Here is a 44692-nt window from a genome sequence, read left to right on the forward strand (position 1 = left end):
GAACTTCCAGAAGGTCCTGGACGCCTTCTCCGAGAAGACCGGTGCCAAGACCCAGTTCGTCTCCACCGGCGACAACGTCTCCACCGTCGTCGGCAGCAAGATCGAGGGCGGCAACGCCTTCGACGTCGTGCTGGTCCCGCAGGTCGGCGTGCTCAAGCAGTTCGCGGAGCAGGGCTGGCTGGTGCCGCTGTCCAAGAAGACCGAGAGCGAGGTCGACGCCAACTTCGCCGAGGTCTGGAAGAACTACGGCACCGTGGACGGCAAGTTCTACGGCCTCTACTTCAAGGCCGCCCACAAGTCGACCGTCTGGTACAGCCCCGAGGCCCTGGAGCAGGCCGGCGTCGAGCCGCCGCGCGACTTCAAGGGCATGCTGGAGGCCGGCCGCACCGTCTCCGACTCCGGGCTCTCCGCCTTCGCCGTCGCCGGACAGGACGGCTGGACCCTCACCGACTGGTTCGAGAACATCTACCTCTCCCAGGCCGGACCCGAGAACTACGACAAGCTCGCCGCGCACGAGCTGAAGTGGACCGACGAGAGCGTCGTCAAGGCGCTCACCACGCTCGGCACGGTCTTCAAGGACGAGCAGCTCATAGCCGGCGGCCGCAAGGGCGCCCTGAACACCGACTTCCCGGGCTCGGTGGAGAAGGTCTTCGGCCCCAAGGCCGAGGCCGGCATGGTCTACGAAGGCGACTTCGTCGCGGGCGTCGCCAAGGACCAGTTCGGCCGCTCCATCGGCGACGACGCCAACTTCTTCCCCTTCCCGGGCGTCGACGGCGGTGAAGCACCCGTGGTCAGCGGTGGTGACGCGGCCGTCGTCCTGAAGGACGGCAAGAACCAGAAGGCCGCCCAGGCGCTGGTGGAGTTCCTGGCCACCCCGGAGGCCGCCGCGGTGTGGGCCGACGCGGGCGGCTTCCTCTCCCCGAACAAGAAGCTGGACCCGGCCGCCTACAGCGACGCTGTCACCCGGGCGACCGCCAAGTCCCTGGTCGCCGCCGGTGACTCGGTCCGCTTCGACATGTCCGACCAGGCACCCGCCGCGTTCGGCGGCACCAAGGGCGCGGGCGAGTGGAAGATCCTCCAGGACTTCCTGCGCGACCCCTCCGACCCGAAGGCGACCGCCGCGGAGCTGGAGAAGGCCGCGGCCAAGGCGTACAAGGGCTGACGCGCCATGACCGCGACCGTCGTCAAGGAGACGAACCCCCCGCCGCCACCGGCGACCTCGCAGCCGCCACGGGTACGGCGGATGCGGCGGCGGGGCTGGCTGATCGCCTCCCTCTTCGTCCTCCCCGCGCTGCTGCTGCTCGGCGCGCTCGTCGTCTACCCGGTGCTGTTCTCCATCGGCCGCAGCTTCTTCGACGCCTCCGGCGACAAGTTCGTGGGCGGCGAGAACTACACCGAGATGTTCCAGGACCCGGCCACCCTCAAGGCCGTCCGCAACACCGCGATCTGGGTGGTGGTGGCCCCCGCCCTGCTCACCGGCCTCGGTCTGATCCTCGCCGTGCTGGTGGAGAAGATCCGCTGGGCCACCGCGTTCAAGCTGCTGCTGTTCATGCCGATGGCGGTGTCCTTCCTGGCCGCCGGAATCATCTTCCGGCTCGCCTACGACGAGGACCCCGACAAGGGCGTCCTCAACGCCGCCGTCGTGGCCGTCCACGACGCGGTCAAGGGCACCTCCTCCTATCCGACGGCCCGTGCCCGTGAGGGGCAGGGCCTGACCAAGGAGTCGGACGGCTCGTACCGGGCCACCGGCTCACCCGGGGACACCCTGGCCCTCGGCCTGGTCGGCGTCGCCCCCAAGGACCTGCCCTCCGGCGCCGAACCGGCCGCCGGGGCGGCGGCCCGGCCCGCCGAGCCCGGCGCGCTGAGCGGTGTCGTCTACCTGGACTTCACCCCCGGCGGGGGCGGGGAACAGGGCAAGGTCGACCCGAAGGAGAGCGGACTGCCCGAGGTCAAGGTCGAGGCGGTGCGCGACGGTGAGAAGGTCGCGAGCACCACCACGGCCTCCGACGGCTCCTTCCGCTTCACCGGCCTGGAGCAGGGCGAGTACGAGGTCCGCCTGCCGGCCTCCAACTTCTCCCCGCCCTACGACGGGATCTCCTGGCTCGGGCCGGCGCTGGTCACCCCGGCGATCATCGGGGCGTACCTGTGGATCTGGACCGGGTTCGCGATGGTGCTGATCGGGGCAGGGCTGTCCACCCTGCCGCGGGACGCGCTGGAGGCGGCGCGGATGGACGGCGCCAACGAGTGGCAGATCTTCCGCAAGATCACCGTGCCGCTGCTGGCGCCCGTGCTCACCGTGGTCTTCGTGACCCTCGTGATCAACGTGATGAAGGTCTTCGACCTCGTCTACATCATCGCGCCGGGACCGGTGCAGGAGGACGCCACCGTGCTCGCCACCCAGATGTGGCTGGTGTCCTTCGGCGGCGGCAACAACCAGGGGCTCGGCAGTGCCCTCGGTGTGCTCCTGCTGCTGCTCGTGGTGCCGGCCATGGTCTTCAACCTCCGCCGCTTCCGAAGGAGTCAGCGATGAACGCGGTGCGCAAGGCCCTCGGCAGCAGCGCGGTCCAGGCCTTCCTCGTACTGATCGGGCTGATCTGGCTCACCCCGCTGGCCGGGCTGCTGCTGTCCTCGCTGCGGTCCGCCGAGGACACGGCGCGGGGTGGGTGGTGGACGGTGTTCACCAGTCCCGGGCAGCTGTCCTTCGACAACTACTCGGCGCTGCTGGACAACGCCGGGATCACGCGGGCGTTCTGGAACACCGTGCTGATCTCGGTCCCGGCGACCGCGCTGGTCGTGATTCTGGCGGCGCTGGCCGGATACGCCTTCGCCTGGCTGGACTTCCCCGGGCGGGACGCGATCTTCCTGGTCGTGGTGGCGTTGCTGGTGGTGCCGGTGCAGGTCGGTCTGCTGCCGGTGGCCAAACTCTTCGGTCAGCTGGGGCTGTTCGGGACGATCCCGGGTGTCGTGCTCTTCCACGTGGCCTACGGGCTGCCCTTCGCGGTGTTCCTGTTGCGGAACTACTTCGCGGAGATGCCGAAGGAGATGCTGGAGGCGGCGCGGATGGACGGGGGTGGGGAGTGGCGGATCTTCACGCGGCTCGTGCTTCCCGTGGGCCGTCCGGCGATCGCGAGCCTCGCCATCTTCCAGTTCCTGTGGGTCTGGAACGACATGCTGGTGGCGCTGCTGTTCGCCGACAGCTCCTCGCAGCCGTTGACGGTTGAACTCCAGTCGCAGATCCGGCAGTTCGGAAGCAACATCGATGTGCTGGCGCCGGGGGCGTTCCTGTCCCTGGTGGTGCCGGTGGTCGTGTTCTTCGCCTTCCAGAAGCACTTTGTGCAGGGGGTGATGGCGGGTTCGGTGAAGTGACGGGGTGGTTGCGCGGGGGCGTTTCCTCGCCCCCGCCGCCCCTACCCGTCCCATCCTCCAGGGGCTCCGCCCCTTCGACCCCGAGGGGTTGTTCTTTGGGTGCGGGTGGGTGGGGGCTGGTCGCGCAGTTCCCCGCGCCCCTTCGGGACCACCGGTTGTGCCTCGGGTGCGGGCCGGTGGGGGCTGGTCGCGCAGTTCCCCGCGCCCCTTTTTGCTGGGGCTCCGCCCCAGATCCCGCTCCTCAAGCGCCGGAGGGCTGAAATTTCCCGCGTACCTGACAGCGCTCGGGAGCCCTCAGCCCTCCGGCGTTTGGGGACGAGGCTCTTGCCGTCCCTAGCCCCCACCCACCCGTTGGTGGCTACGCCGCCCGGCGACTCTCAGCCCGTCCGGCGTTTGAGGACGAGGCCCGTTCAGGGCCGGTTGGGGGTTTGGGGGCGGGGCCCCCAAGGGTCGGGAATGGGGAGGGGCGGCGGGGGCGAGAAAGACCGGGCCCCCGCCGCCCCCCACCTCACGGTGACGCCGGTGGGTACAGCGACCGGGGGAGTTGGGACGCTGCCGCCGCGTCCAGGAGCCACAGGGTGCGCTGGCGGCCGTACGCGCCCGCCGCCGGGGCCTGGATCTCGCCGGCGCCCGACAACGCGATCGCCGCCGCCTGCGCCTTGTCCTCGCCCGCCGCCAGCAGCCAGACCTCGCGGGCCGATCGGATCGCCGGGAGGGTCAGGGAGACGCGCGTCGGCGGGGGCTTCGGGGCGCCGTGCACCCCCACCACCATCCGCTCCGTCTCACGGACCGCCGGCAGCTCCGGGAACAGGGACGCCACATGCGTGTCCGGCCCTACGCCCAGCATCAGCACGTCGAACACGGGAACCGTCCCGTGGTTCTCGGGACCCGCCGCCCGCGCCAGCTCCTCGGCGTAGGCGGCCGCCGCCGCGTCCGCGTCCGCCCCGTGCGGACCGTCCGACGCGGGCATGGCGTGCACCCGCTTGGGGTCCAGGGGCACGGAGTCCAGCAGGGCCTCGCGCGCCTGGGTGACATTGCGCTCCGGATCGCCCTCCGGCAGGAACCGCTCGTCACCCCACCACAGGTCCAGCCGCCCCCAGTCGATGGCGTCCCGCGCCGGCGCGGCGGCCAGCGCGGCCAGCAGACCGTTGCCGTTGCGCCCACCCGTGAGGACCACCGACGCGGTACCGCGCGACGCCTGGGCGTCCACGATCCGCGTGATGAGGCGAGCCGCGGCGGCCTGCGCCATCAGCTCCTTGTCGCGGTGCACGACCAGCTGCGGAGTGCTCACTGCGCGGCCGCCTTCTTCGCCGGGCCCTTCTTCGCGGCCAGCGCGGCAGGCGACGCCTCCACAGCGGGCTTCGGCTCGGGTGCCGACCCCGGCTCCGGCTCCGGCTCGTCCGCGGCCGTCTTCAGCCGCGACACCCCGTACCGCAGCGCCGACGCGTACGTGTCGTCCGGGTCCAGCCGCCGCAGCTCCTCCGCGATCAGCTCGGCCGTGTCCCGCCGCTTCAGCGCCACCGCACGGTCCGGCTGGCCCTGGATGGACAGCGTCGCCAGCGAGCCGTCCGCCCGGTCCAGCACGATCGGGCCGCAGTCGGTGGCCATCCGTACCGCCGTCAGACCGGGGCCCGACGACAGCGACCGCTTCACCGGCACGTCCAGCCGGTCCGCGAGCCACATCGCCAGCAGCTCGCAGCTCGGGTTGAACTCCTCGCCCTCGACCTCGACGGCCTTGACCTGGCACACGACCTGGTCGAGGGCCGCCGCCAGCATCGAACGCCACGGCGTGATGCGGGTCCACGACAGGTCCGTGTCACCGGGCGTGTAGGCACCGGCCCGTGCCTCCAGCTCGCGCACCGGCTGCTCGCAGGCGTAGGTGTCGGTGACCCGGCGCTGTGCCAGTGCGCCCAGCGGGTCGTTCGCCGGGTCCAGCGGCGCGTTCACCGGCCACCAGACCACGACCGGCGCGTCCGGCAGCAGCAGCGGCAGCACCACCGACTGGGCGTGGTCCACCACCTCGCCGTACAGGCGCAGCACGATCGTCTCGCCGGTGCCCGCGTCGGCACCCACCCGCACCTCGGCGTCCAGGCGCGAGGACGTACGGTCCCGGGGCGAGCGCGAGACGCGCTTGATGACCACCAGCGTGCGCGAGGGGTGCTCGCGCGAGGCGTCACCGGCGGCCTTGAGCGCGTCGTACGCGTTCTCCTCGTCCGTCACGATGACCAGCGTCAGCACCATGCCGACGGCAGGCGTGCCGATGGCGCGGCGGCCCTTCACGAGGGCCTTGTTTATCTTGCTGGCCGTGGTGTCCGTCAGATCGATCTTCATGGCCGGCGCCAGCTCCGTCCGTCTCGCTCCAGCATCTCGTCCGCCTCGACGGGACCCCAGGTGCCGGCCGGGTACTGGGCCGGCCTGCCGTGCCTGTCCCAGTACTCCTCGATCGGGTCGAGGATCTTCCAGGACAGCTCGACCTCCTCGGTGCGCGGGAAGAGGTTGGCGTCGCCGAGCAGGACGTCCAGGATGAGACGCTCGTACGCCTCGGGGCTGGACTCGGTGAAGGACTCGCCGTAGGCGAAGTCCATGGACACGTCCCGGATCTCCATCGAGGTGCCGGGCACCTTGGACCCGAACCGGACCGTGACGCCCTCGTCCGGCTGGACGCGGATCACGATCGCGTTCTTGCCCAGCTCCTCCGTCGCCGTGTGGTCGAAGGGGGAGTGCGGCGCCCGCTGCAGCACGACCGCGATCTCGGTGACCCGGCGGCCGAGGCGCTTTCCGGTGCGCAGATAGAAGGGGACGCCCGCCCATCGGCGGTTGTCCACCTCCAGCTTGATCGCGGCGTAGGTGTCGGTCTTCGACTGCGGGTCGATGCCCTCCTCCTGGAGGTAGCCGACCGCCTTCTCGCCGCCCTGCCAGCCCGCCGCGTACTGCCCGAACACGGTGTCCCGGCCCAGGTTCTTCGGCAGCCGGACGGCACCGAGCACCTTGGTCTTCTCCGCGGCGAGCGCGTCCGCGTCGAAGGACGCGGGCTCCTCCATGGCGGTGAGCGCCATCAGCTGGAGGAGGTGGTTCTGGATGACGTCACGGGCGGCGCCGATGCCGTCGTAGTACCCGGCCCGGCCGCCGATGCCGATGTCCTCGGCCATGGTGATCTGGACGTGGTCCACGAAGGACCGGTTCCAGATCGGCTCGAACATGGTGTTGGCGAACCGCAGCGCCAGGATGTTCTGGACGGTCTCCTTGCCCAGGTAGTGGTCGATGCGGAAGACCTGGTCCGGGGAGAAGACCTCGTGGACGACCTTGTTGAGCTCCTCGGCCGACTTCAGGTCGTGGCCGAAGGGCTTCTCGATGACCGCGCGGCGCCAGGACCCGCCCGTCTGGTCGGCGAGGCCGTGCTTCTTCAGCTGCTGGATGACCACCGGGAAGGAGCGCGGCGGCACGGACAGGTAGAAGGCGAAGTTGCCGCCGGTGCCCTGCTGCTTGTCCAGCTCCTGGATGGTGTCGCGCAGCCTCTCGAACGCCTCGTCGTCGTCGAAGGTGCCCTGCACGAACCGCATGCCCTGGATGAGCTGGTGCCAGACCTCCTCACGGAAGGGGGTGCGGGCGTGCTCCTTGACCGCGTCGTGGACCTCCTGCGCGAAGTCCTCGTGCTGCCATTCCCGCCGGGCGAAGCCGACCAGCGAGAAACCCGGCGGCAGCAGGCCCCGGTTCGCCAGGTCGTACACGGCGGGCATGAGCTTCTTTCGTGACAAATCGCCCGTGACGCCGAAGATCACCAGGCCCGACGGCCCCGCGATACGCGGGAGCCGTCGGTCGGCGGGGTCACGAAGCGGGTTCGCTCCGGAACCGGACATGGGGGACAAGACGTCAGCCCTCCGAGGGGGCGAGGCGCTCCAGCTCCGCCTCGGTCGACTTCAGCAGGTCGTTCCAGGACGCCTCGAACTTCTCGACGCCCTCGTCCTCCAGCAGCTGCACCACGTCGTCGTAGGAGATCCCGAGCTTCTCGACGGCGTCGAGTTCGGCGCGCGCCTGCTCGTAGGTGCCCGAGACCGCGTTGCCGCGGATCTCGCCGGACTCCTCGGTGGCCAGCAGGGTGGCCTCCGGCATGGTGTTGACGGTGTTGGGGGCGACCAGCTCGTCGACGTAGAGGGTCGGCTTGTAGGCCGGGTCCTTCACACCGGTGGAGGCCCACAGCGGACGCTGCTTGTTGGCGCCCGCCTTCTCCAGCGCGGCCCAGCGGTCCGTGCCGAAGACCTCCTCGTACGCCTGGTAGGCCAGGCGGGCGTTGGCGACACCGGCCTTGCCGCGGGCGGCCTTGGCCTCGTCGGTGCCCAGCGCGTCGATCCGCTTGTCGATCTCCGTGTCCACGCGGGAGACGAAGAAGGAGGCCACGGAGTGGATCAGGGACAGGTCCAGGCCCCTGGCCTTCGCCTTCTCCAGACCCGCCTGGTAGGCCTCCATGACCTCGCGGTAGCGCTCCAGGGAGAAGATGAGCGTGACGTTGACGCTGATGCCGTGACCGATCACCTCGGTGATGGCCGGCAGGCCCGCCTTGGTGGCCGGGATCTTGATCAGCGTGTTGGGGCGGTCGACGAGCCAGGCGAGCTGCTTGGCCTCGGCGACGGTGGCCCGGGTGTTGTGGGCGAGCCGCGGGTCGACCTCGATCGACACCCGGCCGTCCTGCCCGCCGGTCGCCTCGAAGACCGGGTGCAGGATGTCGGCGGCGTCCCGGACGTCCGCCGTGGTGATCATGCGGACCGCCTCGTCCACGGTGACCTTGCGGGCGGCGAGGTCGGCGAGCTGCTGCTCGTAACCGTCGCCCGACGAGATCGCCTTCTGGAAGATGGTCGGGTTGGTGGTGACGCCCACGACGTGCTGCTGGTCGATCAGCTCGGCGAGGTTGCCGGACGTGATCCGCTTGCGCGACAGGTCGTCCAGCCAGATCGCCACGCCTTCCTCGGAGAGGCGCTTGAGTGCGTCTGTCATGGAATTACATCTCCTACGTGTCGTATATGGGCGTCAGCGCTGGGCGGCGGTGAGGGATTCCCGCGCCTTCGCGGCCACGTTCTCCGCGGTGAAGCCGTACTCCTGGAAAAGGACCTTGCCGTCGGCGGAAGCGCCGAAGTGCTCCAGGGAGACGATCCGGCCGGCGTCTCCGACGTACTTGTGCCAGGTGAGCCCGATACCGGCCTCCACCGCGACGCGCGCCCTGACGGCGGGCGGCAGGACGCTGTCCCGGTACCCCTGCTCCTGCTCCTCGAACCACTCCACGGACGGCATCGACACCACGCGGGTCGGCACCCCGTCGGCCTCCAGCTGCTCCCGCGCCGCGACCGCGACGTGGACCTCGGAGCCGGTGGCGATCAGGATCACCTCGGGGGAGCCGTTCGACGCCTCGAACAGGACGTAACCGCCCTTGGCGGCGTCCTCGTTGGGCTCGTATGTCGGCACGCCCTGGCGGGTGAGGGCCAGACCGTGCGGCGTGCCCTTGCCGAACTCCTTCGTCCAGCGCTTGAGGATCTCGCGCCAGGCGATCGCGGTCTCGTTGGCGTCCGCTGGGCGGACCACGTTCAGACCCGGGATGGCGCGCAGCGAGGCGAGGTGCTCGATGGGCTGGTGGGTGGGGCCGTCCTCGCCCAGACCGATGGAGTCGTGGGTCCAGACATAGGTGACCGGCAGGTGCATCAGCGCCGAGAGGCGGACGGCGTTGCGCATGTAGTCGGAGAACACCAGGAAGGTGCCGCCGTACACGCGGGTGTTGCCGTGCAGCGTGATGCCGTTCATCTCCGCGGCCATGGAGTGCTCGCGGATGCCGAAGTGGATGGTCCGCCCGTACGGGTCGGCCTCCGGCAGCGGGTTGTCGGCCGGGAGGAAGGAGCTGGTCTTGTCGATCGTGGTGTTGTTCGACCCCGCGAGGTCGGCCGAGCCGCCCCACAGCTCCGGGATGACCGGGCCGAGCGCCTGGAGGACCTTGCCGGAGGCGGCGCGGGTGGCGACACCCTTGCCGGGCTCGAACACCGGGATCGCGTGCTCCCAGTCCTTGGGCAGCTCACCGGCGCTGATGCGGTCGAACTCGGCCGCGCGCTCGGGGTTGTTGCTGCGCCACTCCTGGAACGACTTCTCCCACTCCGCCTTGAACTGGCGGCCGCGCTCCAGGGCCTGGCGGGTGTGGTTGATGACCTCGTCGGAGACCTCGAAGCTCTGCTCCGGGTCGAAGCCCAGGACGCGCTTCGTGGCCGCGACCTCCTCGTCGCCCAGCGCCGAGCCGTGCGCGGCCTCGGTGTTCTGGGCGTTCGGGGCGGGCCAGGCGATGATCGAGCGCATCGCGATGAAGGAGGGCCGGTCCGTGACGGCCTTCGCCTTCTGGACGGCCTCGTAGATCGCCTTCGGGTCGAGGTCGCCGTTGGCCTGCGGCTCCACGCGCTGCACGTGCCAGCCGTAGGCCTCGTAGCGCTTGGTGACCTCTTCGGAGACGGCCGTCTCGGTGTCGCCCTCGATCGAGATGTGGTTGTCGTCCCACAGCAGGACCAGGTTGCCCAGCTTCTGGTGACCGGCCAGCGAGGACGCCTCGGCGGAGATGCCCTCCTGGAGGCAGCCGTCACCGGCGATGCAGAAGACGAAGTGGTCGAACGGAGACTCGCCGGCCGGGGCCTCCGGGTCGAACAGGCCGCGCTCGTAGCGGGCGGCCATCGCCATGCCCACCGCGTTGGCCACACCCTGGCCCAGCGGGCCGGTCGTGGTCTCCACACCCACCGTGTGGCCGTACTCCGGGTGACCCGGGGTCTTCGAGCCCCAGGTGCGGAACGACTTCAGATCGTCCAGCTCCAGGCCGAAACCGGCCAGGTACAGCTGGGTGTACAGCGTCAGGGACGAGTGGCCCGCGGACAGCACGAAACGGTCCCGGGCGACCCAGTCGGCATCGGCCGGGTCATGGCGCATCACCTTCTGGAAGAGGGTGTACGCGGCGGGCGCGAGGCTCATCGCCGTGCCGGGATGGCCGTTGCCGACCTTCTGTACGGCGTCGGCGGCCAGGACTCGGGCGGTGTCCACGGCCCGCTGGTCCAGCTCGGTCCACTCAAGGTCTGTGGTGGTCGGCTTGGTGCTCACCCTGGGTCAGGGCTCCTCTCCACATGTCACGCATGTCGAATGCCGGTGCACGGAGCGCCCCGGCCGTTGTCGAGCCTACCCCCGTATGTACGTGCGTTTTTTCGAGTCATTCCAGACTGCCGGGACTCGTCGGGATCCGCCTCCCGACTGGGTCGTACGGTCTTCGGCAACTGAATACGAAGCCGCTCGAACGAGTGCTCAATCGAGTCTCGATCAGCTCTTCCAGCGGTGCTCGCCAACACGAGGCCACCCCCGCGAATGTCCGGGTCTGGGCAACGTCTACAGTGGCGTGGTACGCGCGAGCCTTTACCGTCGCTTCACACGGGAGCGGCTCGCTGGGATGTCTCTGTCAGGGGTGTGCGTGACGGCCGTTGAATCCCGTCCAGCGGGGATTGTCGGGGCGAGCCAGAGCCCGAGTCGGCGGCCGATCGGCGCCCGGACGATGGCGTTTGTCGCGCTGACCAAGCCACGGATCATCGAGCTGCTGCTCATCACCACCGTTCCGGTGATGTTCCTGGCGCAGCAGGGCGTGCCCGATCTGAAGCTGGTCCTGCTGACCTGCCTCGGCGGTTATCTGTCCGCGGGCGGCGCCAACGCGCTCAACATGTACATCGACCGCGACATCGACGCGCTGATGGACCGCACCTCGCAGCGGCCGCTGGTCACCGGAATGGTGAGCCCGCGCGAGTGCCTCGCCTTCGGAATCACCCTCGCGGTGGTGTCCACACTCCTGTTCGGTCTCACCGTCAACTGGCTGTCGGCGTGGCTCGCCCTCGGAGCGCTCCTTTTCTACGTCGTCGTCTACACGATGATCCTCAAGCGGCGTACGTCGCAGAACATCGTGTGGGGCGGCATCGCGGGCTGCATGCCGGTGCTGATCGGCTGGTCCTCGGTGACCAACTCGATGTCGTGGGCGCCGGTCGTCCTCTTCATGGTGATGTTCTTCTGGACGCCGCCGCACTACTGGCCGCTGTCGATGAAGGTGAAGGACGACTACGCGCGCGTGGGCGTGCCGATGCTCCCGGTCGTCGCCTCCAACAAGGTCGTCGCCCGGCAGATCGTGCTCTACAGCTGGGTCATGGTCGGCGTCTCCCTGCTCCTGACCCCGCTCGGCTACACCGGCTGGTTCTACACGCTGGTCGCCGTGGTGGCGGGCGGCTGGTGGCTGTGGGAGGCCCACGCCCTGCAGACCCGGGCGAAGGCCGAGGTGACGGGCGCGAAGCTGAAGGAGATGCGGCTGTTCCACTGGTCCATCACCTACGTCTCCCTCCTGTTCGTGGCCGTGGCGGTGGACCCCTTCCTGCGCTAGCGCTTGCCGCTTGGGCCGGTTCGGTGGCGGGGTGGACCTGCCGCGTGGGGCCCGGGCGTGGGCGGTGGGCGTGCCGCTGTACGGCGGAGGAGCGGCTTCGGTCGGCAGGCCGCGGGGACCGCTGAGGCGCGGGTCACTCCGCCCCGGCATCGCCCTTTGATCTACCCGTCGGTAGCATCCTGGCCATGGCAGACACGCAAGAGGTTGACGCGAAGGCCGAGCGCCGGGCGGCCAAGCTGGCCAAGCAGATCAACGCCTTCTCCAAGGCACACGGCGGCGCCGAGGCCCAGGTGGCCTACATCGGGCAGCGCGGCGCCCGGATCGCCCTCGTCGGCGAGGACGGCAACTGGGGCAACCTGGTCGCCCCGACCCAGGAGATCGCCGAGCAGGCCGTGAAGAAGGCCGGCATCACCGTCCATGAGGACTTCGACGGCGAGTTCGCGGCGAAGGTGAAGACCGGCCGGTATGAGTGGTCCCGGATGGCCGGGATCCAGGTCGGCGGTCCGAAGAACGCCTGAGGCGTTCCGAAGTACGACCGAGGCGTTCCCAAGGTCCGCGGAACGCCCGCGGCACTCCGCCCGCACCCCCGACGCCGGTTCACCCGTTAAGCCCCATAAAGGCGAGCACGGGGAGCCCGGATGATCGAAACGCCGTCCCTCGTGGACCAGTACTGCCACGGAGTGCTGCGCACCGAGCTGGGCCTCGGCACCTTCGAGGCCCGGCTCGCCCGCACCGAGGGCCCGCCCGCGCCCGGCACCACGCTCTTCGACACCCAGACGGGCTTCGCGGTACGGCGCTGGTGCCCGCCGCTGCTCGGCCTGGAACCGCACTGCCCGCCCGCCCGCTATCTCGCCCGGCGCCGTGAACTCGGCGTCCTGGAGGCGGGGCGCCGGCTGCTGCGCGGCAGCGGCATCACCACCTATCTGGTCGACACCGGGCTGCCCGGCGACCTCACCGGCCCCGACGAACTGGCCTCCACCGGGGCCGCCCGGGCCCACGAGATCGTCCGTCTGGAACTCCTCGCCGAACAGGTCGCCGACACCTCCGGCACCGTCGAGTCCTTCCTCGCCAACCTTGCCGAGTCCGTCCACGGCGCCGCCGCGCACGCGGTCGCCTTCACCTCGGTGGCGGGCGTACGGCACGGCTTCGCCCTGGCACCGGAGCCGCCGGGGCCGGGGGAGGTACGAGGTGCGGCGGGGCGCTGGATGGCGGGCCGACGGGTGGGCGGCGCCCTCACCGACCCGGTCCTCCTGCGTCACCTGCTGTGGAGCGCGGTCGCCTCGGGCCTGCCCCTGCAACTGCACGCGGGGCTCGGCGAGCCGGGCCTGCGCATCGACCGTACGGACCCGGTCCTGCTCACCGACTTCGTCCGCGCCACGGCGGGCCTTGGCACCGACCTGATCCTGTTGCACAGCTACCCGTACCACCGCCACGCCGCCCACCTCGCGGGCGTCTTCCCGCACGTCTACGCCGACTCGGGCGCCGCCCTGGCGCGCACCGGCGCCCGCGCGGCGACGATCCTCGCGGAGATCCTGGAGCTGGCCCCCTTCGGCAAGATCCTCTTCTCCAGCGGCGGCCAGGAACTCCCCGAACTCCACGTCGTGGGCGCCCGCCTCTTCCGCGAGTCCCTCAGCCGGGTACTCGGCACCTGGGTGGCCGAGGGCGCGTGGTCCCTGACGGACGCACAGCGGGTGGCCGGGTTGATCGCGGCGGGGAACGCGCGGCGAGTGTACGGACTGGAGTGAGCTGGGGCGACTACCAGGAGGGCCGCAGCGACCTGGACCTGATCGCAGTGCTCTGACCCCGGACACGCTGGACGACGCGGCCCGCCGGCACCTGACCGAGCAGCGGGAGTTCTGGCGGCCCGCCGTGAACAGGCGCTCGCTGTGGACGCAGGACGTCTGGGTCGACCTGGGCCTGCTCACCTTCGCCCGCGCCGCCGTCACCGCCCGCGACGGCCGCCTGATCTCCAAGCGCGAGGCGCTGGAGCTGCTGCCCTCGCTCCGGGCTCCCGGCGAGGTCGTGGACGACATCCGCCGCCGTCGCTACGGCGATCCCGCGCCGGTCACCGAGGAGTGGACCCGGCGCCGGGCCGGACTGACCCGGAGCTACCTGGGCTCCGCCATCGACGGGCTCGTCGCGTCGGGCTGCTGAGCCGGGAGGCCCGGCGGCTCCGTCTCCGGACGCTCCCGCAGGGACAGCAGCACCCGCAGGGTGGCGATCCAGACCAGGCAGGAGCCGAACATGTGGGCGCCGACCAGGATCTCGGGCAGCTCGGTGAAGTACTGGATGTAGCCGAGGGCGCCCTGGGCCAGGAGGACCAGGAACAGCTCGCGGGTGCGCGCCAGGGGGCCCTGCGGGGCGTCGACCGCCTTCAGGACGAACCAGAGGGCGAAGGTCAGGGTCACCACGATCCAGGCCAGGACCGCGTGCAGCTTGCTGACGTTCTCCCAGTCCAGCGGCATCCGCTCGACCTCGCTGGAGTCGCCCGCGTGCGGTCCCGCGCCGGTGACGACCGTGCCGACGGCGATCAGCAGCACCGTGGCCGCGACCAGGATCCAGACCAGCTGCTGCACCGACTTGCCGACCAGCGGGCGGGGCGCGCCGTCGCCCTCCCGGGTGCGCTGCCACATCAGCGTGGCCACCGCGATCAGCACCGTGGAGAGCAGGAAGTGCGCGGCGACCGTGTACGGGTTCAGGCCCACCAGGACGACGATGCCGCCGAGGACCGCGTTGCTCATGACCACCCAGAACTGCGCCCAGCCCAGCCGGACCAGATCCCGCCGGTACGGCTTCTGCGAGCGCGCGGCGACGATCGCCCAGCCGACGGCGGCGCACAGCACGTACGTCAGCATGCGGTTGCCGAACTCGATGTAGCCGTGGATGCCCATCTCGGCGGTGTTGTGGAGCGAGTCCTCGGTGCACTTGGGCCAGGTCGGGCAGCCCAGCCCGGACCCGGTCAGCCGCACCGCGCCGCCGGTCACCACGATGACCACCGACATGACGAGCGCGGCGAGGGCCGCCCGCCGAACCGTCCTCGGGTCGGGGGTCCAGCGTGCGGCGATGAAGGCGAGCGGGTTGCGCACAGCCGTGACGGCGTCGGCGCGGGTCAGATTTGGCACGCGCCCTATCGTAGGCCCGCGCTTGTGCACGCTTTCACGAGGGTCCCGGAGGCGGGATGTGGACCCGCTCACTCCCAGCGGAAGAACCGGCCCGCCGCGGCCAGCCCCAGCACCGACCACACCGCGAGGATCCCCAGGTCGCCCCAGGGCATCCCGGCGCCGTCCTGGAGCACGTCCCGCAGGCCGTCGGAGAGCGCCGCGATGGGCAGCAGGCCCAGCACGTCCTGCGCCGCGTCCGGGAACTTGTCGAGCGGCACGATCACCCCGCCGCCCAGGAGCAGCAGCAGGAAGACCAGGTTGGCGGCGGCGAGGGTGGCCTCCGCCTTCAGGGTGCCCGCCATGAGCAGGCCGAGCCCGGAGAAGGCGGCCGTGCCGAGGACCAGGAGCAGGGCCACGGCGAGGGGGTTGCCCTGCGGGTCCCAGCCGAGCGCGAAGGCGATCACCGTCACCAGCAGCACCTGGAGCACCTCGGTCACCAGCACCGACAGGGTCTTCGCCGTCATCAGGCCCCAGCGCGGCAGCGGGGAGGAGCCGAGCCGCTTCAGCACGCCGTAGCGGCGCTCGAAGCCGGTGGCGATGGCCTGGCCGGTGAACGCCGTCGACATCACCGCGAGCGCCAGGATGCCGGGGGCGAGGAAGTCGACGGCCTCGCCCTCGCCGGTGTCCACGATGTCCACGGTGCTGAACAGCACCAGCAGCAGCGTCGGGATCACCACCGTGAGCAGCAGCTGCTCGCCGTTGCGCAGGAGCATCTTCGTCTCCAGCGCGGCCTGCGCCATGATCATGCGGGGCAGCGGGGCGGCCCCGGGCTTCGGGGCGTAGGTACCCACGGTCACGAGCGCAGCTCCTTGCCGGTCAGTTCCAGGAACACGTCTTCGAGGGTGTGCCGCTCCACCGAGATCTTCTCCGGCATCACCCCGTGCTGCGCGCACCAGGAGGTGACCGTGGCGAGCAGTTGCGGGTCGACCTTGCCGGACACCCGGTACGAGCCCGGCGTCAGCTCGGCGGCCAGGCAGTCGGCGGGCAGCGCCTTCAGCAGCGAGCCCACGTCGAGGCCGGGGCGGCCGATGAAGCGCAGGGTGTTCTCGGCGCCGCCGCGGCACAGCTCCTCGGGGGAACCCTGGGCGATGACCCGGCCGGCGTCGATGATCGCCACGTCGTCGGCGAGCTGCTCGGCCTCGTCCATGTAGTGGGTGGTCAGGATGACCGAAACCCCGTCGGTGCGCAGATCGCGGACCAGGTCCCAGGTGGCGCGCCGGGCCTGCGGGTCCAGGCCCGCGGTCGGCTCGTCCAGGAACACCAGTTTCGGGCGGCCCACGACGGCCATGGCGAGTGCGAGCCGCTGCTGCTGGCCGCCGGACAGCCGGCGGTAGGTGGTCCGGCCGCAGCTGCCGAGGCCGAGGCGCTCGATCAGGGCGTCCACGTCGAGGGGGTGGGCGTGCAGCTTGGCCACGTGGCGGAGCATCTCGTCGGCGCGGGCGCCGGAGTACACCCCGCCGGACTGGAGCATCACACCGATCCGGGGCCGCAGCTCGCGGGACTGCCGTACCGGGTCCAGGCCCAGCACCCGCACCGTCCCGGAGTCCGGCCTGCGGTATCCCTCGCAGGTCTCCACGGTCGTGGTCTTGCCCGCGCCGTTGGGTCCGAGCACGGCGGTCACGCCCGCCCGGGCCACCAGGTCGAGGCCGTCCACGGCGGTCTTCGTGCCGTACCGCTTCACCAGGGCCTGGACCTGGACCACGGGCTCAGTTCGCATGGGTCCAGAGTCTAGGGAGACGTCGGCCCGCCCGGACCGGGGGGTTCAGATCTCCTCCGCACGGGGACGGTGGATTTCCAGCCACCGCTGCGCGTAGGCCACCGCGTCCGCCACCGGGAACAGCCGCGCGTCGGCCGCCCCGACCCTGCCCCGTACGACGGGACGGTCCCGTTCGAAGTCGTGGCCCAGCTCGTCGAAGCGGTCCGAGGTGATGGACACCTCGGTGACGGTCTCCCAGCCCGCAGGTCCGGGGCGGCCGACCTTCACCAGCGGGGACGGTATGCGGTACTCGGCCAGGTGGAAGCCGGTGCAGGCGTCGTACCCGGCGCCGAGCAGCAGCACGCGCGCGTGCAGCGCCTCCAGCCGGGCCAGCGGGCTGCGCTCGCCGAGCCGGCAGTCGGTGGCGTGCCCCTCCAGCACCTCGGCCGCGCGCGGACCGACGGCGGCGAACGACGTCTGCGGGTGCGCGCTGCGCAGGGCGCCGGGCCAGGTGCGTACGGTCTCCGGGATCACGCCGACCCCGCGCGTGGGCGTGATCAGGGGGTCGTAGGCGGGCATCGTGGCCCGGATCGGCTCCCACCACTCCTGGGGCACCGGCGGATTGCTCCACACCGCCGGGTCGGACAGGTCGCCGGACTGGGTGGGGACGACGAGTGTGCCCTCGGGGCCGAGCGCGTCCAGGAGACCCTGAACGACCGCCACCGCCCCTCCGCAGACCCATCCGAGGGAGCTGAGCGAGGAGTGCACCAGGAGGATTTCGCCGGGTTTGACGCCCAGCTCGCCCAGGGCCTCGGAGACGGTCGTCCGAGTGACAAGTGGGCCGGTGGGAGGGGGTGTCGACATGGCCGGGAGTCTCCTCGAAGGGGCCCGGCGACGCCACCGAATTGCGGTCGCGTTTGATCGATCAAAGATCGTTTGCGCAGGTCAGATTAGGTAAACCTAAGTGACGCAGGGCACCGCTCAGGGGTTCGGACGCCGCTTGCCCGAGTCTGAGGAATTACGCAACAATGGCGTTGTGAAAAACGTCGGCGAGGCCCATGAGGAGCTCGCGACCGGTGAGCGGTCCACCCGCAACCGGGTCGCGCGGTCCATCCTGGATCACGGCCCGTCGACCGTCGCCGAGCTGGCCGGACGGCTGGGTCTCACCCAGGCGGCCGTACGACGGCATCTGGACGCGCTCGTCGCCGACGACGTGGTGGAGGCCCGCGAGCAGCGGGTGTACGGCACCCGGACCCGGGGCCGCCCCGCCAAGGTCTTCGCGCTCACGGACTGCGGCCGCGACGCCTTCGACCAGTCCTACGACAAGCTCGCCGCGGACGCTCTGCGCTACATCCAGGAGCGGTTCGGCGGGGACGAGGCCGTGGTGGCCTTCGCCCGCGCCCGGATCGCCGAGCAGGCCGCCGCCTACCGCGAGGCCGTCGAGGCCGCGGACCCCGAGCAGCGCACCGAAGCCCTCGCCAGGGCGCTGAGCGCGGACGGGTACGCTGCTACGGCGCGCAGCGCACCGGTCGGCGAGCAGCTCTGTCAGCACCACTGCCCGGTGGCTCATGTCGCGGAAAAGTTCCCGCAGCTCTGCGAGGCGGAGACCGAGTTCTTCTCCCAACTGCTCGGAACGCACGTCCAGCGGCTGGCGACCATCGCGCACGGCGACGGCGTCTGCACGACGTTCATCCCCAAGATTTCCCACAACGCATCTGCAAGCACGGCCGGGAGGAACCCCGCATGACTCTCCCCACGGAGACTGCCCACCCCGAACTTGAGGGTCTGGGCAAGTACGAGTACGGCTGGGCCGACTCCGACGAGGCCGGTGCGGCTGCGAAGCGCGGCCTCAACGAGGACGTCGTCAAGGACATCTCCTCGAAGAAGTCCGAGCCGGAGTGGATGACCAAGCTCCGCCTCAAGGGCCTGAAGCTCTTCGAGAAGAAGCCCATGCCGAACTGGGGCTCGGACCTGTCGGGCATCGACTTCGACAACATCAAGTACTTCGTGCGCTCCACGGAGAAGCAGGCGGAGTCCTGGGAGGACCTGCCCGAGGACATCAAGAACACCTACGACAAGCTGGGCATCCCGGAGGCCGAGAAGCAGCGCCTGGTCGCCGGTGTCGCCGCCCAGTACGAGTCCGAGGTCGTCTACCACCAGATCCGCGAGGACCTGGAGGAGCAGGGCGTCATCTTCCTCGACACCGACACCGCCCTGAAGGAGCACCCGGAGCTCTTCAAGGAGTACTTCGGCACCGTCATCCCGGCCGGTGACAACAAGTTCGCCGCGCTGAACACCGCCGTGTGGTCGGGTGGCTCCTTCATCTACGTGCCGAAGGGCGTGCACGTCGAGATCCCGCTGCAGGCCTACTTCCGGATCAACACCGAGAACATGGGCCAGTTCGAGCGGACCCTGATCATCGTCGACGAGGGTGCCTACGTGCACTACGTCGAGGGCTGCACCGCCCCGATCTACAAGTCGGACTCGCTGCACTCCGCGGTCGTCGAGATCATCGTCAAGAAGAACGCCCGCTGCCGCTACACGACCATCCAGAACTGGTCGAACAACGTCTACAACCTGGTCACCAAGCGCGCCGTCGCCTACGAGGGCGCCACCATGGAGTGGATCGACGGCAACATCGGCTCCAAGGTGACGATGAAGTACCCGGCCGTCTACCTGATGGGCGAGCACGCCAAGGGCGAGACCCTGTCCATCGCCTTCGCCGGCGAGGGCCAGCACCAGGACGCGGGCGCCAAGATGGTCCACATGGCGCCGAACACGTCGTCCAACATCGTCTCCAAGTCGGTGGCGCGCGGCGGCGGCCGTACCTCCTACCGCGGTCTGATCGAGATCGGCGAGGGCGCGCCCGGCGCCAAGTCCAACGTGCTGTGCGACGCGCTGCTCGTCGACACCATCTCCCGCTCCGACACGTACCCGTACGTCGACGTCCGCGAGGACGACGTGTCCATGGGCCACGAGGCGACCGTCTCCAAGGTCTCCGAGGACCAGCTCTTCTACCTGATGAGCCGCGGTCTGTCCGAGGACGAGGCGATGGCGATGATCGTGCGCGGCTTCGTCGAGCCGATCGCCAAGGAGCTGCCCATGGAGTACGCCCTTGAGCTCAACCGGCTGATCGAGCTCCAGATGGAAGGCGCGGTCGGCTAAGCACCCGCCGCCGGAACTCCATCAAGCCCCTTACCGCAAGAAAGCGAGCAGACCGACAGCCATGGCTGAGGCTCAGAACACCCCGGTGGGCTCCACCACCGCCGGCGCCATCGCGGTGGCCGCCGAGTCCACCGTCGCGACCCGTATGAGCGCGCCCCCCTCCTTCGACGTCGCGGACTTCCCGGTCCCGCACGGCCGCGAGGAGGAATGGCGGTTCACCCCGCTGGAGCGCCTGCGCGGGCTGCACGACGGCACCGCCGTCGCCACCGGTGACGGTGTACAGGTCACTGTGGAGGCCCCCGAGGGCGTCACCGTCGAGACCGTCGGCCGCGACGACGCCCGGCTCGGCAAGGCCGGCACCCCGGTGGACCGGATCGCCGCCCAGGCGTACTCCGCCTTCGAGAAGGCCTCGGTCGTGACCGTGCCCAAGGAGGCCGTGCTCACCGAGCCGATCCGCATCGCCGTGCGCGGCGAGGGCGGTACCGCCTACGGCCACCAGGTCATCGAGCTCGGCGCGTTCGCCGAGGCCGTCGTGGTCATCGACCACACCGGTGACGCGGTGCTCGCCGCCAACGTCGACTACCTCCTCGGCGACGGCGCCAAGCTCACCGTGGTCTCCGTCCAGGACTGGGACGACAAGGCCGTCCACGTCGCCCAGCACAACGCCCTGGTCGGCCGCGACGCCAGCCTCAAGTCCGTGGTCGTCACCTTCGGCGGCGACGTCGTCCGCCTGCACCCGCGCGTCACCTACGCGGGCCCCGGCGGCGAGGCCGAGCTGTTCGGCCTGTACTTCACCGACGCCGGCCAGCACCAGGAGCACCGCCTCCTGGTCGACCACAACGTCCCGCACTGCAAGTCCAACGTCGTCTACAAGGGCGCCCTGCAGGGCGACGAGGCGCACGCCGTGTGGATCGGTGACGTGCTCATCGAGGCCAAGGCCGAGGGCACCGACACCTACGAGATGAACCGCAACCTGGTCCTCACCGACGGCGCCCGCGTCGACTCGGTGCCGAACCTGGAGATCGAGACCGGCGAGATCGTCGGCGCCGGACACGCCTCCGCGACCGGCCGCTTCGACGACGAGCAGCTCTTCTACCTGATGGCCCGCGGCATCCCGGAGCACGAGGCCCGCCGCCTGGTGGTCCGCGGCTTCTTCGCCGAACTGGTCCAGCAGATCGGTGTCGAGGACATCGAGGAGCGCCTCCTCGCGAAGATCGAAGAGGAGCTGGAGGCGTCGGTCGCATGACCACCTTCGTACGCGTCTGTGGGCTGAGCGAGCTGGAGGAGGACACCCCGAAGCGGGTGGAACTCGACGGCACGCCGGTCTCGGTCGTCCGTACCGAGGGGGAGGTGTTCGCCATCTACGACATCTGCTCCCACGCGAACGTCTCGCTCTCCGAGGGCGAGGTGGAGGACTGCCAGATCGAGTGCTGGCTGCACGGCTCCGCGTTCGACCTCCGCACCGGCAAGCCGTCCGGCCTTCCCGCGACGCGCCCCGTCCCCGTATACCCCGTAAAGATCGAAGGGGACGACGTGCTCGTCTCCCTCACCCAGGAGTCCTGAGGCACCCATGGCTACGCTTGAAATCCGAGACCTGCACGTCACCGTCGAGGCCGACAACGCCGAGAAGGAGATCCTCAAGGGCGTCGACCTCACCGTGAAGCAGGGCGAGACGCACGCCATCATGGGCCCCAACGGCTCCGGCAAGTCGACCCTCGCCTACTCCCTCGCGGGTCACCCGAAGTACACCGTCACCGGCGGCACCGTCACCCTCGACGGCGAGGACGTCCTGGAGATGTCCGTCGACGAGCGCGCCCGTGCCGGCCTGTTCCTCGCCATGCAGTACCCGGTCGAGGTCCCCGGCGTCTCGGTCTCCAACTTCCTGCGCACCTCCGCCACCGCCGTCCGCGGCGAGGCCCCCAAGCTGCGCACCTGGGTCAAGGAGGTCAAGGAGGCCATGGAGCGCCTCAACATGGACCCCTCCTTCGCCGAGCGCAACGTCAACGAGGGCTTCTCCGGCGGTGAGAAGAAGCGTCACGAGATCCTTCAGCTGGAGCTGCTCAAGCCGAAGGTCGCCATCCTCGACGAGACCGACTCCGGCCTCGACGTCGACGCCCTGCGCGTCGTCTCCGAGGGCGTCAACCGGGTCCGTGAGTCCGGCGAGGTCGGCACCCTGCTGATCACGCACTACACGCGCATCCTGCGCTACATCAAGCCCGACCACGTCCACGTGTTCGCCAACGGCCGCATCGTCGAGTCCGGCGGCGCCGAGCTGGCGGACCAGCTGGAGGCCGAGGGCTACGACAAGTACGTGAAGGGTGGCGCATCCGCGTGACACAGCTGCCGGGCCTCCTCGACACAGAGGCGCTCCGCAAGGACTTCCCGATCCTGGACCGCGTCCTGCACGACGGCAAGAAGCTCGTCTACCTGGACAACGCGGCGACCTCGCAGACGCCGCGCCAGGTGCTCGACGTGCTCTCCGAGTACTACGAGCAGCACAACGCCAACGTCCACCGCGGCGTGCACGTCCTCGCCGAGGAGGCCACGGCGCTCTACGAGGGCGCGCGGGACAAGGTCGCCGAGTTCATCAACGCGCCCAGCCGCGACGAGGTGATCTTCACCAAGAACGCCTCCGAGTCCCTCAACCTCGTGGCCAACATGCTGGGCTGGGCCGACGAGCCCTACCGCGTGGACCACGAGACCGAGATCGTCATCACGGAGATGGAGCACCACTCCAACATCGTGCCGTGGCAGCTGCTGGCGCAGCGCACGGGCGCGAAGCTGAAGTGGTTCGGCCTGACCGACGACGGCCGTCTCGACCTGTCCAACATCGACGAGATCATCACCGAGAAGACGAAGATCGTCTCCTTCGTGCTGGTCTCCAACATCCTGGGCACGGTCAACCCGGTCGAGGCCATCGTGCGCCGCGCCCAGGAGGTCGGCGCGCTGGTCTGCGTCGACGCCTCCCAGGCCGCTCCGCACATGCCGCTGGACGTGCAGGCGCTGCAGGCCGACTTCGTGGCCTTCACCGGCCACAAGATGTGCGGCCCGACCGGCATCGGTGTGCTGTGGGGCCGCCAGGAGCTGCTGGAGGACCTGCCTCCGTTCCTCGGCGGCGGCGAGATGATCGAGACGGTGTCCATGCACTCCTCGACCTACGCGCCCGCGCCCCACAAGTTCGAGGCGGGCACCCCGCCGATCTCCCAGGCCATCGGCCTGGGCGCGGCGATCGACTACCTCAGCTCCATCGGCATGGACAAGATCCTCGCCCATGAGCACGCCCTCACCGAGTACGCGGTCAAGCGGCTCGTGGAGGTGCCGGACCTCAGGATCATCGGCCCCACCACGGCCGAGGACCGGGGCGCGGCGATCTCCTTCACGCTCGGGGACATCCACCCGCACGACGTGGGCCAGGTCCTGGACGAGCAGGGCATCGCGGTCCGGGTGGGCCACCACTGTGCCCGGCCCGTCTGCCTGCGGTACGGAATTCCCGCGACCACGCGAGCGTCGTTCTATCTGTACTCCACGCCGGCCGAGATCGACGCTCTGGTGGACGGCCTGGAGCACGTACGGAACTTCTTCGGCTGAGGGGTTGGCGAGCGATCGCATGAAGCTGGACTCGATGTACCAGGAAGTCATCCTGGACCACTACAAGAACCCGCACGGGCGGGGCTTGCGGGATGGCGACGCCGAGGTGCACCACGTCAATCCGACGTGCGGTGACGAGATCACCCTCCGCGTGAAGTACGACGGCACGACCATCAAGGACGTGTCGTACGAGGGCCAGGGCTGCTCCATCAGCCAGGCTTCGGCCTCCGTACTGAACGAACTGCTGGTCGGCAAGGAGCTGGCCGACGCGCAGCGGATCCAGGAGACCTTCCTGGAGCTGATGCAGTCCAAGGGCCGGATCGAGCCCGACGACGCGATGGAGGAGGTCCTGGAGGACGCGGTCGCGTTCGCCGGTGTCTCCAAGTACCCGGCGCGGGTGAAGTGCGCCCTCCTGAGCTGGATGGCGTGGAAGGACGCGACGGCCCAGGCCCTGGACGGAGCCGACGCCGAAAGGAAGACGGCATGAGCGAGACCGTTGAGATGAAGCCGGCCTCGGAGGAAGAGCTCCGTGAGGCCCTGATGGACGTCGTCGACCCGGAGCTCGGCATCGACGTCGTCAACCTCGGGCTGATCTACGGCATCCACGTCGACGAGTCCAATGTGGCGACCGTCGACATGACCCTGACCTCGGCGGCCTGCCCGCTGACCGATGTCATCGAGGACCAGGCCAAGTCCGCCACGGACGGCCTCGTCAGCGAGCTGCGCATCAACTGGGTCTGGATGCCGCCGTGGGGCCCGGACAAGATCACGGACGACGGCCGCGAGCAGCTTCGGGCGCTCGGGTTCAACGTCTGAGACCTGCCTGTTCGTACGAAGAAGCGGCGATGCCCCTCGGGGCGTCGCCGCTTCTTCGTCTGCGGCCTCAGTTCAGCCGGAACGCCGAGTCCGCGAGGTACAGCCCGCTGGACTGGTAGAGGTCCAGCCGGAGTTGGAAGTTCTTGTGGCGCAGGAAGCGGCCCGGGTAGTTCACCGACTCCAGCATGACCGCGCCCGCGTGGGCGGCGTCGCGGGCGCAGAAGGTGGCGTCCTGGGCGAACAGCCCGGACCCGTCGTCGCGTTCGGCGCGCAGGACGAAGTCGCGGTGGCGCAGATAGCGGCCGTCCGCCGTGGCGAAGGAGTAACAGGACGGCTTCGCCAGGCCCTTGCGCAGGGTGTACGTGTCCGGGGACCCGGTGAGCCGGACGAGACCGCCGCTCACCTGCCAGCCGCGGTCGGGGAAGTTGACGGAACGGACCGAGCGCTCGGTGGCGGTCGGCACGGGGGCGGGGGATGAAGGGGAGGCCGTGGCCGAGGGCTCGGCGGCGGCACTGGTCTTCTCGTGGTGCTTCGGCTCTTTCTCCGTGGGGGAGGGGGACGCCGTACGCTCCGCCGACTCGGACGCCGGTCCCGAGGGCGAGGGCGAGTCACTGGCGTAGGAGATCAGGCCGGGCGGGGCGGCGGTGGCGGAGGCGGACGACGAGCCGGCCGGGTCGTCGGCGGGCCTGCGCGTGACGACGATCGCCGTCACGCAGGTGGCGACGGTGGCCAGCGCCAGGGCACCGGCCAGCCACAGGCGGCGGGTGCCCGGTATACGGGAGGTGTCCGCAGCCCAGCCGCCCTCCCAGGGACGGTCCTGAGGGGGCCGGGACGTGTCGTGTGGCATGCGCTTCCTTCGCGGCCCAGGGGGTGAACGGGGCCACAGTAGTGGAGAGTTGAGGCCGTCGAGCACGCGTGTGACCAAATTGAAGCGAGCGCTTTCTGGGAACACCGCCGCCGGGTCACGGCATCGTTGTGTACACACGTACATAACGTTGTGTACGCTCGTACGCATGGGATACGTGACGCTGGCCGGCGCCATCGCCGCCGAGGTGGCCGCGACCACCGCGATGAAGTACAGCGACGGCTTCAGCAGGCTCTGGCCCTCGCTGCTGACCGGACTCGGGTACGTGATCTCCTTCGTACTGCTCGCCCAGACCCTGAAGACCGTCGGCATCGGCGCCGCGTACGCCATCTGGGCCGGGGTCGGGACCGCGAGCATCGCCGTGATCGGACTGCTGGCCTTCGGTGAGGCACTGACCCTGGCGAAGGTCAGCGGGATCCTGCTGATCGTCGCCGGAGTGGTGGTCCTCAACCTCGGCGGGGCGGCGCACTGATGGCCCGGCGCTACGACCCCGAGCGGCGGCAGCGGATCATCGACGCCGCGATCCGCGTGGTGGGCAGCAAGGGGCTCGCGGGCCTGACCCACCGCTCGGTCGCGGCCGAGGCGGATGTCCCGCTCGGTTCGACGACGTACCACTTCGCGACCCTCGACGAGCTGATGGTGGCCGCGCTGCGGCAGGCCAACGAGGGCTTCGCCAAGGTTGTCGCCGCGCGCGGCGGCCTCACCGACCCGTCCGTCGACCTGGCCGGCGAACTCGCGGGCTGGATGGGCGAATGGCTCGCCGGTGACCGTACGGGTGTGGAACTGGAGTGCGAGCTGTACCTCGCCGCACTCCGCCGCCCCGCCCTGCGCCCGGTCGCCGCCGAGTGGGCGGCGGAACTCGCGGAGCTGATCGGCCGCCGCACGGACCCGGTCACCGCGCGGGCACTGGTGGCGCTGATGGACGGCATCTGCCTCCAGGTCCTGCTCACGGGCACGCCCTACGAGGAGGAGTACGCGCGCGACATCCTCGACCGGGTCGTCACCGGGGCCGCGCCCGGCACGTGAGATGCCGGGTACACCGGTTCGCCCCGGTGGCCCCCGCCAAGTTAGGTTGCCCTCATGACCGACACGACTGCACCCAGCACCACCGGCGCCGTTGCCGCCGGCCTCGCCACGATCGCCGCCGACGGCACCGTCCTCGACACCTGGTTCCCCGCGCCCGAGCTCGCCGCCGAGCCCGGCCCGTCCGGCACGGAGCGGCTGTCCGCCGAGCGGGCCGTGGAACTGCTCGGCGAGGGCGCGGCGAAGGCGATCGGCCCGGACGCCCGCCGCGGTGTCGAGGTGGTCGCGGTCCGCACGGTCATCTCGGCCCTGGACGCCAAGCCGATCGACGCCCACGACGTCTACCTGCGGCTGCACCTGCTCTCCCACCGCCTGGTCAAGCCGCACGGCCAGAGCCTGGACGGCATGTTCGGCTTCCTCGCCAACGTCGCCTGGACCTCGCTCGGCCCGGTCGCGGTCGACGACATCGAGAAGGTCCGCCTCAACGCCCGCGCCGAGGGCCTGCACCTCCAGGTGACCTCGATCGACAAGTTCCCGCGCATGACGGACTACGTGGCCCCCAAGGGCGTCCGTATCGCCGACGCCGACCGCGTCCGCCTCGGCGCGCACCTCGCCGAGGGCACGACGGTCATGCACGAAGGCTTCGTCAACTTCAACGCGGGCACCCTGGGCACCTCGATGGTGGAGGGCCGTATCTCCGCGGGCGTCGTCATCGGCGACGGCTCCGACATCGGCGGCGGCGCCTCCACGATGGGCACCCTCTCCGGCGGCGGCAACGTCATCATCTCCATCGGCGAGCGCTGCCTGATCGGCGCGGAGGCCGGTGTGGGCATCGCGCTGGGCGACGAGTGCGTGGTCGAGGCGGGCCTCTACGTCACCGCCGGCACCCGCGTCACCATGCCCGACGGCCAGATCGTCAAGGCCCGCGAGCTCTCCGGCGCCTCCAACATCCTCTTCCGTCGCAACTCGGTCACCGGCACGGTGGAGGCCCGACCGAACAACGCGGTGTGGGGCGGGTTGAACGAGATTCTGCACAGCCACAACTAGCCTCACCGGCTGCAGACCGACAGGGGAGCCCCGCGGCACCGGCGCCGCGGGGCTCCCTTTGACGTGTCACAGGCCCGCCGCGAACTCCTTGAGCACCGCGAAGTCCGGGTCGCGCAGGCCGATTCTCGGGTTGACGTGGTGCAGGAGGGCCGGGGCGGGGTGGTGGGTGGTGGCGTACTCGCTGTCCGGGGCGGTCTGTTCGTCGTCGATCCAGGCGAAGGGGCGGCCCCGGGCGTACTCCACGAGGGCGGGTGTCTTCCAGTGGACGCCGTCCGGGCGCTGCGCGAACAGGTTCTCGCCGAAGTCGACGTAGGGGAGTTCGGGGAGACCGATGACCGGGGCGATCCACTGGTTGGCGGCGGCCATCCAGGTCGTCGCCCAGCACAGCTCGTAGTCGAGGGCCAGCAGGGACGGGCCGTGGGCGGGGTTGAGCCAGACGCGCAGGGGGCGGCGGTGGTCGGGCTGGGGGACCCGGATCGTGGTGTAGCCCTCGGGGCGGCGTTCGGGCTGGGCCGCCCAGGGGTTCAGGGGGCCGTCGACGTCCAGGAACAGGAGGGGGCGGGGCATGGGGGCACCGTAGGGGAGGGGTGGTCCTGGGGGCCCGGGATTTTTTTGGGGTGGTGGCATAGCTGGGGGTGGTGGGGCGCGTCAGTGGGGGTGGAGGGGCGGGCGTGGGGCTCGGCCGGGGAAGTGACGGTGACGATGGATGGCGAGGCGCAGGAGCGTTTCCGGGAGTTCGTGGAGAGCCGTTCGTCCGCGCTGCTGAGGACCGCCGTGCTGCTCAGCGGCGGCGACCGGCACGCCGCGGAGGATTTGTTGCAGAACGCGCTGATCAAGGTGGCCGGGCGCTGGAACCGGATCGACGAACCCGAGGCCTACGTACGGCAGATCCTGTACCGGCAGCAGGTCAGCCGCTGGCGGCTGAAGTGGCGGCGGCGGGAGGTGACGGTCGCCGAGCCGCCCGACACCGGCGCCACGGCCGACGACTCCGCCGCCGAGCTGCGGCTCGTCATACGCGGCGCGCTCGCCCGGCTCACCGCGCGGCAGCGGTCGGTGCTGGTGCTGCGCTACTTCGAGGACCTGCCCGAGGCCGAGGTGGCCCGGATCCTCGGCTGTTCCGTGGGGACTGTACGGTCCACCACCCACCGCTCGCTGGCCCGGCTGCGCGCCGTCGCGCCCGAACTGGCCGGCCTCACCGTGCCGGAGCCGATGCCCGGCCTGTCCCCCTTGGAGGTACGTCCGTGAATGTCGAGGAACTCGTCCAGGACACCCTGCGGGACCTGGCCGACGAGCAGCCCCCGGCGCGCCCCGGGCTCGCCGATCGCGTACTGGTCGCGCGTCGGCGCAGGCGTACGCGCCGGGTTGCCGCAGTGGCGGTGGCCACCGCCGCCGTGGTCGCCGTGACGGTGGCCGTGCCGCAGTTGGTGGAGGGCAGCGGCCGGGACGATGACCGGCGTGCCGCTCAGGTGAGGAGTCAGCGGGATCCGTCGGCGCCCAGGAAGGGGATCGCCGTCGGGCAGACCGTGCTCGCCACCTACTACACGCAGAAGCTGGTGGCGAAGGGCAAGGGCGAGGGGGTCGTCGAGCGGACGTACTGGCTGCTCGATCCCCGCACCAACACCTATCGCGAGGACGGCCGTTGGTCCTACGTCGCCGTCGCTCCGGGTGCCAGGACCGCCGCCGTCCTCGAACGGGACCTCCCCGCGAACCGGATCGGACTGCTCGACCTCGCGACGGGGGAGGTCGAGCGGTGGATCCCGGTCGAGCGGGGGATCGGCGGGCTGGCGTACTCCAGCGACGGGAGCCAACTGGTCGCGACGACCTACGACGAGCATCCCGACCTCGGGGAGCGCGTCCAGACCGAAGGCGAGAAGGACTCCCCCCTCACGCTGGTCCAGCGGAACGGCACGACCCGGACCGGGTTCTTCCTCGTGGACGTCGCCGGGGGCACGGTCGTCGGGCCCTGGCGGGAGGTCGAGGCCGGACGTGATGTCTGGGGGCGCGCGGACTTCGCCTTCACCCGGGACGATGCCCGCCTGTACGCGCGTGTGGTCGGGGGGCAGGACGGCTTGGAGAAGTTCTACGACCTGTCCGACGGTGATCAGGTCGAGCCGCCCGCCGACGAGAAGCACCTGCGCTGGGACGTACCCGCCAGGCTCTCCCCGAACGGCGAACTCGCCGCCCTGGGGCTGACGAAGGAGGTCGACGGCAAGCCCGGCGAGCCCGGGAAGTCGTACTCCTCGATCCGTGATCCCCGTACCGGTGCGGAGATCACCAAGGTGCGGGGTGGGCATCTGCTCGCCTGGGCGGACGACCGGCGGCTGTTCGCCTGGGAGCGGACCACGGGACTGAACGACGGCGACGGGTACAAGGACCGGCTGGTCATGGTCACGATCGGGAGCGACACCATCGTGCCGCTGAGCGGGGAGCGGGATCCGGACGACGGGTTCGAGCGGACGTGGGAGCCCGTGTTCGTGACGCGCTGATCACGTCCCGGCGATCAGTTCCTCGTACGTCGCCCTCAGCCCGTCGGCCGTCTCCCGGTCGGCGGGCCGCAGGGGTGGGCGTACCGGGCCCGCGGGGAGGCCGAGTCCGTTGAGGAGGGACTTGGCGGTGACCGTGCCGGGCAGGCCCGCGCACATCATCGACTCGATGAGAGGGGTCGCCCGGTGCTGGAGGGCGGCGGCCTCCGCGGTGCGGCCCGCGTCGAAGGCGTCCAGTACGGCACGGAGTTGGGCCGGGGCCGCGTTCGCCACGGTGCTGATGCAGCCCGCGCCGCCGACCGCGTACAGGGCGAGGATGTGTTCGTCGCAGCCCGCGTAGTAGGCCAGGTCGGTACGGGAGATGACCTTCTGGGCGGCGAGGAAGTCGTAGGAGCAGTCCTTCACCGCGACGATCCTCGGGTGCTCGGCGAGTCGGAGCATGGTGTCGGCTTCGATGCGGACGCCGGTGCGGCCGGGGATGTCGTACAGCGTGAGCGGGAGGCCGCAGGCGTCGGCGATATGCCGGAAGTGGGCCTCCAGGGCGTCCTGCGGGGGTCGGCTGTAGTAGGGCGCCACCACCAACAGGCCGTCCGCCCCCGCCTTTTCGGCGGCCAGGGCGAGTTCGGTGGTGTGGCGGGTGTCGGAGGTGCCCACTCCCGCGACGACGGATGCGCGGTCGCCGACGGCTTCCCCTACCGCGCGGACGAGGTCGGTCTTCTCCTCGTCCGTGGTGGTGGGGGACTCGCCCGTGGTGCCGGACAGGACCAGGCCGTCGCAGCCCTTCGACACCAGGTGCTCCGCGAGGCGTTGGGCGCCGGGCAGGTCCAGGGCGCCGTCGGCGGTGAAGGGGGTGATCATGGCGCAGAGGGTGCGGCCGAAGGGGGTGGTGGTTGGCTTCATGGCTTGTAGTCTCGGGCGGGTGATGGTGTAGCTCCACTTAAATTTCGTGAGAAGTATTGTTAAGTGGCTGTGGGGGGCGGGTGGCTCGGCGGCCACCTGCCCTATGTCCAAAGTGGGCGTCATGGGTCACTATGGGCCGGACGGTCAACGACCCCTGGTCCTGGAGGCGTCATGAAGCTCGGTAAGGCACTGGCCACCGGATTCGCCGAGGAGCGGCCGCAGGTTCACGACGAAGTGCCGGAGACCCCGGTGGCCGAAGCCGTGGAGACCGAGGAGCTGGCGGCTCCCGAAGAGGTACCGGTCGCCCGATGAGGCTGCGGCTTCCGGAGGAACGTCCTGCGGAGCCGCCGACCGGGTACAAGATCGCCTACCCCGTGCTGTCCTCGGACGGTACCCGGGCCGGGTTCACCGGTGTGTCGCTCGGCGGCGCGCTGCCGTACGGAGTGGTGGCCGACGCGTCCTGTGTGTACGGGCTGCGGCACCCGGCGCCGCATCGGCGGTGCGACTGCGGCTTCCACTGCGTGCACGACCGTGCGGCGGCGGAGGGCTTGCTGTGCACGGCGGAGCATCGCGGGGCGGTGCTGCTGGAAGTGACCGTGCTCGGGCGGTACCTGCGCTTCGAGCTGGGGTTCCGGTACGCGCGGCAGCGGGTGCGCGTGGTTTCCGTGCCCGCCTGTGCCTGCGGGGCGGGGGCGGTCGCGCTGGCCGACGCGGGGTGGGGGCGGCCCGGGTGGGTGGGGCTCGTCCCGTCCTGCGCGGGGTGTCTGCGGGGGCGCAGGTCTGTCTCGCCGGAGTCCTTCGAGCGGCTCGCGGGAGACGGGGTGCGGGTCGTCGCGGAGGCGGCCGGGGCTGCCGTCGACGGGCTGGGGGTGCGGGAACTCGCCGCGGAGGCCGCGCTGTTGCAGGCGCGTCTGGACTGGTTCCAGGTGCAGTTGGCGGAGTTGGGGGAACGGGGGGAGTGGAGCGGGGGGTGAAGGGGCTTCGCCCCTTCGGCCTCGGGCGGTGCTCATCGGCCTCGGGCGGTGCTCATCGACCTCGGGTGGTGCGCTTCGACCTCGGGTGGTGCGCTTCGGCCTCGGGCCGTGCTCTTCGGGCGCGGGCGTTGTTCTTCGGGTGCGGGCCGGTGGGGGCTGGTCGCGCGGTTCCCCGCGCCCCTATTCGCCTTCGGCGTCCGCCGGGGTCGGCCTTGTCGTCAGGATGCCCCTCGCCTGGTTCGCCGCTGTCGTGATGCTCTCCGTGATGAAGTCCAGGAAGCGGGCGATGTTCTCCAGGCGGACGGCAGCCGGGGTGTCGGGGCCCAGGATGCCCACGCCCTCCCGTGCCGTCGCGGCGATCTGGGCCGTCCCCCGGGCGCTGGCGATCATTGACTGGTACCAGACGTCGTCGTCCACCACGTACCGGTCCCGCCGCCGCTCGTCCCGCTCCCGGCGGATCAGTCCCTGACTCTCCAGGAACGACACCGCCTTGGAGACCGACGCCGGGCTGACCCGCAACCGCCGTACGAGTTCCGACGCCGTGAGGCTGCCCGAGTCGCTGATGCACAGGCAGGCCATCACCCGGGCCATCATCTTCGGCGTACCCGACTGCATGAAGACCGTCGTCAGCGCCTCCTCGAACGCCCGTACCGCCTCCGTGTCCCGCCTGTTCGGCTGCGGTGCCGTGCCCGACCCCTTCGGCGCCGTCTGCCTGCGCCGGTGCGCGCGCCGCTCCGTAGCGCGCTGGGCCAGGTCGGCGCGGTACCCGGTGGGGCCGCCGTTGCGCATCACCTCGCGGGTCACCGTCGACGTCGGCCGCTCCAGCCGCCGGGCGATCTCGGCGTAGGCCAGGCCGTCGGCCAGCCCCAGCGCGATCTGCTGACGTTCCGCCTGGGTGAGTCGGCCTCCCGGCATCGCGGTCCTCTCCTGGCTGCTTGTTTTGAGTCGGTGGTGTGGTCGTGCGGTGCTGCGAGCATAGCGTTCGTTCCCTTTTTATTGCAACGAATGGGCTTGCGGGCGTTGCGTTTTTTCGTGATTCGTTGCAATGAAATCTATCCTTTGACCTGCGTTGATGGACTATTTATGCAACGGACTCATTGATGGAATCGTGAATGCAACGTAGCGTTTTCATCATCGGAAAACATCAGGGAATCACCAGGAGCCCACATGCCCCGCCCCGCCATCTCCGTCCACGGACTGCGCAAGTCCTACGGCGACCGAACCGTCCTCGACGGAGTCGACCTCACCGTCCCGGAAGGCACCGTCTTCTCCCTGCTCGGTCCGAACGGGGCCGGCAAGACCACCGTCGTCAAGATCCTCTCCACGCTCATCTCCGCCGACCCGGACAGCGGGCCCGTCCACATCGGGGGGCACGACCTCGGGACCGAGGCGCAGGCCATCCGTGGCGCCATCGGAGTGACCGGGCAGTTCTCGGCCGTGGACGGGCTGATCACCGGCACCGAGAACATGCTCCTCATGGCCGACCTGCACCACCTCGGCAAGCGCGAAGGGCGCGCCGTGGCGGCCGAGTTGCTGGAGCGGTTCGATCTCGCCGACGTCGCCGACAAGCCCGCCGCCACCTACTCCGGCGGCATGAAGCGGCGGCTCGACATCGCCATGACCCTGGTCGGCAGCCCGCGGATCATCTTCCTCGACGAGCCGACCACCGGACTCGACCCCCGCTCCCGGCACACCATGTGGCAGATCATCCGTGAGCTGGTCACCGGCGGCGTCACCGTCTTCCTCACCACCCAGTACCTGGAGGAGGCCGACGAACTCGCCGACCGCATCGCCGTCCTGCACCACGGCACCATCGCCGCCGAAGGCACCGCCGAGGAGCTGAAGCGGCTCGTCCCGGGCGGGCACGTCCGCCTCCGGTTCACCGACCCCGCCGCCTACCGGGCCGCCGTCACCGCCCTGGGCGAGGGCACCCGCGACGACGAGAGCCTCTCCCTCCGCCTGCCCAGCGACGGCAGCCAGCGCGAACTGCGGTCCCTCCTGGACTGGCTGGACTCCGCCGGAGTCGAGGCCGACGAGCTGACCGTGCACACCCCCGACCTCGACGACGTCTTCCTCGCCCTCACCGACGGGACCCGCGTCCCCCACCAGTCCAAGGAGACCGCCCGATGAGCACCTTCTCCCTCGCCGTTCGCGACTCGTCCACGATGCTGCGGCGCAACCTCCTCCACGCGCGGCGCTACCCGTCGCTCACCCTCAACCTCCTGCTCACGCCGATCATGCTGTTGTTGCTCTTCGTCTACGTCTTCGGCGACACCATGAGCGCGGGCATCGGCGGCGGCGCTCCCGACCGTTCCGCGTACATCGCCTATGTCGTCCCCGGGCTGCTGCTGATGACCATAGGGAGCACGACGATCGGTACCGCGGTCTCCGTCTGCAACGACATGACCGAGGGCATCATCGCCCGCTTCCGCACCATGGCCATCCACCGGCCCTCGGTGCTCATCGGGCACGTCGTGGGCAGTGTGCTCCAATGCGTCGTCAGTGTCGTCCTCGTCGGTGCGGTCGCCGTGGCCATCGGATTCCGGTCCCACGGCGCGGGGCCCCTGGAGTGGCTCGCGGCCTTCGGGCTGCTCGTGCTGTTCGCCACCGCGCTCACCTGGATCGCCGTCGGTATGGGTCTGATCAGCCCGAACGCGGAGGCCGCCAGCAACAACGCGGTCCCGTTGATCCTGCTGCCGCTGCTGTCCAGCGCCTTCGTGCCGCTGGACGCGATGCCGGGCTGGTTCCGGCCGGTCGCCGAGTACCAGCCCTTCACCCCGGCCATCGAGACCCTGCGCGGACTCCTGCTCGGCACGGAGATCGGCCACGACGGGTGGCTCGCCCTCGCCTGGTGCCTCGGGCTCACGGTGCTCGGCTACTTCTGGGCCACCTCGAAGTTCGACGCCGACCCGAAGTAGCGGCGCGCCACCTCAACCCGCCCCGCAAAGCCCTCACTTGACCTCAACCAAGCTTGAGGGCCGAGGGTGATCCACGTAGGCGCGAACGACGTCCGATCACCCCGTGCAGGAGGCCATGCCATGACCCGTCGTACCCACACCCATCCCGACCTCACCCGGCCCAGTGCCGACGCCCCCTTCTTCAGCCACTGGCAGGTGGGCACCCCCGAGCGGCAGGCGGCCACGGTCGAGGCCGTCGCCCGTGCCTGGGAGCGGCGGCCCTGGGGGAGCCCCGAGCTGCTGAGCTACCACCTCTACACCGGGCTCGACGGCAGCTCGCTGATGCACCACTCCCAGTGGCGTTCGGAGCAGGGGTACGAGGCTTTCGTCCGGACGCATCGGCAGGAGCGCAACGACGAGATCGACACCGCCGTGCCGGGGATCGAGCGGGTGCGGCTGGACCGGTACCGGCGGTACCGCAGCCATCCGCGCGCCGACGGCGACCGGCGCGTGGCCGGACTCGTCGTCACCGTGCGGATCGACTTCGACGCGGACGCCGCCGGGAAGCGGGCCGACTTCGTGGACCTGGTGCTGGAGACGCTCGCCGGGCCCGACGCCGATCCCGGGCTGATCGCCGCGCACTTCCACCTCAGTACCGATGGCACGCACGTGCTGAATTACGCCGAGTGGGAGAGCGGCCGTGCCTATGACGCGGCCATCGCCGGGCCCGAGTCGCCCGAATGGGCGCGCGTACGGACCTTCCCCGGCGTCAAGGGGTTCACCGGCAGGCGGTACCGGCACGCGCTCGGGCTTGAGCCGTAGGGCACGGTCCCGGCTCGCCGAAAAATCCACTCGCCTGGACAAAAAAAGTTTTCGGTGAGACGGTGGAGTCATGTTGGACGTGACCGTGATCGAGGACCCCGAGGCGGCGGCCGTCACCCTGGACCCCGTCCGGGCCCGGCTGCTCGCCGAGCTGGCCGCCGGCCCCGCGTCGGCCGCCATGCTCGCCGGGAAGGTCGGGCTGCCCCGGCAGAAGGTGAACTACCACCTGAAGACGCTGGAGCGGCACGGCCTGGTCGAGCTGGCCGGGGAGCGCCGCAAGGGCAATGTCACCGAGCGGCTGATGCGGGCGACCGCGGCGTCGTACGTCATCTCGCCGCTGGCCCTGGCCGCCGTGCAGCCGGACCCGGAGCGCTTCCGGGACCAGCTCTCGGCGCGCTGGCTGCTGGCGCTCGGCGCCCGGCTGGTGCGGGACGTGGGTTCGCTGATCACCGGCGCCGCCAAGGCGCGCAAGCGGCTCGCGACCTACGCCCTGGACGGCGAGGTGCGCTTCGCCTCGGCCGCCGAACGGGCCGCGTTCATCCAGGAGTTGACGGCCGGAGTCACCGCGCTGATCCAGAAGTACGACGCCCCGGACGCCGAGAGCGGCCGGGACCACCGGATCGTCGTGGCCGTCCACCCCACCCTCAAGACGCCACCCGAGACGACTCAGCCACCCGAGACGACACCGCCGGAGACCCCCGGCGAGATCTCGGCCTAGTTCAGGAGCCCGACATGCCCAAGGACGACAAAGCCCGGGAATTCGAGATCGCCCGCGAGTTCGAGGTCGACGCCACGCCGGAGGAGGTGTTCCGGGCCGTCACCGCCGGAACCGACGGCTATCTGTGGCCGATGGAGCCGCCGGAGCCCCGAGTCGGCGGCAGGGGCCCCTTCGGGTCCCTGGTCACCGCCTGGGACCCGCCGCACCGCTACGCCAACCTGGTGGAGAACGTCGAGGACATCGCCGTACAGACCCGCAACCAGCTCGACTACACCATCGAGGCCCGCGACGGCGGCAAGCGGGCCTGGGTGCGGTACGTGCACAGCGGGATCTTCGTCGACGACTGGGACAACCAGTACGACGGCGCCGCCAAGCACACCGACTTCTATCTGCACACCCTGCGCGAGTACCTCACCCACTTCGCGCCCCGCCCGGCCGCCTTCGCCACCTTCGACGGACCCGAGGCCGCCAAGGGCGCCGACGCCCTCGAAGTCGTCGCACGGGCGCTGGGAATCGGCCCGGACGCCGCCGTCGGTACGGAGCTGAAGGTGCACGGGCCCGACGAGTTCGACGCCGTGCTCGACTACCGCGACCCCTACTTCATCGGACTGCGCACCGGCCGGGGCCTCACCCGGATCTTCGGGCGCAACCACTGGGGCCACACGGTCGGGATCTCCCTGCACGACTTCACGCCCGGCACGAAGATCGAGGAGTGCGAGGCGGAATGGCAGGGCTGGCTGAACAAGGTGTTCAACCAGCCCTGACCGGAGCCGGGTTACGGCTTGAAGCGCAGCACCTGCGGGTCGTGGTCGCTGATCTGGTCGTTGAACTCCGCGTTGATGTGCACGCTGTCGTACTCCAGGTCGCAGCCGCGCCGGATCGACGGGCTGACCAGGATCTGGTCCAGGACCTGGCTGTTGCCCTGGTAGACGTACGAGTAACGCTCGCTCCTCGGCAGCGACTTGACCGCCGACCACAGGGCGCCGCCGCTCTCCAGGATCCTGGCGGTGCCGGAGAACTCGAAGTCGTTGATGTCGCCCAGGGCGATGACGCGCGCGTTCTTCTCGGTGGCCAGGACGTCCTTGACGAAGGAGTTCACCAGCGTCGCCTGCTGGTGGCGCTGGGTCTCGGAGCTGCGCGCCACCGGCTGGTACTGCGAGGTCAGCGAGTGGTCGCCGCCCTTGGAGTTGAAGTGGTTGGCGATCACGATGACCGTGCGGCCCCGGAAGACGAACTCGCCGACGAGCGGCTTGCGGCTGCTGGCGAACGCCTCGTTGGTGGGGTCGATACGGCCCGGGGAGACCGTCAGCGCGGCCTTGCCGCGGACCTTCTTGACGCCGACGGCCGTGGTGGCGTCGCCGCCCGCGCGGTCGGTGAAGGAGACCCGCTCCGGGTTGAACAGGAACACCTGGCGGATGTTGCCACCCGGCTCACCGCCGTCGGTGCCGTCCGCCGGGTCGACCCCGCGCCAGTCGTAACGCGGGCCGCCCGCGGCGACGATCGCGTCGATCAGCTTGCCCACTGTCTGGTCGGCGGCGACCACACCGTCGTTCTTCGAGCCCGTGTTGTCCTGGATCTCCTCCAGCGACACGATGTCGGGCGAGCGCAGGTTGTTCACGATCGCGGCGGCGTGCGCGTCGAAGGTGGCGTCGGACGGGTCGAGGTTCTCGACGTTGTACGTCGCGACCGCCAGCTCGCCCCGGCGCTGCTTCTCGGTGGTCTCGCGCTTGAGGTCACCGCTCTTGAGGGTGCCGAGCTGCGAGGCGACCAGGGTGTAGCCGCCGAACTGGTTGTAGTCCAGCGGGCCCGAGGTGGTGCCGGTGAGGGTGTCACCGACATTGGCCTTGGGGAAGTCGGCGGTCGAGCCGAGCGACTGGATCTGCAGCCGGCCGGTGTTCTGCGCGTCGTAGGAGCCGTAGACCGTGCCGCCGCGGCGGTTGGCGTGCTCGCGCGGCTTCACCGTGACCCACAGCTCGGTGTACGGGTCGGTGGCGCCGACCACGCGGGTGTCGGAGACCTGGACGTTCATGCCCTCCAGGGACTCGTAGCGGTCCAGGGCGTACTTCGACGGCCGCAGCGGCAGGGCGTTGATCGAGTTGTCGGCGGCGGTGTCACCGTCCGGGACATAGGCGTTCGGGACCGACTTGGCGTCGATGACCGTCGCGGCCGGGACCGGGTTGCCGCTGGAGACGACGGTGAACGTCGGCTTGGTGATCTCGGTCAGCGACTGGTTGCCGGACGAGGTGCCGCCGGGTACGAACTCCGAGACGGTGCCGGAGACCGACACCAGGTCGCCGACCGCCACGCCCTTGGGCGTGGAGCTGGTGAAGACGAAGACGCCCTCACTGGTGGCCGGGTCGGCGTCCGGGTTCGGGTCCTGGATCCAGAAGCCGCGGGACGAGCCGTAGGTGCGGATCCCGGTGACGACGCCGGTCACATCGGTGACCTGCTGTCCGGCGTACGGGGATATTCGCGTGGTGCCCTGGATGTCGTGGATGCGCACCGAATCGGCGTGCGCGGGCGAGGTCAGGGCGACGATGGACGTCGCGGAACAGACGGCGGCGACGGTGAGCGCGGCGAGGCGCGCGGACGACTTGCTCGGCAAGGGATCCCTCCGGGGACGTACGTGGGCGCCGGGACGAGGGTGGAGCGTGGTGAACGTGGGAGCCGCGACCGGTGAGGCGGCTGCGACGCGCGTAGAGATTCGGTGAACAGCTGTCCTATGAATTTCTACGCGCGTAATCTCCAGCCTGGTCAGGCCACTTGTCAAGGTTTCGGCCATGTACACCCGCCAACGGGTAGATGAACCGGGCGGCATGGGGCCAAAGCGGTCTAGGCTGAGCGGCTGAGTGGCACGACGCGTCCGAGGAGAACCAGCCGATGTCAGACAGCTCCCCCCTGCCGCCGGTACGGCTGCACCCCGAAGCGGAGCTGGCGCGGGACGCGTTGTCCACGCCCCTGCTCTCCCGGGCCGCCCGGCTGGCCCGCTGGGCCGGACCCGACACCCGCGTCGACGCGGGCGGCGGCCTGGTCGAGGAGCAACTGCCCGCCGCCGCCGAACTCCTCGGCCTCACCGGCGACGACGCCGCCGCCTACGCGAGCGAGGCCTGGCGCGTCGCGGTCGACGCCGGACTCGTGGAGATCGTCGACGAGGAGGAGGGCACCGTCGCGCCGGGCGCCGACCTGGCCCTGCTCACCGGCGGCACCCCGCACGACGTGCTCGCCGTCTGGCTGTCCGCGCTGGAGACGGTGCTCGCGGACGCCTCGGTGCCCGACCTCGACGACCTCCTCGACGCCGTGGACCTGGAAGAGGGCGGCGAGATCGACTTCTCCCGGCTGGAGTGGGACCCCGAGGCCGAGGCGGAGTTCCTCGACGGCGTCCTCGGCAACCTCTACCTGCTCACCGCCAGCGAGGAGGGCCCCGCCGACGCCTCCGTGCCGCTGCCCGCGCTGGCCGCCTCGGTCATCGTCCCCGCCGACATGGGCGAGCCCACCAACGACGTACTGGAACAGGTCTCCGACGCGATGATGCGCCTCGACGACCAGTTCCGGATGCTGGAGCCGGCCGGCCTGGTGGCGTACCAGCCGGTCGACGAGGCGCTGATGGCCGACGCCGACGAGGAACCCGCCGCGCCGGTCGACGACACCGACGTCACGCGCTACGGCATGGTCCGGCTCACCCCGCTCGGGCTGTACGGCCTGCGGGCCCGGCTGCTGGAGGCCGGCTTCACCGCACCGGCCGTCGGTGAACTCGCCGACAAGGGTGCCGACGTGCTGCTCGACGGCACCGCCGCCTTCCCGCCCGGTGCCGCGCAGGCGGAGACCGAGCAGTGGCTCACCCGGCGCGAAGTACTGCCCGCCGCACGGGAGTTGCTGGCCGCCGCCCGGGGCGCCGACGCGGGCGCCCCGCTGCGCAGGCTGCGCTGCCAGCAGGCGCTGTCCCTGGTGGGCGCCGAGGCGGAACCCGCGCTGCGGGAAGTGCTGGACGACCCGGAGCTGGGCGGCCTCGCCCGGGTCTGGCTCACCGAACGGGGCGCGCCGGACGTGCCCGCGCCGTCCGAGGCGATGGTGTACTGGCTGACCATCGACACGGTCGCCGCCCAACTCGCCGCCGAGGGCAACTCCGAGGAACTGCGCGCCCTGGTGGAAGGCCTCGCCCAGCAGCACAGCGGGTTCTTCGCGGCCGTATGGCGGGTGGACCACCCCGCCACCGCCGAGGTGCTGGAGGCGATGGGACGGCTGCACCCCGACAAGCGGATCGCGAAGGAGGCACGCAAGGCGGCCTTCAAGGCCCGTTCGCAGCCCTGAGGGGTGGAGTGCGGGCCCGATTAAATCCATCGCGCGCCGAATACCCCGCCTCCTACAGTGAGATCACGACAGCACGCACCTCCCGGTGCGAAGGCAGCGGCTACTTCTCTTGCAAAGAAAACAACGCCGCCGCCGAATTGATCTCGGGAGGCGCAGCTCATGGTGGGTGCCCGGTGCGCAGGCAACGGTTACTTCATTGGGATCAGAAGGTTGCGGGTTCGAATCCCGTCATCGACTTCGGGTCGGTGTAGCTCAACCGGATAGAGCATCTGACTTGTTCCGTCGCCGACTCCTGATCTCGGGCATCCTCCATTTGCTGTGCCTCCCTCCGTAACCACTGTGAATTCGGGGGGAATTCAGCATGTCCCGCTTCAACGTCCGCACCGCGAAGGCACGTCTCGCCTCCCGGATCACCTCGACCGGCCGGGTGCTGCGCACCTACGAGGGCGGCCGGGGCCACGAGCGCGACACGCGCTCGGAGCTCTTCCTGCTCGCGGTCGCCAACTTCGTCTCCCAGCAGACCTTCTACGAGTCCGGCGCCGACCGCGACGACCGGTTCCGCACCCTGGTGCGCGAGCTGGCGGTCACCGACCCGGAGTGGACCGCCGGTCTGCTCGGCTGGCTGCGCGGCGAGGGCAACCTGCGCACCGCGGCCGTCGTGGGCGCCGCCGAGTACGTCCGGGCCCGCCTGGACGCCGGTGCGACCGAGGGCCCGTCGAACCGGCGGGTCGTGGACTCGGTGCTCCAGCGGCCCGACGAGCCGGGCGAGCTGCTCGCGTACTGGACGGCGCACTACGGCCGCAACATCCCCAAGCCTGTCAAGCGGGGCATCGCCGACGCCGTACGGCGGCTCTACACCGGCAAGGCGCTGCTGAAGTACGACACCGCGTCCAAGGGCTACCGCTTCGGCGACATCCTCAACCTGGTGCACGCCGCGCCCGACCCGGCCAAGCCCTGGCAGGGCGAGCTGTTCAAGTACGCCCTCGACCGGCGCCACAACCCCGACACCGCCGTACCGCCCGCGTCCAGCCGGACCCTGGCCGCGCACCGCGAGCTGATGGCGCTGCCCGTCGAGCAGCGGCGTGCGGTCGTCACCTCCGACGGCGGCGCCGAGCGGCTCGCGGCGGCCGGGATGACCTGGGAGGCGCTGGCGGGCTGGCTCCAGGGCCCGATGGACCGGGCCGCCTGGGAGGCCGTGATCCCGTCGATGGGCCTGATGGCGCTGCTGCGCAACCTGCGCAACTTCGACGAGGCCGGTGTCTCGGACGAGGTCGCGGCGCGGGTCGCCGCCCGGATCAGCGACCCGGCGGAGGTCGCGCGTTCCCGGCAGTTCCCGTTCCGGTACCTGGCCGCCTACCAGCACGCGCCGTCGCTGCGCTGGGCGTACCCGCTGGAGCAGGCGCTCGGCCACTCGCTGGCCAACGTGCCCGCGCTGCCCGGCCGGACGCTGGTGCTGGTGGACCGCTCGGGCTCGATGTTCTACTCGCGGCTGTCGGACCGCTCGCAGCTCAACCGGGCCGACGCGGCGGCGATCTTCGGTACGGCGCTCGCGCTGCGGGCGGCGGACGCGGACCTCGTCGAGTTCGGTACGACGAGCCGGCGGCTGAGCTTCGGCAAGGGCGAGTCGGTGCTCAAGGTCCTGGAGCGCTTCGGCGACCTGGGCGGCACCGACACCACCTCGGCGGTACGGGCCCACTACCGGGGCCAGGACCGGGTGCTGATCGTCACGGACGAGCAGTACGCGTTCAACCGGCACGGCGGCCCGACCGAGCAGGTCCCGGCCCATGTCCCGGTCTACACCTGGAACCTCGCCGGTTACCGCGCGGGCCACGGCCCGTCCGGTGACGGCAACCGGCACACCTTCGGTGGCCTGTCCGACGCGGCCTTCCGGATGGTGCCGCTCCTGGAGTCCGCCCGGGACGCCGACTGGCCCTGGGTGGGCTGAGTCCGGGCCACCGAGCCCCGGTTCCCTTGAGCGTGGCCCGCACTTCACGGGGGTGCGGGCCACACCCTTGCCCGGACCCGGACTGACATCTAACATTTCAGTTCATGGAGGCCATCCGACCCGTCGGGCGCACCCTGCTCAGGGACCGCGCCTACACCGCCATCCGGGACGCCATCGTGGCCGGGGAGATCGAGCCCGGCGCCGTGGTGCGGGACGCCGATCTCGCCGAGCGGCTCGGGCTGTCCCGGGCGCCGGTGCGCGAGGCGTTCGCGCGGCTGGTGGACGAGGGCCTGCTGGAGAGCAAGCCGCAGAGCTATACCCGGGTGACCCCCGTCGTCGCCGCGGACGTCCGGGACGCGGCGGCGGTCGTCGGGGCCATGCACGAGCTGGCCACCCGGGTGGCCGTGCCCAGGCTGGGCGCCCCGGACATCGAAGCGATGCGCGAGGCCAACGCCCGGTTCGCCGACGCGGTCGGCAGCGGCGACGTCGACGCCGCCCTGCGCGCCGACGACGACCTGCACGAGGTGCTGATCCTGGCCTGCGGCAACCGCGCGGCGGCGGCCACCGTCGCCCGCTACACCCCGCTCATCCGACGTCTGGAACGACGGCGCTTCGGCGAGGGCGGCGCCTGCCGTTCGCCGGGGCTGCACGAGCGGCTGATCGCGGCGTGCGCGGACGGTGACACGGACGAGGCGGTCCGGGTCACGGCGGAGATCTGGCGGGGGCTGGAGGAGCTGGCCGCCGACTGAGTCGATCACGGAGGACCGTATGTCCCTTGATTCCTTCCAGCGTTACCCGCTCCTTTTCGGCCCCTCGCCGGTGCACCGGCTGGAACGGCTGACCGCCCACCTCGGCGGCGCCTCCGTGTGGGCCAAGCGGGAGGACTGCAACTCCGGGATCGCCTACGGCGGCAACAAGACGCGCAAGCTGGAGTACCTGGTCGCCGACGCGCTCGCCCAGGGCTGCGACACGCTGGTGTCGATCGGCGGGGTGCAGTCCAACCACACCCGCCAGGTCGCCGCGGTCGCCGCCCGGGCCGGGCTCAAGTGCGTACTGGTGCAGGAGAGCTGGGTGGACTGGCCGGACGCGGTCTACGACAAGGTCGGCAACATCCTCGTCAGCAGGCTCGCCGGGGCCGATGTCCGCCTGGTGCGGGCCGGGTTCGGCATCGGGTTCAAGGAGAGCTGGGAACAGGCGCTGAGGGAGGTCGAGGAGTCGGGCGGCAAGCCGTACGCCATCCCGGCCGGGGCCTCCGACCATCCGCTCGGCGGGCTGGGCTTCGCGGGGTGGGCGTACGAAGTCGCCGAGCAGGAACGCGAATCGGGCGTCTTCTTCGACACCGTGATCGTCTGCTCGGTGACCGGCTCGACGCAGGCCGGGATGGTCGCCGGGTTCCGGGCGCTGGAGGAGGCCGGGGGCCGTGCGCGGCGCGTCATCGGGGTGGACGCCTCGGCCGAGCCCACGCGGACCCGGGAGCAGATCGCGCGGATCGCCCGGAACACCGGGCAGTTGATCGGCGTACGCGAGGAACTGACCGTCGAGGACATCGAACTGGACGAGCGGTACCACGCGGGGACGTACGGGATACCCGACGAGTCGACCCTGGACGCGATGAAGCTCGCCGCGCGGACCGAGGGGATGGTCACGGACCCGGTGTACGAGGGGAAGTCGATGGCCGGGCTGATCGACCTGGTGTCGCGCGGGGAGATCGGGCGGGACTCGACGGTCCTGTACGCGCACCTGGGCGGGCAGCCCGCGTTGAACGCCTACAGCGCGCTGTTCTGAGCCGCTGGTACGGGGGCGCCCCTGCGCGAGGCGCCCCCGTCGTGCCGTTACAGCGCCTGGGCCGCGGGCTTGACCATGCCGCGGACGGTGCGGGACTTCACGAAGTCGCCCACCGCCGTCATCTCCCACTCGCCGGAGAACTGGCGGATCAGCTTGGCCATGATCACACCGGTCTGGGGCTCGGCGCCGGTGAGGTCGAAGCGGACCAGTTCCTCGCCGGTGGTGGCGTCCATCAGACGGCAGTAGGCCTTGGCGACCTCGGTGAACTTCTGCCCGGAGAAGGAGTTCACGGTGAAGACCAGGCCGGTGACGTCCTGGGGCAGCCGGCCGAGGTCGACGGTGATGACCTCGTCGTCGCCCGCGCCCTCGCCCGTGAGGTTGTCGCCGGAGTGGCGGATCGCGCCGTTGACGATCTGGAGCTTGCCGAAGTAGCAGCTGTCGATGTGGTTGCGCTGCGGGCCGTAGGCGATCACCGAGGCGTCGAGGTCGATGTCCTTGCCGCGGAACGCGGGCTCCCAGCCGAGGCCCATCTTGACCTGGGAGAGCAGCGGGCGGCCGCCCTTGATGAGGGAGACGGTCTGGTTCTTCTGGAGGCTGACGCGGCCCTTGTCGAGGTTGATCTTTCCGGTGCCGGGGGCGGCGGCCGGTGCCGCGGCGGGGGTGCGGCCGGGGGCGGCGGGGTCTGCATCTGGGGGGCGGGCGGGGCCGCGGGCG

Annotated in this window: 46 protein-coding genes and 1 pseudogene (1 of these 47 cut by a window edge); 32 read left to right on the forward strand and 15 right to left on the reverse strand. The window is 70.6% G+C overall.

What is annotated here, in order from left to right; translation table 11 throughout:
• The 3 genes in view from GA0115233_RS12745 to GA0115233_RS12755 are tightly spaced (at most 6 nt apart) and all read left to right on the forward strand, a layout consistent with a single transcriptional unit that may run on beyond the window.
• Positions 1-1162 carry the 3' portion of an ABC transporter substrate-binding protein gene (locus GA0115233_RS12745; protein WP_093720307.1) on the forward strand. Its footprint begins 167 nt before the window's first position, so 1162 of the gene's 1329 nt are visible here — the last part of the coding sequence; its start codon lies beyond the left edge, outside the window; the stop codon is at positions 1160-1162.
• A gap of 6 nt (positions 1163-1168) precedes the next feature.
• On the forward strand, positions 1169-2530 hold the full coding sequence (locus GA0115233_RS12750; RefSeq protein WP_093720308.1) for an ABC transporter permease: 1362 nt from the start codon (positions 1169-1171) through the stop codon (positions 2528-2530).
• On the forward strand, positions 2527-3366 hold the full coding sequence (locus tag GA0115233_RS12755) for a carbohydrate ABC transporter permease (protein WP_093720309.1): 840 nt from the start codon (positions 2527-2529) through the stop codon (positions 3364-3366). The genes GA0115233_RS12750 and GA0115233_RS12755 overlap by 4 nt, the downstream gene beginning before the upstream one ends.
• Before the next feature lie 508 nt (positions 3367-3874).
• Here the strand turns inward: GA0115233_RS12755 and pgl are convergent.
• The 5 genes from pgl to tkt are packed head-to-tail and all read right to left on the reverse strand — an operon-like array spanning position 3875 to position 10476.
• Complete coding sequence (gene pgl, locus GA0115233_RS12760) at positions 3875-4657, reverse strand: 6-phosphogluconolactonase (RefSeq protein WP_093720310.1); 783 nt, start codon at positions 4655-4657, stop codon at positions 3875-3877.
• The gene (gene opcA, locus GA0115233_RS12765; RefSeq protein WP_093720311.1) at positions 4654-5697 is read right to left on the reverse strand and encodes a glucose-6-phosphate dehydrogenase assembly protein OpcA; all 1044 of its coding nucleotides are present in this window, start codon (positions 5695-5697) and stop codon (positions 4654-4656) included. The genes pgl and opcA overlap by 4 nt, the downstream gene beginning before the upstream one ends.
• Positions 5694-7223 (reverse strand): glucose-6-phosphate dehydrogenase, encoded by a 1530-nt coding sequence (gene zwf / locus GA0115233_RS12770; RefSeq protein ID WP_093720312.1) that lies wholly within the window; start codon positions 7221-7223, stop codon positions 5694-5696. The genes opcA and zwf overlap by 4 nt, the downstream gene beginning before the upstream one ends.
• A 13-nt stretch (positions 7224-7236) precedes the next feature.
• A complete protein-coding gene (gene tal / locus GA0115233_RS12775) occupies positions 7237-8355 on the reverse strand; it encodes a transaldolase (RefSeq protein WP_093720313.1) in 1119 nt (372 codons plus the stop codon).
• 33 nt (positions 8356-8388) lie between these two features.
• The gene (tkt, locus tag GA0115233_RS12780; RefSeq protein ID WP_093720314.1) at positions 8389-10476 is read right to left on the reverse strand and encodes a transketolase; all 2088 of its coding nucleotides are present in this window, start codon (positions 10474-10476) and stop codon (positions 8389-8391) included.
• Between the two features lie 355 nt (positions 10477-10831).
• On the opposite strand from tkt, the gene GA0115233_RS12785 reads away from it, so the two are divergent.
• From GA0115233_RS12785 to GA0115233_RS12800, 4 genes are all read left to right on the forward strand, one after another.
• The gene (locus GA0115233_RS12785; protein WP_176711757.1) at positions 10832-11785 is read left to right on the forward strand and encodes a heme o synthase; all 954 of its coding nucleotides are present in this window, start codon (positions 10832-10834) and stop codon (positions 11783-11785) included.
• A 185-nt stretch (positions 11786-11970) separates the two neighbouring features.
• Positions 11971-12303 (forward strand): hypothetical protein, encoded by a 333-nt coding sequence (locus GA0115233_RS12790; RefSeq protein WP_093720316.1) that lies wholly within the window; start codon positions 11971-11973, stop codon positions 12301-12303.
• A gap of 120 nt (positions 12304-12423) precedes the next feature.
• Entirely contained in the window at positions 12424-13530 is a 1107-nt protein-coding gene (locus GA0115233_RS12795; RefSeq protein ID WP_093720317.1) for an amidohydrolase family protein, read from the forward strand.
• Between the two features lie 124 nt (positions 13531-13654).
• A complete protein-coding gene (locus GA0115233_RS12800; RefSeq protein ID WP_369691366.1) occupies positions 13655-13939 on the forward strand; it encodes a hypothetical protein in 285 nt (94 codons plus the stop codon).
• Here the strand turns inward: GA0115233_RS12800 and GA0115233_RS12805 are convergent.
• From GA0115233_RS12805 to GA0115233_RS12815, 3 genes are all read right to left on the reverse strand, one after another.
• Positions 13894-14898, reverse strand: a complete 1005-nt coding sequence (locus GA0115233_RS12805) for a COX15/CtaA family protein (RefSeq protein WP_176711758.1) — start codon at positions 14896-14898, stop codon at positions 13894-13896. The two genes, GA0115233_RS12800 and GA0115233_RS12805, sit on opposite strands and share 46 nt — an antisense overlap.
• A 77-nt stretch (positions 14899-14975) precedes the next feature.
• Entirely contained in the window at positions 14976-15692 is a 717-nt protein-coding gene (locus GA0115233_RS12810) for an ABC transporter permease (protein WP_093720353.1), read from the reverse strand.
• A gap of 47 nt (positions 15693-15739) precedes the next feature.
• Positions 15740-16663, reverse strand: a complete 924-nt coding sequence (locus GA0115233_RS12815; protein WP_093720319.1) for an ABC transporter ATP-binding protein — start codon at positions 16661-16663, stop codon at positions 15740-15742.
• On the opposite strand from GA0115233_RS12815, the gene GA0115233_RS42330 reads away from it, so the two are divergent.
• Complete coding sequence (locus GA0115233_RS42330; protein ID WP_369691367.1) at positions 16611-16760, forward strand: DUF995 domain-containing protein; 150 nt, start codon at positions 16611-16613, stop codon at positions 16758-16760. The two genes, GA0115233_RS12815 and GA0115233_RS42330, sit on opposite strands and share 53 nt — an antisense overlap.
• Here the strand turns inward: GA0115233_RS42330 and GA0115233_RS12820 are convergent.
• Positions 16709-17506 (reverse strand): aminoglycoside N(3)-acetyltransferase, encoded by a 798-nt coding sequence (locus tag GA0115233_RS12820; protein WP_093720320.1) that lies wholly within the window; start codon positions 17504-17506, stop codon positions 16709-16711. The two genes, GA0115233_RS42330 and GA0115233_RS12820, sit on opposite strands and share 52 nt — an antisense overlap.
• Positions 17507-17678: 172 nt before the next feature.
• Here GA0115233_RS12820 and GA0115233_RS12825 point away from each other — a divergent pair, with 172 nt between their 5' ends.
• From GA0115233_RS12825 to GA0115233_RS12860, 8 genes are all read left to right on the forward strand, one after another.
• Complete coding sequence (locus GA0115233_RS12825) at positions 17679-18389, forward strand: helix-turn-helix transcriptional regulator (RefSeq protein WP_093720321.1); 711 nt, start codon at positions 17679-17681, stop codon at positions 18387-18389.
• Complete coding sequence (gene sufB / locus GA0115233_RS12830) at positions 18386-19807, forward strand: Fe-S cluster assembly protein SufB (protein ID WP_093720322.1); 1422 nt, start codon at positions 18386-18388, stop codon at positions 19805-19807. Before GA0115233_RS12825 ends, sufB begins: the two co-directional genes overlap by 4 nt.
• 61 nt (positions 19808-19868) lie before the next feature.
• Positions 19869-21053 (forward strand): Fe-S cluster assembly protein SufD, encoded by a 1185-nt coding sequence (sufD, locus tag GA0115233_RS12835; RefSeq protein WP_093720323.1) that lies wholly within the window; start codon positions 19869-19871, stop codon positions 21051-21053.
• Positions 21050-21370, forward strand: coding sequence for a non-heme iron oxygenase ferredoxin subunit (locus tag GA0115233_RS12840; RefSeq protein ID WP_093720324.1), 321 nt, complete (start codon positions 21050-21052; stop codon positions 21368-21370). The genes sufD and GA0115233_RS12840 overlap by 4 nt, the downstream gene beginning before the upstream one ends.
• A gap of 7 nt (positions 21371-21377) precedes the next feature.
• Positions 21378-22142: a Fe-S cluster assembly ATPase SufC gene (sufC, locus tag GA0115233_RS12845; protein ID WP_093720325.1), complete on the forward strand. Its 765-nt coding sequence runs from the start codon at positions 21378-21380 to the stop codon at positions 22140-22142.
• The gene (locus GA0115233_RS12850; RefSeq protein ID WP_093720326.1) at positions 22139-23395 is read left to right on the forward strand and encodes a cysteine desulfurase; all 1257 of its coding nucleotides are present in this window, start codon (positions 22139-22141) and stop codon (positions 23393-23395) included. Before sufC ends, GA0115233_RS12850 begins: the two co-directional genes overlap by 4 nt.
• A gap of 19 nt (positions 23396-23414) precedes the next feature.
• Positions 23415-23882 carry a Fe-S cluster assembly sulfur transfer protein SufU gene (sufU, locus tag GA0115233_RS12855; protein WP_093720327.1) on the forward strand — a complete coding sequence of 156 codons (468 nt, stop codon included), beginning with the start codon at positions 23415-23417 and terminating at the stop codon, positions 23880-23882.
• Complete coding sequence (locus GA0115233_RS12860; RefSeq protein ID WP_093720328.1) at positions 23879-24211, forward strand: metal-sulfur cluster assembly factor; 333 nt, start codon at positions 23879-23881, stop codon at positions 24209-24211. Before sufU ends, GA0115233_RS12860 begins: the two co-directional genes overlap by 4 nt.
• Positions 24212-24278: 67 nt before the next feature.
• Here the strand turns inward: GA0115233_RS12860 and GA0115233_RS12865 are convergent, their stop codons facing one another.
• Positions 24279-25058 carry an AbfB domain-containing protein gene (locus GA0115233_RS12865; RefSeq protein ID WP_093720329.1) on the reverse strand — a complete coding sequence of 260 codons (780 nt, stop codon included), beginning with the start codon at positions 25056-25058 and terminating at the stop codon, positions 24279-24281.
• A 166-nt stretch (positions 25059-25224) separates the two neighbouring features.
• On the opposite strand from GA0115233_RS12865, the gene GA0115233_RS12870 reads away from it, so the two are divergent.
• Genes GA0115233_RS12870 through dapD form a run of 3 tightly spaced genes read left to right on the forward strand, consistent with a single transcriptional unit; the run spans position 25225 to position 27146 of the window.
• Positions 25225-25548 carry a DMT family transporter gene (locus tag GA0115233_RS12870; RefSeq protein WP_093720330.1) on the forward strand — a complete coding sequence of 108 codons (324 nt, stop codon included), beginning with the start codon at positions 25225-25227 and terminating at the stop codon, positions 25546-25548.
• Complete coding sequence (locus GA0115233_RS12875) at positions 25548-26102, forward strand: TetR/AcrR family transcriptional regulator (RefSeq protein WP_093720331.1); 555 nt, start codon at positions 25548-25550, stop codon at positions 26100-26102. Before GA0115233_RS12870 ends, GA0115233_RS12875 begins: the two co-directional genes overlap by 1 nt.
• A gap of 54 nt (positions 26103-26156) precedes the next feature.
• Positions 26157-27146, forward strand: coding sequence for a 2,3,4,5-tetrahydropyridine-2,6-dicarboxylate N-succinyltransferase (gene dapD / locus GA0115233_RS12880; protein WP_093720332.1), 990 nt, complete (start codon positions 26157-26159; stop codon positions 27144-27146).
• Positions 27147-27212: 66 nt separating this feature from the next.
• Here the strand turns inward: dapD and GA0115233_RS12885 are convergent, their stop codons facing one another.
• Positions 27213-27713 carry a hypothetical protein gene (locus GA0115233_RS12885; protein WP_093720333.1) on the reverse strand — a complete coding sequence of 167 codons (501 nt, stop codon included), beginning with the start codon at positions 27711-27713 and terminating at the stop codon, positions 27213-27215.
• 135 nt (positions 27714-27848) lie between these two features.
• Here GA0115233_RS12885 and GA0115233_RS12890 point away from each other — a divergent pair, with 135 nt between their 5' ends.
• Entirely contained in the window at positions 27849-28391 is a 543-nt protein-coding gene (locus GA0115233_RS12890; protein ID WP_093720354.1) for a SigE family RNA polymerase sigma factor, read from the forward strand.
• Positions 28388-29632 (forward strand): hypothetical protein, encoded by a 1245-nt coding sequence (locus GA0115233_RS12895; RefSeq protein ID WP_093720334.1) that lies wholly within the window; start codon positions 28388-28390, stop codon positions 29630-29632. Before GA0115233_RS12890 ends, GA0115233_RS12895 begins: the two co-directional genes overlap by 4 nt.
• Here the strand turns inward: GA0115233_RS12895 and dapA are convergent, their stop codons facing one another.
• Positions 29633-30529, reverse strand: a complete 897-nt coding sequence (dapA, locus tag GA0115233_RS12900; protein WP_093720335.1) for a 4-hydroxy-tetrahydrodipicolinate synthase — start codon at positions 30527-30529, stop codon at positions 29633-29635.
• 171 nt (positions 30530-30700) lie between these two features.
• Between dapA and GA0115233_RS40990 the strand changes: the two genes are divergently transcribed.
• Together GA0115233_RS40990 and GA0115233_RS12905 are read left to right on the forward strand one after the other, a co-directional pair.
• Positions 30701-30841, forward strand: coding sequence for a hypothetical protein (locus tag GA0115233_RS40990; protein ID WP_176711754.1), 141 nt, complete (start codon positions 30701-30703; stop codon positions 30839-30841).
• Positions 30838-31503: a hypothetical protein gene (locus tag GA0115233_RS12905; RefSeq protein WP_093720336.1), complete on the forward strand. Its 666-nt coding sequence runs from the start codon at positions 30838-30840 to the stop codon at positions 31501-31503. The genes GA0115233_RS40990 and GA0115233_RS12905 overlap by 4 nt, the downstream gene beginning before the upstream one ends.
• A gap of 180 nt (positions 31504-31683) precedes the next feature.
• On the opposite strand, the gene GA0115233_RS12910 is transcribed toward GA0115233_RS12905, so the two are convergent.
• On the reverse strand, positions 31684-32418 hold the full coding sequence (locus GA0115233_RS12910) for a GbsR/MarR family transcriptional regulator (RefSeq protein WP_093720337.1): 735 nt from the start codon (positions 32416-32418) through the stop codon (positions 31684-31686).
• A 252-nt stretch (positions 32419-32670) separates the two neighbouring features.
• On the opposite strand from GA0115233_RS12910, the gene GA0115233_RS12915 reads away from it, so the two are divergent.
• The 5 genes from GA0115233_RS12915 (at position 32671) to GA0115233_RS12935 (ending at position 36704) form a co-directional block, all read left to right on the forward strand.
• A complete protein-coding gene (locus tag GA0115233_RS12915; RefSeq protein ID WP_093720338.1) occupies positions 32671-33633 on the forward strand; it encodes an ATP-binding cassette domain-containing protein in 963 nt (320 codons plus the stop codon).
• Positions 33630-34421 carry an ABC transporter permease gene (locus tag GA0115233_RS12920; RefSeq protein WP_093720339.1) on the forward strand — a complete coding sequence of 264 codons (792 nt, stop codon included), beginning with the start codon at positions 33630-33632 and terminating at the stop codon, positions 34419-34421. The genes GA0115233_RS12915 and GA0115233_RS12920 overlap by 4 nt, the downstream gene beginning before the upstream one ends.
• 120 nt (positions 34422-34541) lie before the next feature.
• Complete coding sequence (locus GA0115233_RS12925; protein WP_093720340.1) at positions 34542-35222, forward strand: antibiotic biosynthesis monooxygenase; 681 nt, start codon at positions 34542-34544, stop codon at positions 35220-35222.
• A 70-nt stretch (positions 35223-35292) separates the two neighbouring features.
• Complete coding sequence (locus GA0115233_RS12930; protein ID WP_093720341.1) at positions 35293-35940, forward strand: ArsR/SmtB family transcription factor; 648 nt, start codon at positions 35293-35295, stop codon at positions 35938-35940.
• A 14-nt stretch (positions 35941-35954) separates the two neighbouring features.
• On the forward strand, positions 35955-36704 hold the full coding sequence (locus GA0115233_RS12935; RefSeq protein WP_093720342.1) for an SRPBCC family protein: 750 nt from the start codon (positions 35955-35957) through the stop codon (positions 36702-36704).
• An 11-nt stretch (positions 36705-36715) separates the two neighbouring features.
• On the opposite strand, the gene GA0115233_RS12940 is transcribed toward GA0115233_RS12935, so the two are convergent.
• Positions 36716-38545, reverse strand: coding sequence for an endonuclease/exonuclease/phosphatase family protein (locus GA0115233_RS12940; RefSeq protein ID WP_093720343.1), 1830 nt, complete (start codon positions 38543-38545; stop codon positions 36716-36718).
• A 275-nt stretch (positions 38546-38820) separates the two neighbouring features.
• Between GA0115233_RS12940 and GA0115233_RS12945 the strand changes: the two genes are divergently transcribed.
• The 4 genes from GA0115233_RS12945 to GA0115233_RS12960 all read left to right on the forward strand — a co-directional run bounded on the left by GA0115233_RS12945 (position 38821) and on the right by GA0115233_RS12960 (position 43978).
• Positions 38821-40248 carry a hypothetical protein gene (locus GA0115233_RS12945; RefSeq protein ID WP_093720344.1) on the forward strand — a complete coding sequence of 476 codons (1428 nt, stop codon included), beginning with the start codon at positions 38821-38823 and terminating at the stop codon, positions 40246-40248.
• A 361-nt stretch (positions 40249-40609) separates the two neighbouring features.
• Entirely contained in the window at positions 40610-42193 is a 1584-nt protein-coding gene (locus GA0115233_RS12950) for a TROVE domain-containing protein (protein WP_093720345.1), read from the forward strand.
• Between the two features lie 104 nt (positions 42194-42297).
• Positions 42298-42942 (forward strand): GntR family transcriptional regulator, encoded by a 645-nt coding sequence (locus GA0115233_RS12955; RefSeq protein WP_093720346.1) that lies wholly within the window; start codon positions 42298-42300, stop codon positions 42940-42942.
• A gap of 19 nt (positions 42943-42961) precedes the next feature.
• Complete coding sequence (locus tag GA0115233_RS12960) at positions 42962-43978, forward strand: 1-aminocyclopropane-1-carboxylate deaminase (protein ID WP_093720347.1); 1017 nt, start codon at positions 42962-42964, stop codon at positions 43976-43978.
• A 47-nt stretch (positions 43979-44025) separates the two neighbouring features.
• Here GA0115233_RS12960 and GA0115233_RS12965 read toward each other — a convergent pair.
• Positions 44026-44692, reverse strand: a pseudogene (locus tag GA0115233_RS12965) (TerD family protein); the annotation flags it as partial.

Source organism: Streptomyces sp. DI166 (assembly GCF_900091315.1).
GTDB classification, from domain to species: Bacteria; Actinomycetota; Actinomycetes; order Streptomycetales; family Streptomycetaceae; genus Streptomyces; species Streptomyces fuscus.

Excerpts from the sequence above, each read along its gene's own strand:
- GA0115233_RS12750 (WP_093720308.1), top strand. The coding sequence starts at position 1,169 with ATGACCGCGACCGTCGTCAAGGAGACGAACCCCCCGCCGCCACCGGCG.
- GA0115233_RS12755 (WP_093720309.1), top strand. The coding sequence starts at position 2,527 with ATGAACGCGGTGCGCAAGGCCCTCGGCAGCAGCGCGGTCCAGGCCTTC.
- opcA (WP_093720311.1), bottom strand. The coding sequence starts at position 5,697 with ATGAAGATCGATCTGACGGACACCACGGCCAGCAAGATAAACAAGGCC.
- zwf (WP_093720312.1), bottom strand. The coding sequence starts at position 7,223 with ATGTCCGGTTCCGGAGCGAACCCGCTTCGTGACCCCGCCGACCGACGG.
- tal (WP_093720313.1), bottom strand. The coding sequence starts at position 8,355 with ATGACAGACGCACTCAAGCGCCTCTCCGAGGAAGGCGTGGCGATCTGG.
- GA0115233_RS12790 (WP_093720316.1), top strand. The coding sequence starts at position 11,971 with ATGGCAGACACGCAAGAGGTTGACGCGAAGGCCGAGCGCCGGGCGGCC.
- GA0115233_RS12795 (WP_093720317.1), top strand. The coding sequence starts at position 12,424 with ATGATCGAAACGCCGTCCCTCGTGGACCAGTACTGCCACGGAGTGCTG.
- GA0115233_RS12810 (WP_093720353.1), bottom strand. The coding sequence starts at position 15,692 with ATGATCATGGCGCAGGCCGCGCTGGAGACGAAGATGCTCCTGCGCAAC.
- GA0115233_RS12815 (WP_093720319.1), bottom strand. The coding sequence starts at position 16,663 with ATGCGAACTGAGCCCGTGGTCCAGGTCCAGGCCCTGGTGAAGCGGTAC.
- GA0115233_RS12820 (WP_093720320.1), bottom strand. The coding sequence starts at position 17,506 with ATGTCGACACCCCCTCCCACCGGCCCACTTGTCACTCGGACGACCGTC.
- sufB (WP_093720322.1), top strand. The coding sequence starts at position 18,386 with ATGACTCTCCCCACGGAGACTGCCCACCCCGAACTTGAGGGTCTGGGC.
- sufD (WP_093720323.1), top strand. The coding sequence starts at position 19,869 with ATGGCTGAGGCTCAGAACACCCCGGTGGGCTCCACCACCGCCGGCGCC.
- GA0115233_RS12840 (WP_093720324.1), top strand. The coding sequence starts at position 21,050 with ATGACCACCTTCGTACGCGTCTGTGGGCTGAGCGAGCTGGAGGAGGAC.
- sufC (WP_093720325.1), top strand. The coding sequence starts at position 21,378 with ATGGCTACGCTTGAAATCCGAGACCTGCACGTCACCGTCGAGGCCGAC.
- sufU (WP_093720327.1), top strand. The coding sequence starts at position 23,415 with ATGAAGCTGGACTCGATGTACCAGGAAGTCATCCTGGACCACTACAAG.
- GA0115233_RS12860 (WP_093720328.1), top strand. The coding sequence starts at position 23,879 with ATGAGCGAGACCGTTGAGATGAAGCCGGCCTCGGAGGAAGAGCTCCGT.
- GA0115233_RS12865 (WP_093720329.1), bottom strand. The coding sequence starts at position 25,058 with ATGCCACACGACACGTCCCGGCCCCCTCAGGACCGTCCCTGGGAGGGC.
- GA0115233_RS12870 (WP_093720330.1), top strand. The coding sequence starts at position 25,225 with ATGGGATACGTGACGCTGGCCGGCGCCATCGCCGCCGAGGTGGCCGCG.
- GA0115233_RS12875 (WP_093720331.1), top strand. The coding sequence starts at position 25,548 with ATGGCCCGGCGCTACGACCCCGAGCGGCGGCAGCGGATCATCGACGCC.
- dapD (WP_093720332.1), top strand. The coding sequence starts at position 26,157 with ATGACCGACACGACTGCACCCAGCACCACCGGCGCCGTTGCCGCCGGC.
- GA0115233_RS12885 (WP_093720333.1), bottom strand. The coding sequence starts at position 27,713 with ATGCCCCGCCCCCTCCTGTTCCTGGACGTCGACGGCCCCCTGAACCCC.
- GA0115233_RS12890 (WP_093720354.1), top strand. The coding sequence starts at position 27,849 with ATGGATGGCGAGGCGCAGGAGCGTTTCCGGGAGTTCGTGGAGAGCCGT.
- dapA (WP_093720335.1), bottom strand. The coding sequence starts at position 30,529 with ATGAAGCCAACCACCACCCCCTTCGGCCGCACCCTCTGCGCCATGATC.
- GA0115233_RS40990 (WP_176711754.1), top strand. The coding sequence starts at position 30,701 with ATGAAGCTCGGTAAGGCACTGGCCACCGGATTCGCCGAGGAGCGGCCG.
- GA0115233_RS12905 (WP_093720336.1), top strand. The coding sequence starts at position 30,838 with ATGAGGCTGCGGCTTCCGGAGGAACGTCCTGCGGAGCCGCCGACCGGG.
- GA0115233_RS12910 (WP_093720337.1), bottom strand. The coding sequence starts at position 32,418 with ATGCCGGGAGGCCGACTCACCCAGGCGGAACGTCAGCAGATCGCGCTG.
- GA0115233_RS12915 (WP_093720338.1), top strand. The coding sequence starts at position 32,671 with ATGCCCCGCCCCGCCATCTCCGTCCACGGACTGCGCAAGTCCTACGGC.
- GA0115233_RS12920 (WP_093720339.1), top strand. The coding sequence starts at position 33,630 with ATGAGCACCTTCTCCCTCGCCGTTCGCGACTCGTCCACGATGCTGCGG.
- GA0115233_RS12925 (WP_093720340.1), top strand. The coding sequence starts at position 34,542 with ATGACCCGTCGTACCCACACCCATCCCGACCTCACCCGGCCCAGTGCC.
- GA0115233_RS12930 (WP_093720341.1), top strand. The coding sequence starts at position 35,293 with ATGTTGGACGTGACCGTGATCGAGGACCCCGAGGCGGCGGCCGTCACC.
- GA0115233_RS12935 (WP_093720342.1), top strand. The coding sequence starts at position 35,955 with ATGCCCAAGGACGACAAAGCCCGGGAATTCGAGATCGCCCGCGAGTTC.
- GA0115233_RS12945 (WP_093720344.1), top strand. The coding sequence starts at position 38,821 with ATGTCAGACAGCTCCCCCCTGCCGCCGGTACGGCTGCACCCCGAAGCG.
- GA0115233_RS12950 (WP_093720345.1), top strand. The coding sequence starts at position 40,610 with ATGTCCCGCTTCAACGTCCGCACCGCGAAGGCACGTCTCGCCTCCCGG.
- GA0115233_RS12955 (WP_093720346.1), top strand. The coding sequence starts at position 42,298 with ATGGAGGCCATCCGACCCGTCGGGCGCACCCTGCTCAGGGACCGCGCC.
- GA0115233_RS12960 (WP_093720347.1), top strand. The coding sequence starts at position 42,962 with ATGTCCCTTGATTCCTTCCAGCGTTACCCGCTCCTTTTCGGCCCCTCG.